General features: G+C 38.0%; 59 protein-coding genes and 1 other annotated feature (1 of these 60 running past the window's edge). Of the genes, 43 read left to right on the top strand and 16 right to left on the bottom strand.

The genetic code is table 11. From position 1 onward, the window contains the following. The 6 genes from uvrB to CD31_RS08000 form a co-directional block, all read left to right on the top strand. A protein-coding gene (uvrB, locus tag CD31_RS08025; protein ID WP_036076720.1) for an excinuclease ABC subunit UvrB crosses the window boundary here: on the top strand, positions 1-205 show its final stretch. The gene continues 1,775 nt to the left of window position 1, outside the view; 205 of the gene's 1,980 nt are visible here — the last part of the coding sequence; its start codon lies beyond the left edge, outside the window; the stop codon is at positions 203-205. Between the two features lie 7 nt (positions 206-212). Continuing rightward, complete coding sequence (gene uvrA, locus CD31_RS08020; RefSeq protein WP_036076718.1) at positions 213-3,080, top strand: excinuclease ABC subunit UvrA; 2,868 nt, start codon at positions 213-215, stop codon at positions 3,078-3,080. A gap of 283 nt (positions 3,081-3,363) precedes the next feature. Then, positions 3,364-4,551 (top strand): DUF4097 family beta strand repeat-containing protein, encoded by a 1,188-nt coding sequence (locus CD31_RS08015; protein ID WP_036076716.1) that lies wholly within the window; start codon positions 3,364-3,366, stop codon positions 4,549-4,551. A gap of 244 nt (positions 4,552-4,795) precedes the next feature. Continuing rightward, a complete protein-coding gene (gene ftsE / locus CD31_RS08010) occupies positions 4,796-5,482 on the top strand; it encodes a cell division ATP-binding protein FtsE (RefSeq protein ID WP_016991524.1) in 687 nt (228 codons plus the stop codon). After that, the gene (gene ftsX / locus CD31_RS08005) at positions 5,472-6,356 is read left to right on the top strand and encodes a permease-like cell division protein FtsX (protein ID WP_016991523.1); all 885 of its coding nucleotides are present in this window, start codon (positions 5,472-5,474) and stop codon (positions 6,354-6,356) included. Before ftsE ends, ftsX begins: the two co-directional genes overlap by 11 nt. A gap of 53 nt (positions 6,357-6,409) precedes the next feature. Beyond that, positions 6,410-7,720, top strand: coding sequence for a murein hydrolase activator EnvC family protein (locus CD31_RS08000; RefSeq protein ID WP_036076714.1), 1,311 nt, complete (start codon positions 6,410-6,412; stop codon positions 7,718-7,720). 26 nt (positions 7,721-7,746) lie between these two features. On the opposite strand, the gene CD31_RS07995 is transcribed toward CD31_RS08000, so the two are convergent. Then, positions 7,747-8,172 carry a hypothetical protein gene (locus CD31_RS07995; protein WP_244905059.1) on the bottom strand — a complete coding sequence of 142 codons (426 nt, stop codon included), beginning with the start codon at positions 8,170-8,172 and terminating at the stop codon, positions 7,747-7,749. 204 nt (positions 8,173-8,376) lie between these two features. On the opposite strand from CD31_RS07995, the gene CD31_RS07990 reads away from it, so the two are divergent. The 5 genes from CD31_RS07990 to CD31_RS07970 all read left to right on the top strand — a co-directional run bounded on the left by CD31_RS07990 (position 8,377) and on the right by CD31_RS07970 (position 12,798). Continuing rightward, positions 8,377-9,009: a hypothetical protein gene (locus CD31_RS07990; RefSeq protein WP_036076712.1), complete on the top strand. Its 633-nt coding sequence runs from the start codon at positions 8,377-8,379 to the stop codon at positions 9,007-9,009. After that, entirely contained in the window at positions 9,006-9,593 is a 588-nt protein-coding gene (locus tag CD31_RS07985) for a peroxiredoxin family protein (protein WP_036076709.1), read from the top strand. The genes CD31_RS07990 and CD31_RS07985 overlap by 4 nt, the downstream gene beginning before the upstream one ends. Positions 9,594-9,830: 237 nt before the next feature. Beyond that, positions 9,831-11,273: a S41 family peptidase gene (locus CD31_RS07980; RefSeq protein ID WP_016991518.1), complete on the top strand. Its 1,443-nt coding sequence runs from the start codon at positions 9,831-9,833 to the stop codon at positions 11,271-11,273. 122 nt (positions 11,274-11,395) lie between these two features. Next, complete coding sequence (locus CD31_RS07975; RefSeq protein WP_036076706.1) at positions 11,396-12,577, top strand: PDZ domain-containing protein; 1,182 nt, start codon at positions 11,396-11,398, stop codon at positions 12,575-12,577. After that, positions 12,577-12,798, top strand: coding sequence for a DUF2198 family protein (locus CD31_RS07970; protein ID WP_036076704.1), 222 nt, complete (start codon positions 12,577-12,579; stop codon positions 12,796-12,798). The genes CD31_RS07975 and CD31_RS07970 overlap by 1 nt, the downstream gene beginning before the upstream one ends. A 29-nt stretch (positions 12,799-12,827) precedes the next feature. On the opposite strand, the gene CD31_RS07965 is transcribed toward CD31_RS07970, so the two are convergent. Together CD31_RS07965 and CD31_RS07960 are read right to left on the bottom strand one after the other, a co-directional pair. After that, positions 12,828-13,154, bottom strand: coding sequence for an AzlD domain-containing protein (locus CD31_RS07965; protein WP_036076702.1), 327 nt, complete (start codon positions 13,152-13,154; stop codon positions 12,828-12,830). Then, positions 13,151-13,885 carry an AzlC family ABC transporter permease gene (locus tag CD31_RS07960; RefSeq protein WP_036076700.1) on the bottom strand — a complete coding sequence of 245 codons (735 nt, stop codon included), beginning with the start codon at positions 13,883-13,885 and terminating at the stop codon, positions 13,151-13,153. Before CD31_RS07960 ends, CD31_RS07965 begins: the two co-directional genes overlap by 4 nt. A gap of 124 nt (positions 13,886-14,009) precedes the next feature. On the opposite strand from CD31_RS07960, the gene CD31_RS07955 reads away from it, so the two are divergent. The 8 genes from CD31_RS07955 to CD31_RS07920 all read left to right on the top strand — a co-directional run bounded on the left by CD31_RS07955 (position 14,010) and on the right by CD31_RS07920 (position 27,202). After that, entirely contained in the window at positions 14,010-14,561 is a 552-nt protein-coding gene (locus CD31_RS07955) for a helix-turn-helix domain-containing protein (protein WP_016992183.1), read from the top strand. 11 nt (positions 14,562-14,572) lie between these two features. After that, positions 14,573-15,211 (top strand): TVP38/TMEM64 family protein, encoded by a 639-nt coding sequence (locus CD31_RS07950; protein WP_081977475.1) that lies wholly within the window; start codon positions 14,573-14,575, stop codon positions 15,209-15,211. A 284-nt stretch (positions 15,212-15,495) separates the two neighbouring features. Continuing rightward, on the top strand, positions 15,496-19,005 hold the full coding sequence (gene addB, locus CD31_RS07945; RefSeq protein WP_036076698.1) for a helicase-exonuclease AddAB subunit AddB: 3,510 nt from the start codon (positions 15,496-15,498) through the stop codon (positions 19,003-19,005). A gap of 1 nt (position 19,006) precedes the next feature. Continuing rightward, positions 19,007-22,723 (top strand): helicase-exonuclease AddAB subunit AddA, encoded by a 3,717-nt coding sequence (addA, locus tag CD31_RS07940; RefSeq protein ID WP_036076696.1) that lies wholly within the window; start codon positions 19,007-19,009, stop codon positions 22,721-22,723. A gap of 82 nt (positions 22,724-22,805) precedes the next feature. Continuing rightward, the gene (locus CD31_RS07935; protein WP_036076694.1) at positions 22,806-23,972 is read left to right on the top strand and encodes a DUF418 domain-containing protein; all 1,167 of its coding nucleotides are present in this window, start codon (positions 22,806-22,808) and stop codon (positions 23,970-23,972) included. 124 nt (positions 23,973-24,096) lie between these two features. Then, the gene (locus CD31_RS07930) at positions 24,097-24,999 is read left to right on the top strand and encodes a fumarylacetoacetate hydrolase family protein (protein WP_036076691.1); all 903 of its coding nucleotides are present in this window, start codon (positions 24,097-24,099) and stop codon (positions 24,997-24,999) included. Between the two features lie 184 nt (positions 25,000-25,183). Further along, positions 25,184-25,552, top strand: coding sequence for a YisL family protein (locus CD31_RS07925; protein WP_036076689.1), 369 nt, complete (start codon positions 25,184-25,186; stop codon positions 25,550-25,552). Between the two features lie 183 nt (positions 25,553-25,735). Then, a complete protein-coding gene (locus CD31_RS07920; RefSeq protein ID WP_036076686.1) occupies positions 25,736-27,202 on the top strand; it encodes an alpha-amylase family glycosyl hydrolase in 1,467 nt (488 codons plus the stop codon). A gap of 51 nt (positions 27,203-27,253) precedes the next feature. Here CD31_RS07920 and CD31_RS07915 read toward each other — a convergent pair whose 3' ends face one another. Together CD31_RS07915 and CD31_RS07910 are read right to left on the bottom strand one after the other, a co-directional pair. Beyond that, positions 27,254-28,111, bottom strand: coding sequence for a DegV family protein (locus CD31_RS07915; RefSeq protein ID WP_036076685.1), 858 nt, complete (start codon positions 28,109-28,111; stop codon positions 27,254-27,256). Between the two features lie 142 nt (positions 28,112-28,253). Continuing rightward, entirely contained in the window at positions 28,254-29,063 is an 810-nt protein-coding gene (locus CD31_RS07910; RefSeq protein WP_016994323.1) for a Cof-type HAD-IIB family hydrolase, read from the bottom strand. A gap of 122 nt (positions 29,064-29,185) precedes the next feature. Between CD31_RS07910 and CD31_RS07905 the strand changes: the two genes are divergently transcribed. Together CD31_RS07905 and CD31_RS07900 are read left to right on the top strand one after the other, a co-directional pair. Then, the gene (locus tag CD31_RS07905; protein ID WP_036076683.1) at positions 29,186-29,950 is read left to right on the top strand and encodes a prolyl oligopeptidase family serine peptidase; all 765 of its coding nucleotides are present in this window, start codon (positions 29,186-29,188) and stop codon (positions 29,948-29,950) included. A gap of 53 nt (positions 29,951-30,003) precedes the next feature. Next, positions 30,004-30,312 carry a metal-sulfur cluster assembly factor gene (locus tag CD31_RS07900; protein ID WP_004227477.1) on the top strand — a complete coding sequence of 103 codons (309 nt, stop codon included), beginning with the start codon at positions 30,004-30,006 and terminating at the stop codon, positions 30,310-30,312. A 60-nt stretch (positions 30,313-30,372) separates the two neighbouring features. On the opposite strand, the gene CD31_RS07895 is transcribed toward CD31_RS07900, so the two are convergent. Beyond that, positions 30,373-31,059, bottom strand: a complete 687-nt coding sequence (locus CD31_RS07895) for a Crp/Fnr family transcriptional regulator (protein ID WP_036076681.1) — start codon at positions 31,057-31,059, stop codon at positions 30,373-30,375. A 268-nt stretch (positions 31,060-31,327) separates the two neighbouring features. On the opposite strand from CD31_RS07895, the gene CD31_RS07890 reads away from it, so the two are divergent. Then, positions 31,328-33,454, top strand: coding sequence for an ATP-dependent Clp protease ATP-binding subunit (locus CD31_RS07890; protein ID WP_016994326.1), 2,127 nt, complete (start codon positions 31,328-31,330; stop codon positions 33,452-33,454). Between the two features lie 49 nt (positions 33,455-33,503). Here CD31_RS07890 and CD31_RS07885 read toward each other — a convergent pair whose 3' ends face one another. After that, complete coding sequence (locus CD31_RS07885; RefSeq protein ID WP_016994327.1) at positions 33,504-33,698, bottom strand: YjzD family protein; 195 nt, start codon at positions 33,696-33,698, stop codon at positions 33,504-33,506. Positions 33,699-34,040: 342 nt separating this feature from the next. Here CD31_RS07885 and CD31_RS07880 point away from each other — a divergent pair, with 342 nt between their 5' ends. The 3 genes from CD31_RS07880 (at position 34,041) to CD31_RS07870 (ending at position 36,578) form a co-directional block, all read left to right on the top strand. Further along, complete coding sequence (locus CD31_RS07880) at positions 34,041-34,979, top strand: beta-ketoacyl-ACP synthase III (protein ID WP_016994328.1); 939 nt, start codon at positions 34,041-34,043, stop codon at positions 34,977-34,979. 30 nt (positions 34,980-35,009) lie between these two features. Next, positions 35,010-36,251, top strand: coding sequence for a beta-ketoacyl-ACP synthase II (gene fabF, locus CD31_RS07875; RefSeq protein ID WP_016994329.1), 1,242 nt, complete (start codon positions 35,010-35,012; stop codon positions 36,249-36,251). Between the two features lie 105 nt (positions 36,252-36,356). After that, a complete protein-coding gene (locus CD31_RS07870; protein ID WP_016994330.1) occupies positions 36,357-36,578 on the top strand; it encodes a YuzI family membrane protein in 222 nt (73 codons plus the stop codon). A 2-nt stretch (positions 36,579-36,580) separates the two neighbouring features. Here CD31_RS07870 and trpS read toward each other — a convergent pair whose 3' ends face one another. Continuing rightward, positions 36,581-37,570 (bottom strand): tryptophan--tRNA ligase, encoded by a 990-nt coding sequence (gene trpS / locus CD31_RS07865; RefSeq protein ID WP_016994331.1) that lies wholly within the window; start codon positions 37,568-37,570, stop codon positions 36,581-36,583. 105 nt (positions 37,571-37,675) lie between these two features. After that, positions 37,676-37,897, bottom strand: a binding site (T-box leader). Positions 37,898-38,388: 491 nt separating this feature from the next. Here trpS and spxA point away from each other — a divergent pair. From spxA to pepF, 5 genes are all read left to right on the top strand, one after another. Next, positions 38,389-38,784, top strand: a complete 396-nt coding sequence (spxA, locus tag CD31_RS07860) for a transcriptional regulator SpxA (protein WP_025116803.1) — start codon at positions 38,389-38,391, stop codon at positions 38,782-38,784. 434 nt (positions 38,785-39,218) lie between these two features. Beyond that, positions 39,219-39,887, top strand: coding sequence for an adaptor protein MecA (gene mecA, locus CD31_RS07855; protein ID WP_004227456.1), 669 nt, complete (start codon positions 39,219-39,221; stop codon positions 39,885-39,887). A gap of 188 nt (positions 39,888-40,075) precedes the next feature. Beyond that, on the top strand, positions 40,076-40,318 hold the full coding sequence (locus CD31_RS23830; RefSeq protein WP_244905058.1) for a competence protein CoiA family protein: 243 nt from the start codon (positions 40,076-40,078) through the stop codon (positions 40,316-40,318). 25 nt (positions 40,319-40,343) lie between these two features. Continuing rightward, positions 40,344-41,198, top strand: coding sequence for a competence protein CoiA family protein (locus CD31_RS07850; protein ID WP_244905057.1), 855 nt, complete (start codon positions 40,344-40,346; stop codon positions 41,196-41,198). 50 nt (positions 41,199-41,248) lie between these two features. Continuing rightward, on the top strand, positions 41,249-43,066 hold the full coding sequence (pepF, locus tag CD31_RS07845) for an oligoendopeptidase F (protein ID WP_036076680.1): 1,818 nt from the start codon (positions 41,249-41,251) through the stop codon (positions 43,064-43,066). Between the two features lie 388 nt (positions 43,067-43,454). Here the strand turns inward: pepF and CD31_RS07840 are convergent, their stop codons facing one another. The 4 genes from CD31_RS07840 to CD31_RS07825 form a co-directional block, all read right to left on the bottom strand. Next, the gene (locus CD31_RS07840; protein WP_036076678.1) at positions 43,455-44,264 is read right to left on the bottom strand and encodes a DsbA family protein; all 810 of its coding nucleotides are present in this window, start codon (positions 44,262-44,264) and stop codon (positions 43,455-43,457) included. Next, complete coding sequence (locus tag CD31_RS07835) at positions 44,257-44,664, bottom strand: globin domain-containing protein (protein ID WP_004227447.1); 408 nt, start codon at positions 44,662-44,664, stop codon at positions 44,257-44,259. Before CD31_RS07835 ends, CD31_RS07840 begins: the two co-directional genes overlap by 8 nt. A gap of 220 nt (positions 44,665-44,884) precedes the next feature. Then, positions 44,885-45,643 (bottom strand): lytic transglycosylase domain-containing protein, encoded by a 759-nt coding sequence (locus CD31_RS07830; protein WP_036076676.1) that lies wholly within the window; start codon positions 45,641-45,643, stop codon positions 44,885-44,887. A 28-nt stretch (positions 45,644-45,671) separates the two neighbouring features. Continuing rightward, complete coding sequence (locus tag CD31_RS07825) at positions 45,672-46,259, bottom strand: CYTH domain-containing protein (protein WP_036076673.1); 588 nt, start codon at positions 46,257-46,259, stop codon at positions 45,672-45,674. 126 nt (positions 46,260-46,385) lie between these two features. On the opposite strand from CD31_RS07825, the gene CD31_RS07820 reads away from it, so the two are divergent. The 6 genes from CD31_RS07820 to CD31_RS07795 all read left to right on the top strand — a co-directional run bounded on the left by CD31_RS07820 (position 46,386) and on the right by CD31_RS07795 (position 51,436). Continuing rightward, the gene (locus CD31_RS07820; RefSeq protein ID WP_016994337.1) at positions 46,386-46,769 is read left to right on the top strand and encodes a UPF0738 family protein; all 384 of its coding nucleotides are present in this window, start codon (positions 46,386-46,388) and stop codon (positions 46,767-46,769) included. Between the two features lie 56 nt (positions 46,770-46,825). Further along, positions 46,826-47,497, top strand: a complete 672-nt coding sequence (gene yjbM, locus CD31_RS07815) for a GTP diphosphokinase (protein WP_004227437.1) — start codon at positions 46,826-46,828, stop codon at positions 47,495-47,497. Next, entirely contained in the window at positions 47,494-48,288 is a 795-nt protein-coding gene (locus CD31_RS07810; protein WP_016994338.1) for an NAD kinase, read from the top strand. The genes yjbM and CD31_RS07810 overlap by 4 nt, the downstream gene beginning before the upstream one ends. 1 nt (position 48,289) lies before the next feature. Continuing rightward, on the top strand, positions 48,290-49,198 hold the full coding sequence (locus tag CD31_RS07805) for an RluA family pseudouridine synthase (RefSeq protein WP_036076821.1): 909 nt from the start codon (positions 48,290-48,292) through the stop codon (positions 49,196-49,198). A gap of 406 nt (positions 49,199-49,604) precedes the next feature. Continuing rightward, complete coding sequence (gene mgtE, locus CD31_RS07800) at positions 49,605-50,981, top strand: magnesium transporter (protein ID WP_036076671.1); 1,377 nt, start codon at positions 49,605-49,607, stop codon at positions 50,979-50,981. A gap of 53 nt (positions 50,982-51,034) precedes the next feature. Then, positions 51,035-51,436, top strand: a complete 402-nt coding sequence (locus tag CD31_RS07795) for a hypothetical protein (protein ID WP_244905056.1) — start codon at positions 51,035-51,037, stop codon at positions 51,434-51,436. A 63-nt stretch (positions 51,437-51,499) separates the two neighbouring features. Here the strand turns inward: CD31_RS07795 and CD31_RS07790 are convergent, their stop codons facing one another. Beyond that, on the bottom strand, positions 51,500-52,024 hold the full coding sequence (locus CD31_RS07790) for a CotY/CotZ family spore coat protein (RefSeq protein ID WP_004230953.1): 525 nt from the start codon (positions 52,022-52,024) through the stop codon (positions 51,500-51,502). A gap of 133 nt (positions 52,025-52,157) precedes the next feature. Between CD31_RS07790 and CD31_RS07785 the strand changes: the two genes are divergently transcribed. The 6 genes from CD31_RS07785 (at position 52,158) to CD31_RS07765 (ending at position 54,998) form a co-directional block, all read left to right on the top strand. After that, positions 52,158-52,562, top strand: a complete 405-nt coding sequence (locus tag CD31_RS07785) for a YhcN/YlaJ family sporulation lipoprotein (protein WP_244905055.1) — start codon at positions 52,158-52,160, stop codon at positions 52,560-52,562. Beyond that, positions 52,563-53,018, top strand: coding sequence for a stage V sporulation protein AC (gene spoVAC, locus CD31_RS07780; RefSeq protein ID WP_016994343.1), 456 nt, complete (start codon positions 52,563-52,565; stop codon positions 53,016-53,018). Continuing rightward, positions 53,012-54,007 (top strand): stage V sporulation protein AD, encoded by a 996-nt coding sequence (locus CD31_RS07775; protein WP_036076668.1) that lies wholly within the window; start codon positions 53,012-53,014, stop codon positions 54,005-54,007. Before spoVAC ends, CD31_RS07775 begins: the two co-directional genes overlap by 7 nt. Before the next feature lie 16 nt (positions 54,008-54,023). Next, complete coding sequence (gene spoVAE / locus CD31_RS07770; RefSeq protein ID WP_369823981.1) at positions 54,024-54,383, top strand: stage V sporulation protein AE; 360 nt, start codon at positions 54,024-54,026, stop codon at positions 54,381-54,383. A gap of 65 nt (positions 54,384-54,448) precedes the next feature. Then, a complete protein-coding gene (locus tag CD31_RS22950) occupies positions 54,449-54,619 on the top strand; it encodes a YjcZ family sporulation protein (RefSeq protein WP_009374137.1) in 171 nt (56 codons plus the stop codon). Positions 54,620-54,749: 130 nt separating this feature from the next. Then, positions 54,750-54,998, top strand: a complete 249-nt coding sequence (locus CD31_RS07765) for a stage VI sporulation protein F (protein ID WP_004230969.1) — start codon at positions 54,750-54,752, stop codon at positions 54,996-54,998. Positions 54,999-55,118: 120 nt separating this feature from the next. Here the strand turns inward: CD31_RS07765 and CD31_RS07760 are convergent, their stop codons facing one another. The 3 genes from CD31_RS07760 to CD31_RS07750 form a co-directional block, all read right to left on the bottom strand. Further along, the gene (locus tag CD31_RS07760) at positions 55,119-55,547 is read right to left on the bottom strand and encodes a GNAT family N-acetyltransferase (RefSeq protein ID WP_026023480.1); all 429 of its coding nucleotides are present in this window, start codon (positions 55,545-55,547) and stop codon (positions 55,119-55,121) included. A 3-nt stretch (positions 55,548-55,550) separates the two neighbouring features. Next, positions 55,551-56,066, bottom strand: a complete 516-nt coding sequence (locus CD31_RS07755) for a YjcG family protein (protein ID WP_036076666.1) — start codon at positions 56,064-56,066, stop codon at positions 55,551-55,553. Positions 56,067-56,149: 83 nt separating this feature from the next. Continuing rightward, positions 56,150-56,869: an alpha/beta hydrolase gene (locus tag CD31_RS07750; RefSeq protein ID WP_016992695.1), complete on the bottom strand. Its 720-nt coding sequence runs from the start codon at positions 56,867-56,869 to the stop codon at positions 56,150-56,152. Between the two features lie 113 nt (positions 56,870-56,982). On the opposite strand from CD31_RS07750, the gene CD31_RS07745 reads away from it, so the two are divergent. Continuing rightward, positions 56,983-57,564 (top strand): phosphatidylglycerophosphatase A family protein, encoded by a 582-nt coding sequence (locus tag CD31_RS07745; RefSeq protein WP_036076662.1) that lies wholly within the window; start codon positions 56,983-56,985, stop codon positions 57,562-57,564. Positions 57,565-57,671: the final 107 nt, after the last annotated feature.

Here is a 57,671-nt window from a genome sequence, read left to right as displayed (position 1 = left end):
AGATGTGATACGTGCAACACAAGTAGCAGAAGAAGAGGAATCCTATGTAACAAAGGCAACAAAAGGCAAAAAGCTAACAAAGGCGGAAAGAGAACAGCTCTTAGCTTCCCTAGAAGTCGAAATGAAGGAAGCAGCAAAAGCGCTTGATTTTGAACGTGCGGCTGAGTTGCGAGATACAATATTTGAATTGAAGGTAGAAGGGTGAATGACTTGTGAAAAATACTGAAATTGTCGTGCAAGGCGCACGTGCTCATAATTTAAAAAATATCAATGTCACAATTCCACGTGACCAATTAGTCGTTTTAACAGGATTATCAGGCTCTGGAAAGTCTTCTCTAGCATTTGACACAATTTATGCGGAGGGCCAACGTCGTTATGTTGAGTCCCTCTCCGCCTATGCCCGCCAATTTCTTGGACAAATGGATAAACCAGATGTCGATGCAATAGAAGGCTTGTCGCCTGCTATTTCCATTGACCAAAAAACAACTAGTCGTAACCCACGATCTACTGTCGGTACGGTAACGGAAATCTATGATTACCTACGTTTACTTTATGCACGTATTGGTAAACCGATTTGTCCAAATCATGGCATAGAAATCACTTCCCAAACGATTGAGCAAATGGTGGATCGTTTATTAACCTATCCTGAGAGAACTAAGATGCAGCTCCTTGCACCAATGGTTTCTGGACGTAAGGGTACCCATGTTAAACTACTAGAAGATTTAAAAAAGCAGGGGTTTGTTCGTGTACGAATTGATGGGGAATTGCGTGATTTAGATGATGCTATCGAACTTGATAAAAATAAAAAGCATTCCATCGAAGTAGTAGTGGACCGTGTTGTTATGAAGGAAGGTGTTGCAGCTCGTCTGAGTGATTCTTTAGAAACGGCTTTACGTCTGGCAGATGGACGTGTGCTTGTCGATGTGATGGAACATGAAGAGTTACTATTTAGTGAGCATCATGCCTGCCCATTATGTGGTTTTTCGATAGGTGAATTAGAGCCTCGTATGTTTTCATTTAATAGTCCATTCGGTGCTTGTCCAAGCTGTGATGGCTTAGGTTCGACACAAGAGGTGGATTTAGATTTAGTGGTACCTGATTGGGATCGTTCCTTGCTAGAGCATGCCATCGCACCATGGGAACCAACAAGTTCGCAGTACTACCCACAATTATTAAAAGCTGTATGTGATCATTACGATATTCCAATGGACGTGCCTGTGAAGGATTTGCCGAAGGAAAAGATGGATAAGGTTTTATATGGCTCTGGAAAAGACAAGATTCACTTCCATTATGAAAATGAGTTTGGCAATGTGCGAGATCAGATGATCGAATTTGAGGGTGTGGTGCGCAATGTTGAGCGTCGTTTTAAAGAGACAACATCCGATTATGTGCGTGAGCAGATGGAAAAATACATGGCACAGCAGGCTTGCCCTTCATGTAAAGGGTATCGTTTAAAACCTGAAACGTTAGCAGTGAAAGTAGCCGATAAGCATATTGGTGAGGTTACCCAATATTCGATTCAGGAAGCAGACACATTCTTCAAAGAGCTTGATCTCTCTGAAAAGGATATGCAAATTGCTCGATTAGTTTTACGAGAAATCGAAGAACGATTGGGCTTCCTTGTGAATGTTGGTTTAGACTATTTAACATTGAGTCGTGCAGCAGGTACATTATCTGGTGGAGAGGCGCAACGTATTCGACTTGCTACGCAAATTGGTTCACGATTAACGGGGGTCCTCTATATTTTAGATGAGCCTTCGATTGGTTTGCATCAGCGTGATAATGATCGGCTGATTAGCACGTTACAAAATATGCGTGACATAGGAAATACGCTAATAGTGGTAGAGCACGATGAAGATACGATGCTTGCAGCCGATTATCTCATCGATGTAGGACCTGGAGCAGGCGTTCATGGCGGGCAAATTGTGGCAGCAGGTACACCGCAGGAAGTTATGAATAATGAAAAATCTTTAACTGGACAATATTTAAGTGGTAGAAAGTTTATTCCTTTACCAATAGAAAGACGCCAACCAAATGGTCGAAAGCTCTCCATTAAAGGTGCCAAGGAAAATAATTTACGCAATGTTAAAGTAGATGTTCCACTAGGCTTATTTGTAGCAGTGACAGGTGTCTCTGGTTCAGGGAAATCGACACTGATTAATGAAATTTTATATAAATCTTTGGCACAGAAGCTGAATCGTTCAAAGGTTAAGCCTGGCGAGCATAAAGAAGTGACAGGCATCGATGAGCTTGAAAAAGTAATTGATATTGATCAATCGCCAATTGGGCGTACACCTCGTTCAAACCCAGCAACTTATACAGGTGTTTTTGATGATATTCGCGATGTTTTCGCAGCAACAAATGAAGCAAAGGTACGAGGCTACAAAAAAGGACGCTTTAGCTTTAATGTCAAGGGCGGTCGCTGTGAAGCATGTCGTGGCGACGGCATTATTAAAATTGAAATGCATTTCCTTCCAGATGTTTATGTACCATGTGAAGTATGTCACGGCAAACGGTATAACCGTGAAACACTTGAAGTGAAGTATAAAGATAAGAGTATTGCAGATATTCTCGATATGACGATTGAGAATGCAGTAGTGTTCTTTGAAAATATTCCAAAGATCCAGCGTAAGCTACAAACGATTGTTGATGTTGGTTTGGGCTATATGAAATTAGGTCAACCAGCCACAACCTTATCGGGTGGAGAGGCACAGCGTGTAAAACTAGCCTCTGAATTACATCGACGCTCAACAGGGAAATCCTTCTATATTTTAGATGAACCAACAACAGGATTACATGCCGATGATATTGCTCGTTTACTTGTCGTGTTGCAGCGTCTTGTTGAAAACGGTGATTCGGTATTAGTTATTGAGCATAACTTAGATGTGATTAAAACAGCTGATTATATCATCGACTTAGGTCCAGAAGGTGGAGACAAAGGTGGTACGATTGTTGCAACTGGTACACCTGAAGAGGTAGTAGAAGTAGCTGGCTCCTATACAGGCAAATACTTAAAACCAATCCTGGAACGTGATCGTATGAGAATGGATGCATTGCTAGCAGAAGCTTCTAAATCTTAATGGATTTACATTTGAACGGAAATGATCAATCTGGATTGAAGGATGATCTTAAAGTGGAGAAAGTCGCTTAATCCAGATTGAAAATGATCCAAAATGGGAAGAACCAGCTTAAACAGAGGCCGGAAGTGATCCAACTAATCTAAAAAACGAGCAATAAAATCTTCATAGGTAAAAGCCTGACGATGTTGTAATGAAAAGACCCAATTTATTCAATTTTGCAGTGAAACTTTTCACATGATGAATCGTATAAATAGTATAACGAACTGAGGGAGGCTATTTATTTATGCAAAATGAACGTCAACGAATTTTAGAACTTGTAGAAAAAGGAACAATTTCGGCACAAGAGGCGATTACATTATTAGAAGCATTAGAGCAACCTGGCAAGTCTACTCAACATGTTATGAATGATGTGTCAAAAGAGACGCAATCCTTTTCAAGTGAAAAAGAGCCATTATTTGAAGAAAAATCAAAAGATGGTGACAAGAAAAAAGATGATTTTATGAAATACTTCCAAGATGAAATGCAAGATTTTCGTAAGGATTTAACGCAAATCGGTTCTCTTTTTATGGATATGATGAATACGGCTGTTAAAAAAGTGAAGGAATTTGATGTTGCTTCTCCATTCGGAGATAAAATTGAATTTACCCATACAGAAGAAGTGGCTGCTGCCAATGTAGACAATATTATCGTTGAATTACCTAATGGTAACTTCTCATTGGAATCCGGTGAAGGCGATACTATTCAAGTGATCTGCAAGGTAAAGGCACCTTTGATGAACGATAGCGAAGAAGAAACTCGCAATCACTTTTTAGAGCAATTTGTTGTGAAAGAGGAAGCGCAATCACTTCGTATTTTGAGCCAATTAAAGCTTGTTCAAGTCAATGTGAAGGTGCTAGTACCTAAGGATAAGCTTGAAAAATTATCTGTGCGCCTAATGAATGGTAGTGTTTCATTACAGGATAAAGAATTTGAAGAATTAAAAGTGAAAACGTTAAACGGTGCCATTAAAGGAACGAAAATTAATTTCGGAAAAGCGGAAGTGGATTCTTCTAATGGCTCCATTGAATTAACGAATGTTCGAGGTAAGGATTTAGAGGCTGAGACATTGAATGGGCGTGTTTATTTGGATGGTGCTTTGGATGAAGTGGAAGCTAAGTCGGTTAATGGACATGTAGTCGTGACAACATGCTCGACAAATTCATCTAAAATTAAAGCTCAAACAGTCGCTGGAGCAGTGGAATTATATGTTCCACGAACAATTTCATTGAGCGGCAAAGTGGTCACAAATTTTGGTAAAGTGGATGTGGGTATCCAGGATGTTTCTAAAATGGAGTCACAAGATCAATTCCTATCCAAGGTAGTCCGCTTCGACAAAGAAGTTGAAAATGCGAATCGTTTATTCATCGAAGGCGAATCAAAAACAGGTGCTGTCTTAGTGCGCTACACAACAACAGATGAACAACAAATTTAACAGTAGGAGCATTCAAGTTAAAGCTTGAATGCTTTTTTTCTTGTCAAACAAGATTCGACCTTGCATAAAGAGGCGAATCTTGTTTTCATTTTTGTCATTTTCTTAAGGATAATGGCAAGGAAAGAACGAAATAGAAGGAACTGCCACGGATTGAAATGAAACTGTAATAAAAAAACAGAAATAGAGTGCTATAATGGTAAAAGAAATACCTCTTACATAGATGAGAGTTTTAGGTGGTTTAATCATGATAGAAATGAAAAATGTGACAAAGAAATACCCAAACGGTGTTGTTGCGACAAATGGTATTTCGGTTAATATAAAGCAAGGCGAATTTGTGTATGTAGTCGGTCCAAGTGGGGCAGGTAAGTCTACATTTATTAAATTGATGTACCGTGAAGAAAAGGCAACATCAGGACAAATTATTGTTAATGGTATTGATTTAGCAACTTTAAAGAATAAGAAGGTCCCTTTTTTGCGCCGTCAACTTGGTGTAGTTTTCCAGGACTTCAAATTATTACCTCGTTTGAACGTTTATGAGAATGTAGCGTTTGCGCTTGAAGTAATTGAAGAAAAGCCAGATGAAATTCGACGTAGAGTTATGGAAGTGTTAGAACTAGTTGGATTGAAGCATAAAGCAAGAATGTTTCCAAATGAGCTTTCAGGCGGAGAGCAGCAACGGGTATCGATTGCTCGTTCGATCGTCAATGTTCCAAAAGTGGTGATTGCAGACGAACCTACAGGGAACCTTGATCCTGAAACATCATGGGAAATCATGAATTTGTTTGAGGAAATTAATGCACGTGGGACAACGATTGTAATGGCGACCCATAACCGTGAAATTGTAAATACGATTCGTCGTCGTGTTATTGCAATTGAAGGCGGCTTAATTGTCCGTGATGAACACGGAGGTGAATACGGCTATGAAATTTAGTACAGTAAAGCGCCACTTCCGGGAAAGTATCAAATCACTTGGTCGAAATAGTTGGATGACCATTGCCTCTGTCAGTGCCGTAACCGTTACGCTCATTCTAGTAGGTGTTTTTGCGCTTATTATGATGAATTTAAATAAAGTAGCAACGGATTTAGAAAATGATGTCGAAATTAAAGTGTTAATTGATGAGACAGCAGATGAAGCTGCGGAAAAAGTTCTCATCGAAAAAGTCAAAAAATTGCCTGGTGTCTCCGAGATGACTTATTCCACTAAGGAAGATGAGTTAACCAAGCTAGTAAAAGACTTCGGTGATGATTTTAAACTCTTTGAACAAAGTAACCCATTACGTAATGTTATTTATGTAAAAGCTGCTGATCCACAGCAAACAGCAAAAGTTGCGAAAGCTATTGATAAATATGAGTATACATATGACGTGATGTATGGCGAAGGAAAAGTAGAAAAACTATTTAACTTCTTAAATATTAGTCGTAATGTAGGAATCGTACTTATTTTAGGGTTATTATTTACAGCAATTTTCTTAATTTCAAATACAATTCGTATAACGATTATAGCTCGTCGTGATGAAATAGAAATTATGAAACTTGTAGGGGCTACGAATTCATTTGTGCGTATCCCATTCCTATTAGAAGGCATGTGGCTTGGGATTTTAGGTTCTATTATTCCGATTGCGGTTGTCACAACCCTTTACCACAATATATATAAAATTATTGCTCCACGTTTACAAGGAGAGCTTGTTCAATTACTAGACTTTTCCCCACTTGTGTATCAGGTAAGCGGTCTTCTGTTACTCATTGGTGTTCTGATCGGTATTTGGGGAAGCTTCATGTCAGTACGTAAGTTTTTAAAAATTTAATCACAACGGATATTTGTGAAAAAGAAAAGAATAGTCGAAGGGGAGTTCAATCGGTGAAAAGTAAGGCGAAAAACACATTGAAAACACTTGCAGCTGCATCTGCTCTAATTCTTTTTATCCAAACTCCATCAGCATATGCAACAAGTTTATCGGATTTAAAAGAAGAAAAGAAACAAGTTGAAACAAAAAAGAATCAGTTAAATTCATCTATCAGCAATAAATCAAATGCAATTACAGCAAATCAAGAAAAGCAACAACAAATCTTAGATCAAATTCAAGCATTGAACGCTGAAATCGACAAAACTAATAGTAATATTAAAAAAGTACAAGCAGATATTCGGGCAACAAATGAGGAAATTAAAAAGTTAGAAGCGTCTATCGAAGAGCTTTTGCATAAAATTGAAGAGCGCGATTTATTGTTACAAGAACGTGCACGTGCGATTCAAGCAGGGGGCTCTGTTAGTTATTTAGATGTATTGCTTGGCTCTAATAGTTTTGTAGACTTTATTGATCGTTTCTCTGCAGTTAATGCATTATTGGAAGCGGATCGTCAAATTATTCAAGATCAAAAAGATGATAAACAAAAATTAGAAGAGCAAAAGCAAATTGTAGAAGAGAAGCGTAAAAACTTAGAAGATAAAAAAGCTGAGCTTGAACGATTAAAAGCATCATTAGATAGTCAAAAAGCTGAGAAAAATAAACTAGTCGATCAATTAGAAAAAGAGCAAGAAAAGCTGAAATCAGAAAAAGTATTACTTGAAAAAGAGTACTCAGAGGCTTTAGAAGTAAGTCAGGAATTGCAAGATCAAATTATTGCTGAACAAAATCGTTTGGCTGAAATTGCGCGTCAACAAGAGGCGAAACGTAAAGCAGCCGCAGCGGCCGCGGCAGCAGCTGCTGCTGCTAACAATGGTGGCGGATCATCTGGTGGTACAGTCCATGCACCTCAATCAAACGGAACATGGATTAAACCAACGAATGGTCGCTTAACATCACCATATGGTTGGCGAAATCTTGGAGCAGGACCTGAATTCCATTATGGTGTCGATCTTGCAAATGCAACAGGAACACCAATATGGGCAGCAGCAGATGGGGTTGTTTCTTACGCAGCCCCACTTAGTTCGTATGGTAATGTTGTCATTGTGACGCACTCAATCGATGGACAAATTTATACAACCGTTTATGCACATTTAAGTGCATTTAATGTTAGTGTAGGACAAGAAGTAACACAAGGTCAGCAAATAGCAGCGATGGGTAGTACAGGTCGCTCTACTGGCCCACACTTACACTTCGAAGTGCATATTGGACCTTGGAAAGGACAAGCAGTCGGCAGTGTTAATCCACTGAAATATATTCCATTGTAAACATAAAAGCTATACACTAGCGTTTTCTAGTGTATAGCTTTTAATATTTCATCGAATGTTTCACCATTCACCAGTTTATAGGTTTGCCCATCTATCGCCAATAAGCCATTATTGTAGAAAAATATTTTTAATGTATGGTCATAGTAAGTAATGTCCAATTGATAGACAACATCAGCTTTTTTGTTATTTAATAAGGTTCTTTTTACTTCCCAAGTACTTAAGGCTAAACGCATATCCTCTAATCGTGGATCGTCACGATTGATAATAGCCAAGCTTTTATTGGTACCATTGCCAACTTCCCAAATTGTCATCTTATTTACTATTTCTTCAAGATCCTTATTAGGGAAAAAATCTTGTAGCAAATTCTTCGTTTGATACTCTGAATACAGCATCAGAATACTAATGCCGAGAAAAATGGCGGCAATCCATAGTATAAGTCGCTTTGAAAGCATATCTCCCTCTCCCCTTTTATCATTTTACGAAATATTCCAATGAAAGTTTCATCGCTATTATAAGATTCTAATTAATGTTATGATGAATATATACATAGTGGGGTATTTTTATTGTTGTTATTTCTGAAGATTTTCTTAAAACAATGTGAAATATTCTTTTTTAAAAAGGTTCTATGCTATGCTTTCGGAGGAGGATTCGTTGGAATGATAAATACAGAGTGGTACTCGATCCGAACATTAACTTTACCAGCTACCGCAGTCGCTTTACTTATTACTTTTTTTATTGTGTGGCTGATCCTGCGCTTACAATTTTCTAAAAGGTTGTCTGAGTTATATAGTGACGCCATTTTCACGTTTATTATTGTTTGGAAGTTAAGTTTGCTTGTAACAGATTTCAGAACGGTTATAAGCAATCCAATCACATTGCTTTATTTTAATGGCGGAACATTGGGTGTTTATCTTGGTGTTATCGTAGCATCCTTACAAATATGGAGAAAGCGACAGCGTCTACAGCTTGAGGAACAAGAGATGCTAGCTGGTAGCTGGGCTATTATTTTAACCCAATCCATTTATCAAATGCTTGCTGTGCTACTTAATGACAATAACACATCGAGTGAAGTTATAACATTAGCTGTGCTAAGTGTGGTCACACTCCTCATATTATGGAAACTAATAGCAGTGAAACAAGCTTTATTACTCTATACATTAAGCTATTTGATAGTGGCTTTCTTACAGCCACTTGGTATATGGCAAACAGCTGTGGCTGTTAGTTTAATACTACTTAGTTTGGGTTTAATCATTCAGCATGAACGAATCAATGTGGGAGGTAAGAAATGAAAAAAAATATTGGGCTGCTGATCGTTGTGCTATTAGTGGTTGCGATGATTGGTACATATGTAAAACAACAAATTGACGAAGAACGTGCCATTGATAAATCGGCTCTAGGTAAGGATATGGAGGAGTCAGAAACCGGCTTAGGTAAAGGCAATATACCGCCTGATTTCACCTTAACAAGCTTAGACGGGGAAGATATCACATTAAGTGATCTTCGTGGAAAAAAAGTTGTTTTAAATTTCTGGGCGACATGGTGCCCACCTTGTAAGGCGGAAATGCCACATATGCAAAGCTTCTATGATGAGTATGCAAAAGAGAAAAACGTTGAAATTATTGCGGTCAATTTAACAGATGCTGAACGTGATGTGACCGCTGATGCCAAAGTGGATACAGTGATGACATTTAGAGATAGCTTTGAGCTAACGTTCCCCATTTTACTGGACCCAGCCAATGAAGCTGGCTTAAATTATCAAGTCATCACAATTCCAACCACTTATTTTATTGATTCCAACGGCTACATTCAACGCGCCATCAGAGGACCAATGGATGTGGATATGTTAAATGATTATGTAGATGCACTAGATTGATTCATAAAAATCTGCTCGTTTTCTATAGTAGAAACGAGCAGATTTTTTTATTTTCTATGAAGTCAAGTTGAGTCGCGGAAGCATGTTGAATACCCTCGAAACCAAGGTACATTCCTGCGAATCAGCAATCATCATGCATGTGTAAAGTGAAATATTCTCTCTTTATAATTTTGAAAGGTAATTTTGTATGTTTGAAAAAATAGAGTCATACAGTAAAAGAGACGGAGGAGGGAAGATTTGCGCAAATTAACAGCCGGTGTCGGAGTCCTACTTAGTAGTTTGGTGGTGGGCAGTGGTATTTACTTTGATTGGTTTAATATTGGCGATAAAAAGGAGCCTGTTACGGAGGTTGATACTATTGGTGAGGCTATGACACTCATTGAAGAGAAATCAGTATATAGTACAAAAAAGGATGCATTGGTGGAGGGGGCTCTTCGTGGTATGGCTGATGCCATTAAAGATCCTTATAGCACGTATTACTCCAAGGAAGAGGCTGAGCAACATCGGCAAATGTTGGCTGAGGAACGAGTAGGCATCGGTATTGAACTGACGGAAAATAAAGGAAAGTTTATCGTTGTGTCACCTGTTCGTTCATCCCCAGCAGAGAAAGCAGGGATGCGTTCACTCGATGAAATTGTACAAGTTGATGGGGTACGAATAGATGGAAAAACGATGAGTGAATTAATGCATTTAATTCAAGGTGAAAAGGGAACGAAAGTAACCATTGTTGTCTATCGTCCAAGTGAAGATAAGCATATTAAGATGACGATGGAGCGCGCAGCCATTTCTAATAAAACGGTTACCAGTGAGGTTGTGAAGGTAGAAGATACAGCTATTGGCTATGTGGTGATCTCCTTATTCGGTGAAAAAACCGCTAATGAATGGGTGGCTGAAACGAGTAAATTACTTCGTAAAGATGTGGAAGGAATTGTAATCGATGTACGGGATAATCCAGGTGGTTATTTACATAGCGTCGCAGCGCTACTGAGCACAGTATTGGACAATGGCAAAGTATTTGCATATATGCAAAATGCGGAAGGTGCTATGGAACCATTAAAAACACAAACAAAAGGCTTCGATCAAAAATATATAGAAACGATGAATAAAATTCCCATTGTTGTGTTACAAAATCAAGGTAGTGCATCTGCTAGTGAAGTATTAAGCGGTGCTTTAAAAGGCTGGGGACGCGCTTCACTTGTTGGGGTTAAGAGCTTTGGAAAAGGGACTGTACAAGAATCTTGGGAGCTTTCCAATGGTGGGGAGCTTAAATTATCAACCAATAAATGGCTAACACCAAAGCGCGAATGGATTCATGGGCAGGGCATTGAAGCCAGTTTAATGATCGAGCAAAATGAATTATTTGCTTTTCAACTTCATCCACTAACAGGTAAGTTTAAAGTGGGCGATATGAGTGAAGAGATTTCCTATTCACAAAATGCCTTACAGAAACTAGGTTATCAAATCGATCGTTTAGATGGCTATATGGATGAAACGACTGCAGAGGCCGTTAACCTTTATCGTAAACAGAAAAAATTAAAGCTAGCAGAAGATGAATTTTATATGGATACGACTTTCTTTAATAGTTTAAACGAAACATTAAAGGATTTTAAAGCTGATCGTCAAAATGACCAGCAATTCCAAATGGCCACTAGTTTTTTACTGCATACGATTGAACAATAAAACTTACTGACAGAACAAAAATACCATAATACAAAGCTTTCTATGAGTTTGTACTACGCAAGCGTGTAGTCCTTTGATACAATAAATTCATAGTATTCAAGATAGAAATGGCGGGTGTTCGTATGGTTAGTGAGATATTAATAGAAATAGTAACAGCGATTGGCCGCTTTTTACTCAACCCATTACTGTATATAGTCATAATATTTGCTATTATTTTAGGTTATCGTCGAGTAAAACAGGAGCGTAAATACTTTAATAGACGTATTATTTGGGGCTGGACGGAGTTAATCGGACAATGGAAAGATGGGTGGCTCTATGCACTAATTATTTCTGTCATTAGTATTGGAGCAGGTCTAACTGTCCCAAAGGAATTTTTAATCATTTTAACGGCAGTTTCTATAGTGGCACTTATCTTATTTGTCATGAATGCAATGTCACCTATTTTGACAATGGGGATTGCCACACTTTCCATATGGGGTATGTCCTATTACAATTGGTCATTTTCCTGGTGGAAAATTTCATTAGGTGCTGTCCAATTAGAGAATGGCGCAATTGTGACAATTACCATTCTTGCGGGCCTTTGTGTCATTGCAGAAGGGTTATTAATTCGACGTATGGCGATGAAGGTGTCAACACCGTGTATTGAGAAAACGAAGAGGGGTATGCAGGCAATTGTCTATCGTTCAAGAAATGTGTGGGTATTACCTATTTTCTTTGTTATTCCTGGTGAGGCGATTTCGGCGATGTTCCCATATTGGCCTCAGTTTACGATAGGTCATAATAGCTTTGCGCTTGTGTTATTTCCACTTGTCATTGGCTTTACTAAACTGACAAGAAAGGAATTACCAGCATTAATGTATCCAAAAATTGGCCGACCTGTCTTTTTACTAGGACAGCTTATTTTAATAGGAGGATTGGCTGCATATTTTGAGCCAGTGATTGGGTTCATTACACTTGCTGTTGGTGTAATTATCCGTATTATAATTGCTATCTACTTTGCACAGCAGGAAAAAACAGATCATTATGCAGTAGCGCCGAGTACCAAGGGTGCTATTATTGCAGCCGTTCTTCCTGATTCACCTGCTGAGAAAATGGGCTTACTTGCTGGGGAATGTATTCGCAAGGTAAATGGTGTGTCAATTTTTACAGAAAATGAGTTATACGAGGCACTGCAATTAAATGCAGCTCATTGTCGTCTAGAGGTTTTAGACCGAAACAATGAATTACGTTTAACGCAACATGTGATTTATAGTAATGATCATTACCGTATTGGACTATTATTAGCTGAGCCGAGGGAAGTATAATGGACGTTTTTGGGAAAATGATGTTAGCATTATTCATACCAGCTATATTGGTATTATTATTCACCAGAATTACCTATAATCGCTATGTTGCATTGATATTAGCGATTGCACTTATTGCTGCCTCAGTATATGCAGGCTATACATCCCCACCTATTATTTTCGTTATTGATGCATTTTCATTAACAGTAGGCTTTTGGCTAGCAAGTAAAATGAATAAATAAGAAAGGTCAGTCCAGGGGGACTGACCTTTTTACATGAAAAATCGCACAGCTGCCATAATGATTACTCCTGCAACTACTGTAATCGATAAGCTTTTTGTGACAAGGGCAATAATAAGTGTAGGAACAAATGTAATAAAGACTTGCCAATCAAGTGACACTACTTTGCCGCTTTCAGTGTCTATTAAATTTTCAATGACAAGAGCACTTAATATACAAACAGGAATAAAACTAAGCCATTTTAGCACAACATCAGGTAGTGTTACACTACGCACAAAAATAAATGGAATGACACGTGGTAGCCATGTTACAAGTGCGCAGCCAATAATAAGCCAGACCATATAAGAAGTTGTTGTCATTTATCTGTCACCACCCCAATTGTTGCGACAATCACGGTAGCCAGAAGCACAGCCACATGTGAAGGGACTACATAAGAAAGACCGTACATAATAACCGCCATATAGCCGATTAATTTGATATATTGCATGATTTTACTTTTGCCAACGCTGCTCAATTGCAAAACTAAAAGTGCAACAAACATGGCAATCAAGGCAAAATCTAAGCCCCATTTTTCAGGATTTGCTACCCACTGTCCTAAAAAGGCACCTGTAACACAGGAAAGAATCCAGAAGATGTAGGCTGTTAAGTTTAACCCATCCATCCATTTACCGTATAATTTACCTGTTTGCATTTGCTTTGTTACGGCTACCCCAAAGGTTTCATCCGTTAATAATGTACCGAAGCCTACATTTCTAAGCATGGAATAACGCGTAAAATGAGGTGCTAATGTTAAACTCATTAATAAATGGCGTAAATTCACTACAAAAATGGTTACAATGATAGCAGAGGCAGGGCTACTTGTTAAAAGAAGTGCACAAAAAATAAATTGTGCAGAGCCTGCGTAAATCAATATCGTTAATAGTGCGATTTCAAGGACAGATAACCCTGAAGCGGAACCTACAACCCCAAATGCTAGTCCTATACTAATATAACCGAGTAATGTAGGTACACAATCTTTCACGCCTTGTAAAAAACTGTCGTTGGAAGAGCTTGTTGCATCACCGTGTTGAAGCTCTGTTGTACTTGTCATAAATAGGTCATCCTTTCTTAATAATTTCCATGTATACTATTGATGGAATTGTTTGATAGTTCTTAATGTTTATTAAAGTATACATATGTCTGATAAAATAAACAATAGAAATTGGTGAGTAAAAATGGAACAAATGAGTCGAAATTTAGCATTTCAATTAAAGAAAATTAGACAGCAACGTCATTTAAGTCTTGATGATGTGGCCAAAGCGACAGGTGTCAGTAAAGCACAGCTTGCACAAATTGAAAAGGGTGAGGCCAATCCGACTGTTTCAACAATTTGGAAAATTGCTGCGGGTATGCGTATATCGTTCTCTTCATTATTACAGCCGCCAACTGCCCATTACATGCGTTATAGCAGTAAAGATGTACCACATGTCGATGAGGATGAGGGTCGCTATCGTGTTTACTCCATTATTCCGTATAATCCGGAGCGAGGCTGGGAGTTTTATAAGGTTGAAATGGAGCCCGGGGCTGTTAGTAGGAGTGAAGCCCATACAGAAGGGGTAGAGGAAACTGTAATGGTCATTAAAGGACAAGCAGTTATTTCTGCTGGAGACATGCATGAATTACTGGATGAAGGGGACACACTAGTATTCTCAGGGCATCAGCCCCATGAATATCGCAATACTTCAGAAGGATTAACAATTTTTCATTTAATTTTACAGTATAAATAGAGGTGTCGATGTTGAGTGAATGGTTTACTGTAGAAAATATTGAACAGGTTGCGGCACAGTATCGAACGTTTGGCCCAATCATTGGTTTACTGCTCCCCTTTTTAGAGGCATTTTTACCATTCTTACCATTAGTTGTATTCGTTGTAGCGAATGCGAGTGCATTTGGCTTATGGTTAGGATTTTTATTATCTTGGCTAGGCTCTGTAGCGGGCTCCTATGCGGTTTTCTTACTTGTGCGTCATTTTGGCAAGCATCCACGACTACAATTTTTAACAGGTAGTAAAAAAGTACAGAAGCTTATTAAATGGGTGGATATGAATGGCATCAGCCCTTTGTTTGTCCTCCTCTGTTTCCCTTTTACACCATCTGTTATTGTCAATATTGTAGCGGGATTGTCACATATCCATAAAAAATTTTACTTGATCGTTTTACTTGCAGGAAAGTTTGTCATGATTTTAGGTATGAGTGTATTGGGCTATGATCTAAAATCACTCTTGACAAGTCCAGTGAGATTGATAATTGCAGCTGTGGCCATTGTTATTTTGTGGTGGGTCGGTAAGTTGATAGAGAAGCGTTTGAATGCCCGTGTAGAAAGAGATTTAAAACAAGCGCGAAATTTGACGAAAAAGCAGGACCACCATGCCAGTTAAGTAAGGTATCTGTAGCCTCTTCATTATCTGAAGAGGCTGCTTTTTTGTGTTATAAAATTAACCTATTTATAGGTAGGTGAAGGTAGATAGATAGTATTTACTAGCTTTTTTCGATAGAATTTAAGCTAGATGATTTATGTTGTTATTGGTGGCTGGGGAAACTACTCCAAAATAGATGAGAAGTGAACAATCTACTGAAAGAATCGCTCAAATAAGACTACAAATATTAATTTCATTAAAAAAGACATCCGCACACAGCAAGTTAATGAGGAGGGAGAAAATACATGGCATTGCGTATTGTTTCGGGACGTTCGGGAACAGGGAAATCGGCATTTATTCATCAGGAAATTGTTGAGCAATTAAAGACAGATCCATTGGGGCATCCGATTTTCATTATCGTGCCTGACCAGATGTCTTATTCTACGGAATATGAGCTGACGAATAAGCATGGTTTACAAGGCTTGATTCGAGCGCAGGTGATGACGTTTAAACGTTTAGCATGGTTGGTCTTACAGGAAACGGGCGGTATTGCTCGTAAAGAAGTGAATGGCTATGGCTATCGAATGCTTATTCGTAAACTTTTGGAGGAACAAAAAAGCGAGTTTTCCTTATTTCGACAAGCTGCAGGAAAACGTGGCTTTACAGAGGAAATTGAAACCCTTTTAAAAGAATTTAGTCGCTATAGCGTCAATAGCTCAGTCTTGGCAGAGGTAACAGAATCTTTGAAGGCAATCGAGGCACCAAATACCTTGCAGGCGAAAGCGAATGATTTACATGTCGTTTTGCAGGCATTAGAGGAACGACTTGGTACGTCATATGTTGACAGTGAGGGCTATTATCCGATTTTAACGGAGCAATTGAAGTATGCTGAAACGATGAAGCAAGCGACCATTTATATTGATGGATTTACCGCTTTCACTGTGCGAGAGTTAGAACTGGTTCGTGAGTTGTTAAAGGTGACCAAACAAGTAACTGTCGTCCTTCCCTTTGATCATATCGATGAAGCCTTTGATGAACAGGCACTATTCCATGAAGCAGCCTTAACAAATCAACGACTTCATGATATGGCAAAAGAAGAGGGCATTGATGTTGAATTACCATTACATTTTTATAAGACACAAAGATTTCATTCTGAGGATTTACAGCATGTAGAGGCAAAGTTTGCTGATTTGGAGCCTCAAACGAAAAAAACCTCAGGAGACGTAAAGGTACTTGAAGCTTCAAATCGTCGAGCAGAGGTACATGCGATTGCCCGGGAAATAACAAAACTGACAAGGGAAGACGGTTTTCGCTATCAGGATATCGTACTTTTGTATAGACAAGCAGATCTCTATGATCCGCTCATTACAAGTATTTTCCAACAATATGAAATCCCTATTTTTACAAATACAAAAAAGACGATGTTACATCATCCATTAATAGAACTAAGTCGTTCAGCCTTGGAGGTTATGACCTCGAATTGGAAATATGAGCCTGTTTTTCGTAGTGTGAAAACAGATTTATTTTTCCCTTTACAAGCGGAGCTAACGATTTGGCGTGAGCGAGCAGATCGATTAGAGAATTATTGCTTGGCACAAGGAATCTATGGGGAACGATGGTTTGAGGAGGCACGTTGGTTTTATAAAAAGTATCGCGGTTTAGAATTCCATTCTCGTGTACAAACAGACGAAGAGCGTGCAATGCAGGCAGAAATCGAGGCTATTCGGGATGAAATTTGCCAACCCCTAAAACTTTTACAAGATAAGCTTGATAACGCGAAGAATGGCAGAGATATTGCGACTGCTTTATTTGAACTTGTAGAGTCATTACAGGTATATGATAAACTGCAAGCAATGAAAGATCGTGAGCTAGAGCGCGGTGATGCATTAGCAGCAAGTGAACATGAACAAGCTTGGAATGAATGGGTTGCTGTTCTTGACCAATTCGTTTATATGTTTGGTGAGCAGGAGATGACTGTAGAGGAAGCAGCTAAAATTCTTGATGAAGGTTTTGATACATTAGAATTTTCAAGAATTCCGCCAACTCTTGATGAGGTAATGGTGGCTACTGTTGATTTAGCCCGTTTATCCAATATCAAAGTTGCTTTTGTAATAGGGATGAATGACGGTGTTTATCCAACTCGGATGGAGTATGAGGGCTTGTTGTCAGATATCGAACGTGAATGGTTTAGTCAAATTGGCTATGAGCTTGCTCCTACCTCTACTAATCGTTTATTACAGGAAAATTTCTTGTTCTATCGCGCTATTACAACGCCATCTAACAAATTGTATATGACCTATCCTACGGCGGATGAGGAAGGCAAGGCACTTCTAGCCTCACTTTATATTAAGAAAATAATAGGAAATGACAAAAAGGCTGGCTTATTAAGTGGTGTTTCGATAGAACGAGTGGTAGTCGATCCGATTGAATTACTAGATGGGAATGTTTTACCATATTTACGCCATCCAAGGACTGCATTGGCACATCTAATGGTACAGCTACGTCAGGCTGAGCATAGCCGTGAACTAGCGCCAGAATGGCTAGCTTTACAAAGATTTTATACACAAGATCCGTATTGGGCACTCATTTTCGAGCGCGTACTTTATCCAATTACCCATAAAAATGAGGCTGAACCACTTGAAACCTATATTACACAGGAATTATATGGTCAGAAGCTAACATCCAGTGTGTCGCGAATTGAGAAATACTTCAGATGTCCTTTTTCTCATTTCACTACATATGGCCTACGTCTAGAGGAACGAGCTGAGTATCGTCTAGAAACGTTTGCAATGGGTGACTTATTCCATGAGGCATTAAAGTGGATTACAGAGGAAACACATCGCCAGCAATTGTCTTGGATTCGTTTAACAACAAAGCAAATTAAACAATTAGCACGGCAAGCAGTAGAACAAATTGTTCCAGTCTTTTCCCATCAAATCCTATTATCCAGTGCCCGTTATCGCTATATTCAGCGTAAGCTAATTCGAATTGTGGAGCGTACAATGACGGCATTGACACAGCATGCACATGTATCACACTTCAAACCAATTGCGATTGAGGCGTCATTTGGTCCTGGACAACATGAACAACTACCACCATTAGAGATTGATTTAACAGGTGGCAAGAAAATGTTTATGCGTGGACGTATTGATAGGGTGGATAGTGCAACGATAGATGACCGCTCTTATTTGCGGATTGTTGACTATAAATCCTCGGCTCGTGACCTTGATCTAAATGAGGTTTATTATGGATTATCCTTACAGGTCCTAACATATTTAGATGTGGCAATGGAAAATAGCTCTTACTGGCTATCAGGTGAAGCAGAGCCAGCAGGGGTACTGTATGTCCATGTCCATAATCCAATGCTAAAGCTGGATAAGGATTTGACGGACAGTGAAATTGAAGAGGATCGTTTAAAGCAGTATAAAATGAAAGGTTTACTATCTGAAAATGCTGAAGCGATCTTATCGATGGACGAGCAATTGGAAGAAAGTAGCGGGCATTCAAAAGTCATTCCTGTCTATATGAAAAAAGATGGGACTCCGTCTGAATCACAATCGCGTATAGTTCCTGTTAATGATATGAAAAAGTTACAACATTTCGTTCGTCGTAAACATCAGGAGGCAGGGAATGGTATCTTATCTGGTGATACGGCCATTAGCCCCTATAAATTAAAAGCGAAAACGGCATGTGATTATTGTCAATTTGCTGCGGTTTGCCAATTTGATCCATCAGATGGTAAACAAGGCTATCGTCAATTAATGCAAGCAAAGCCGAATGATATAGTCGATAAAATTCGGAAGGAGATTGAATAGCATGGTACAAACAATTCCTGTTAAGCCAGCAGATGTCACATGGACAGACGATCAGTGGAAGGCCATTTATGCTAGCGGACAAGATACACTTGTTTCGGCTGCAGCAGGGTCGGGGAAAACAGCAGTCCTGATCAATCGTATGATAGAAAAGGTTATTGCTACTGAAAATCCGATCAATGTAGATGAACTATTGGTAGTGACATTTACAAATGCCTCAGCCGCTGAAATGCGCCATCGTATGTCAGAGGCATTAGAAAAGGCGATAGCAGAAAATCCAACATCTAATCATTTAAGACGGCAGCTTAGTCTTGTTAATAAAGCACAAATCTCCACCCTGCATTCCTTCTGTTTAGCGATTGTAAAGCAGTATGCGTATTTACTTGATATCGATCCAGGCTTCCGTATCGCCAATGAAGCAGAAATCGCATTATTGAGAGATGATGTTTTAGCAGAAGTTCTAGAAGCTGCCTACGATGCTGAGGACGAGGCTCACGTACAAGCCATCTATCGTCTTGTCGATAGCTTTACCTCAGATCGTGATGATCAAGCCATCGAAACGCTGATTAGTAAACTTTATGATACGTCTCGTGTCCATGCTGAGCCTCAAAAATGGCTATGGAGTTTGCCAAAAGCATATGAACTAGCTGATGAAGTGACAATTGATGATTTAGAGCTATCTCAATACGTCAAATTAACCGTACGTCATAGCCTGGAAGAGGCATTTGTGTTAATTTCTGAAATGCGCGCAATTACATTACAGCCAGATGGACCTGCCCCCTATGCTGAAACAGCAGAGATAGATTTTGCTATGATTCAGGAAGGGATTCGCATTAGTCAAAGTGGTACATGGCAGGAGCTATTTGATTATTTTGCAACAGTTAAATGGTCTACATTAAAACGGGTATCGAAGGATGCACTAGTGAATGTAGAGCTACAGGAGCTTGCGAAGAAAAAACGAGAAGCAGCCAAAAAAATGATGAATAAAATTAAAGAGGCGTATTTTGTTCGTACGCCTGCACGACTACTCGAGGAAATAAGGTTAATGGCACCGACTATTACTACGTTAGTGGAATTGACCACTACTTTTAGTGAACAATTTCGACGAGCCAAATTAGAACGGGGAATCATTGACTTTTCAGATTTAGAGCATTATGCACTTCAAATTTTAACAGTAGAGGTAGAAGGCAAGCTGCAGCCGTCACCAGTTGCACTAGATATGAAAAAGCGTTTTAAAGAAGTACTGGTGGATGAATATCAGGATACCAATATGCTACAGGAAACCATCTTACAGCTCGTCAAAACTGGTGACGAACAAGATGGCAATCTTTTTATGGTTGGGGATGTAAAACAAAGTATTTACCGTTTCCGATTAGCTGAGCCAAAGCTTTTTATGCGAAAATATAGTGAGTATTTGGAGACACCTGATGTAACGGGTATGAGAATTGATTTAAACGCTAACTTCCGAAGTCGAAAAGAAGTATTAAATGCCACAAACTACGTTTTTGCACAAATTATGGGTGAGCGAGTTGGTGAAATTCTTTATGACGACAATGCGTCACTAAAGCCTGCTGCGCCTTATGATGAGAAAGAAATACCTGTTGAGCTGGTCGTAATGCATCCACCAGAGGAAGAAGAAGTAATAGAAGAATTGGAAGAAATAAGCAATGAGGCTAATGAGCTAGAGGAATTAAAAAAATCACAATATGAGGCACGCTTTATTATCGATCGTATCCGTCAGATGATGGAAGATGGAACAACCGTTTATGATACGAAAACAAAAACAGAGCGACCATTAAAGTATAGCGATATTGTAATATTAATGCGCTCGATGACATGGTCAACAGACTTAGTGGAGGAATTTAAGCTGGCAGGGATTCCGCTCTATGCAGAATCAGCTAAAGGCTATTTTGACGCACTTGAAGTAATGATTATGTTAAACGTCCTGAAGGTAGTCGATAATCCCTATCAGGATATCCCCTTAGCCTCTGTACTGCGCGCACCGTTTGTTGGTTTAACGGAAAATGAGCTTGCAAAAATTCGTTTAGCTGATCAAAAGGTCCCTTTTTATGATGCTTTACGACAATTTATTCGTAGTGAGGGACATGGTGTGCAAACCTCTACATTTGAAAAGCTACAACGCTTTATGCTGGCCTTTGAAAATTGGCGTGATTTAGCACGGCGTGGATCATTGTCCGATTTAATTTGGAAAATTTATTTAGATACACATTATTATGAAATGGTTGGGGCAATGCCGAATGGCAAACAGCGTCAGGCAAATCTACGCGTTTTACATGATCGCGCGTTAATGTATGAAAAAACAGCATTTCGTGGACTCTTCCGTTTTTTACGCTTTATTGATCGTATGCGTACGCGTGGCGATGATTTAGGTACTGCCAAATCAATTGGCGAAAAGGATGATGTAGTACGTCTGGTAACAATACACTCTTCCAAAGGTTTAGAATATCCAGTAGTCTTTGTGGCAGGAATGGGACGTCCGTTTAATAAAATGGATTTTCATCAGCCCTATTTGTTTGATCAAGATTTTGGACTAGCTGTTAAGGCCATTGATCCTGAAAATCGTATCACATATACATCGTTACCGTTTTTGGCATTAAAGGAGAAAAAAGAACTGGAGATGCGCGCAGAAGAAATGCGTGTCTTATATGTTGCTATGACTCGTGCGAAAGAGCGTTTGATTTTAGTAGGCTCAGTGAAGAACTGGGAGAAAACACGCGAAAGCTGGCAGGACGCGCAAAGTTTACCAATGGATGCACCGCTTCAGGAATATTTACGTGCGAGAGCAAATAGCTATTTGGACTGGGTTGGCCCAGCAGTAGCAAGGCATGCAGATTTTGCAACAGTAGCAAGCACTACTTATAAAGAAGTTGAGGATCAATCACATTGGTGGGTTCAAGCCATCGATACAAAGCATTATTCGTATGAGTTACAGGCGATGGGCGATGAAGTACAGCAAGCGTTTGCAATGCAAGAGGATGAGGACCTGCTAGCTGAAATCACGACCAGATTTCAAGCGCAGTATGCCTATCAAAAATCAACAAGAAAGCGCTCCAAAACATCTGTTAGTGAAATAAAGCGAATAGAAAATCTACAGCGCCAGGAGGAACCCGAATATTATTTTGCCTCTCCTACCAAGCAAAAGGCTTCGTCCATTGCACCTCGACCAACTTTTTTACAGGAGCAACAGCTAACAGGAGCTGAAATTGGTACAGCTGTGCACACAGTGATGCAGCATGTCCCTCAGTTTGGCTTTAGTCATATCAATGCTGTAAGAGACTTTGTAGAGGATTTAGTGGCAAGACAGCTTTTAACAGAGGCGGAGGGCAAAGTAGTTCCACAAGCGAAGATTTTTCGTTTCTTTGAGACAGAAATAGGGCAACGCTTTCAACGCGCAAGGCAGATACGTAGAGAAATGCCGTTTACGATTAGTAGAATCGATGAAGATGGTGATGCTCAAATTGTGCAAGGAATTATTGACTGCCTATTTGAGGATGAAAACGGTGATTGGATCTTGTTGGATTATAAAACGGATCGTATACAATCTCATTTTGCGCAGGAGCCTGCCCTGTCAAAGGAAATATTAGGTCGTTATGCTGTTCAGCTTCGTGTTTATAGTGAAGCCATTGAATCTATTTTACACATTAAGGTGAGCGATAAAGTATTATATTTATTCGATAATGAACAGACCATATACGCATAAAGAACTTGTTATGGCCAAAGTAGGGCAAAGTTTTTTCTTGCCCTGCCTTCACCATAGCTGCTAGTCAAGAGGAGGCTATTTTGTGGAGTTAAAACCGACAATGTTGCAGGAACGAATAGCAACATTAGATATTTTACGAGGGATTAGTTTAGTAGGTATCTTACTTGTAAATATGTATACCTTTTATTTGCCAATGCCGCATATTGATTTGGCATCATGGTTTACAACCCCATCGGATATTGTTTGGCAAAAAAATATAGATATTTATGTGCAAGGTAGCTTTTATCCGCTTTTTGCCATGCTATTTGGTTATGGACTAGCCATGCAGTGGCAAAAGGCTCAGAGCCGTGAACAAAACTTTTATACACTAGGGCTTCGGAGACTGTCCATTCTGTTTGCCTTTGGTTTTGTCCATGCTGTGCTAATTTGGTGGGGCGACATATTAATGATGTATGCATTTTGTGGCGTTTTCCTAGTGCTTTTACTACGTTTGAGTCCAATCTGGCTATTAGTGAGTGCTTTGATCATTAATGGCTTGATGCAAGTTTTTATGCTCTTTGTGGTAGGGATTGTTAATTTTAATACAAAAGTAGATGATTACTTAGATATCGTATCTGTAGAGAAGGCCATCACCGCTTATGGAACAGGAAACTGGGTAGATGCCTTTATGCAACGCTTAACAGATTTATCGACACAGGCAGGTATCGAGATGTGGTTTGTGGCACTGTTCACGATTTTACCTTATATGCTAATAGGTGCTGCTGCCTCTAAATGGCGTCTAGTAGAACGGGCTAAAGAATTGAAGTGGCTATGGCTGGCGATAGCAATTGCTGGATTGGTCATTGGTATTGGTATTAAAAGCTTATCTATTATGTTTACAAGAACATATTTACTAGATTATTTAAAGGTATACATAGGGGGGCCAGTTCTATCGGTGGGCTATATTGGGGTCATTGTGTTACTTTGCTTAGCGCCAATAATGCCAAAGCTACTTAGTCCTTTTGCTAAAATTGGACGCATGTCATTAACAATGTATATTCTTCAATCTATTATAGGTACTTGTTTATTCTACCAATTTGGCTTTGGCTGGTATGGAAAAGTAAGTGTAGAAACAGGTGTATTAATTGCTGTCGGCATTATTGTTGTGCAAATGATCATAGCAGAAATTTGGTTATCTAAGTGGAAGCAAGGGCCGTTAGAGACAATATGGCGTAAATTAACATATAAGCAAAAAGTAGAAGTGCGTTAATATATTCCTCTTCACATGCATATTTTATGAAGATATAACAACTTATAAAAATGTTGTCGCAAAAATGAGGTAATTTCTATCATATTGTTGTATTATGTAGAAAAAAGAAGGAGCTCTTTCAATCATGAAAATTTTATCATTCAAATTAGGTGGACATGTAAGCTTTGGACCAAAAGTAAAAAAAGAAGAAGCGGTATGGGATGTACTCGCTATTCAAAATGAACTTCAAGTTCTCCCTTCTTTTTCAAGTTCAATCGTGGATGGCATTGCTTTAGGCTTTGATTTTGTGGAACAGATTCGTAAATTAGTAGAAGCAGCAGAAAAATCAGATAATGCTAGTAGTTTCAAACGTGAATTTACGGAGATCGAATGGCTTTCACCAATTCCACGCACACCTAAAAATATTATGTGTATTGGTAAAAACTATGATGAACATGCAAAGGAAATGGGTGCCGAGGCAGCACCAGCGGATTTAATGGTATTTACAAAATCACCAACTGCCATTGCCGCAGATGGACAAACAATTTCCATTCATGCTGATCTTTCTTCAAAAATGGATTATGAAGGTGAGCTAGCTATCGTTATTGGTAAACGTGGCAAAAACATTCCTAAAAACTTAGCGTTTGATTATGTATTTGGCTATACAATTGCCAATGATGTAACAGCTCGTGATTTACAAGAAAAACATAAACAATTCTTCTTGGGTAAAAGCTTAGACGGTACTTGCCCTCTTGGACCATACCTTGTGACAAAGGATGAAATCCCAAATCCACAAGACTTAACGGTAGTCACTAAGGTCAATGATGAAGTACGTCAAAATGGCTCTACGAAAGATATGATGTTCTCTGTTGAATCGTTAGTATCCATCCTATCTCAGCACGTGACATTGGAGCCAGGAGATGTAATTTTAACAGGTACACCAGCAGGAGTTGGCAAAGGGATGAACCCGCCACAATTCTTAAAAGCCGGGGATACAGTAAAAGTATCTATTCAAGGAATCGGTACTTTAGTCAACCATTTTGAATAATAATAGAGAATCCGCTGAGTCCTTACTTGGCGGATCTTTTTATTATTTCCTATGAAAGTTGCTTTTCAGCGGGTTTCTAAGTCACAAATGGTGTAAATTATGTGAACACTATTGTAATGTTTGAAACCCTTTCCATCGCATGGTAGGATAGAGTTTGATAGAAAAAGAATGAGGGGGACAAACATTGAGTTTTTTAACTAGCCAAACGCATTTGCATATTACTACATGGGTAGTAGGTATTGTCATCTTTTTAATTGCAGCACTAATGGGCAAGCAATCAAAAGGCTTACATATGACATTACGTCTGTTTTATGTACTAATAATCATTACAGGTGGAGCATTATTTATCGAGGCAATGGACTATGGTCAAGGTATGCTTTACGGATTTAAATTCTTAGGTGGCATACTTGTAATTGGTATGATGGAAATGGTATTAGTGCGTCAAAAGAAAAATAAACCAACAGGTATGTTTTGGATTTTATTTGCAGTATTCTTATTAATCACTTTGTTCCTAGGATTTAAACTACCAATGGGTCAAGATTTCTTAGCATAATGATTTAAAAGTCGTGAAGTAGTAGCTTCACGACTTTTATTTTGTAAACGAAAAAGAAAAGGAAATGGACACCTTTTTGCCGTAATTCATTTCGCATTTTCTTAAAATCTTTGGAAAAGATAGCGGTGTGACAGAGTTATTTGGTAAAATGACGATGATTGGTTTGAAAGAGAGGGAAACATAGTGAAATTTAAGAAGTGGATTAGTGCAACTGCTGCATCACTTTTATTAGCAGCTTCATTCGTAGGTACCATACCAGTAGCACATGCGGATGAATCAGCGACTAGAACAATCGCAGAAGAAAGCATCTATGATTTACTCGTTGACCGTTTCTTTAATGGCTCGGGCACAAACGATTTTGATACAAATACGCAGGACCCTTCGAAATTTGCGGGGGGCGATTTTACAGGATTACAAGATAAAATGAAATTCATCGGTGAGATGGGCTATACGATTGTTTCCATTGGACCTATTTTTTCTACAGAGAAATATGATGGTTCAATGCCAACAAGCTATACTACAATCGAACGTCATTTTGGAACAACGGAAGAATTCCAAAGTATTGTAGAGGCCTACAAAGCTAAAAATATGTCTATTATGGTGGATTTTCCAATTACAAATGTGAGTCCAAATCATGAGTGGGCAAAGGATGCTTCAAAAGCAGGTTGGGTTGCATCTACGAATAATGGACAAGTACAGTGGGATTTATCGAATAAAGATGTGCAAGAGGCACTTATTCAAGCAGTAACTGATTTTGTTTCTACATATGACATCGGTGGTATTCGTTTAACAAATATTGCAGGGGCTGATACAGCGTTTATCAATAAAATGATAGCCGCTTTAAAAGAGACAAAAACATCTCTTTATGTGATTGCTAATGAAGAAAGTGATGCTGACTTTGATGCAACTTTCTCACCTGTAACGGCAGATATCTATCGAAATATATTTAAAAACGTTGATATGGATTCCTCTAAATTAATGGAACCCTTTACAGGAGAGAAACCGACACAAATTATGGTTGATTCACTTGAAACCCATCGTTTTACATTTGACTCTGCTAATGAAAATATGTTCCCACCTACACGCTTAAAAATGGCGATGGGTGCTTTATTTATGCTACCAGGGATTCCTGTCGTACAATACGGGACAGAAATTGCCATGAATGGGGAAGCAAAACCAGATACACACCAGCTTTATAACTTTAAAACGGACGAAGAACTGATTGATTACATTAAAAATGTCCAATCTTTACGCAATCAATCAGCTACTTTGCGTAATGGGGATTTTGAAGTCATTACAAATGAAAATGGCCTTCTTGTCTTTACACGTACTTCTGACGAAGAAAAGTGGGTAATCATGGTTAATAATACTGGTAAGACACAACGCGTCGACTTAACACCTGAACAACTTGGTGAAGGGAAAATGCTGAACGGTATTTTACATGAGGAAAAAGTTCGCATAAATGAAAAAGAAGTTTATCCTGTTATTTTAGACCGAGAAATGGTTGAAATTTATCAAGTTCGCAATGATGAAGGCTTAAACACTCCTTATATGGTGGCTCTTGGCTTAGTATGGGTGATCTTTATTGGCTTTGTTGTCATCATCATTAAACGAGGAAAAGTTCGACGTCAGGAGCAAGACGTCCAATAATAATAGTTCAACGAAAAAAGCATGCTAGGAGCTATCCTAGCATGCTTTTTATTAGCCTTCAAAGCTTTTGTTTGTGAAGAAAATCGCAATAGTCCCAGGTCCTACATGTGAGCCGATCGCGGAACCAATCATGGTAATTTGCACAGCTTGAGGTGAAAAACGCTCTTGGATAGAGGCTTTTGCTTCATTTGCAAAGGCAGCATCATCACTATGGCTAATACCTACGATTTTATTTGTAAAGCTGCCACCACGCTCCTGCATTAAATCTAACATACGATTAAGTGCTTTTTTTCGACCGCGCGACTTTTCAATCGGTACAAGTTTGCCATCCTCTACATTTAAAATAGGCTTAATACTAAGAAGACCTCCTAAAAAGGCACTGGCTTTGGATACACGACCACCTTTTGCAAGGTAGTCTAAGTCTTCTACTGTAAATAAATGCTCGACCTGAGGAGCAAGGGTATTTATTTTAGAGGCCATATCTTCTAAGGATACTCCTATATTTCGAAGTCGAACAGCTTCTTCCACGACGAGGCCATGTCCTAGTGAAGCGCATTTAGAGTCGATAATGACTAGTTTTAAGGAAGGATACTGCTCAAGTACCTGATTGCGAATCATTTGAGCAGTACTATATGTGCCTGATAATTCCGATGAAAACGCGATATAAATGCCTTCTTCATCGTTTTTGGCTAGCTCCTCAAAATGCTTTAAAAAGAGCTCAGGTGACACTTGTGATGTTTTTGGCTGAGCACCTTGGCGTATCGCATCATAGATCTCTTTGGAATCAATTGAAATCACATCTTCATATTCTTTGTTGTTCAATTGCACTCGTAAAGGGAGTAGCACGACATCATTTTCTTCATAGTAAGACTTTGGTAGATCACATCCACTATCCGTAAAAATCTTCATTCTCTTGTCCCCCTAATTTCAACTTACTTTTAAAGCTTTTTAGCTTTATTCAGTAGATACTCACTTTAGATAAATGGAAGGGGTACCACTGAATAAAGTTAAACTGGTAAAAATGGAATGTTAACTTGAACTTACTACTTAACTATGATAATTTCAAGCGCTCGATGAGTATTTTTGCAATTCCATCATCATTATTCGTTGTAGTTATTTCATTTGCAATGTTTTTAAGACTTGGAATACCGTTCCCCATCGCTACGCCAAGCCCAGCATATTCAATCATTTCTAAATCATTGTCTTCATCGCCAAATGCGATGATGCGCTCACGTGGGATACCTAAATCATTTGCCACATGTGCTATACCAACAGCTTTATTTAAGCCACGACGCACAATTTCAATAATATGAAGAGGCGCGCCCCAGCGACGATGCTCAATGACTTCAGCATGCACCGCCTGTAAATGATCACGTATAATTACCGAATTGGCTTCATTTGCTTGAATCAGCAAACTTGTGGGATTTTCCAAGAGGTGTGTGTATAAATCTCCAAGTGTAATTTTGGGATTGCCCATATTAAAAATATTTAAAATACGATCGTCCTCTGTGTGGACATAAATATCATCTTTTACCTCAGCGATAATATTTTCGTATTCATAACTGTTAATAGAATCAACGACATCATGTACGACACTTAAATCAATCGGTGTATGCATATGCTGCCAAGAGACATTTTTAGGATGGTGTACATATGCGCCATTAAAATTAACAATGGGTGTTGTGAGTCCAAGTTCATGATAATAAAGATCGCTTGCACGGTATGGACGTCCCGTTGCAATCATTACTTGATGCCCTTGTTCCTTAGCCTGCAATAATGTTTTTTTCGTTTTTGCTGAAATTTGTTGTTGATCTGTTAATAAAGTTCCATCTAAGTCTAATACGATTAAATGCGGTTTCATAGCTCGTTGCCCCTTTCCTATAGTTTGAATAGTATCTCTTTGTCTTTCATTCGTCAAAATTTTGTCACAGTGAAAAAAGTTTGCTAACATAAAGAATGAGACAATAGTTGGGAGTGACAATAATGTTTGTTGAAAACGAAGTGTGGGGAAATATTCCTTTATTACATATACATACAGACAATATGAATGAAGAAACCCCGGTAGTGATTTTCCTGCATGGCTTTATGAGTGCAAAAGAACATAACTTACACTATGCATACCAATTGGTGCATAAAGGGGTGCGTGTCCTATTGCCAGATGCAAAATTTCATGGTGAGCGTAGCGAAGGCCTAACGGAAATGCAAATGAACATAAATTTTTGGGACATTGTTTTAAATTCTATTCATGAAGTACAACAATTATATGATGGATTAAAGAATAAAAATTTATTAGCTAGTCATAATATTGGCATAGCAGGCACTTCAATGGGTGGCATCGTGACATCAGGCTGTCTGAAACTTTATGATTGGATACAAACAGCTGCAATATGTATGGGTGCACCTGGTTTTATTAAATTGGGTGAATACCAATTGCAACAATTCGCTAAAAGTGGAGTTAACTTTCCTATGTCAGAGGAAGACGTTGAAAAAATTAATGATGTCCTTGCTACATATGATGTCAGTTTAACACCAGAAAAATTCGCGGGTCGCCCTGTGTTCTTTTGGCATGGAGAATTAGATAAAACAGTTCCTTTCCACGAAACGTATAAATTTTATGAAACATTACGGGAATACTATCAAGCAAACCCTGAATATTTAAAGTTTATGGTGAACAAAAGGGCTGGCCATGCTGTCCCGCGTGACGGTATGCTGGCAGCAACAGCATGGCTTGCACAGCATTTGGCATAACAGGATGCATCTGCTATGATAAGGTTAACACTATGATGGAAGGAGAAATACAAATGGATCAGGATATGAAAGATAGCATGTTAGGTGCTTTAGAAAATGTAATTGACCCTGAGCTTGGCATTGATATCGTCAACTTAGGTTTAGTATATGATGTGGAATTAGATGATGAAGGTGTCGCAACTGTTACGATGACACTAACATCTATGGGCTGTCCACTTGGTCCAGTCATTGTGGATCAAGTGAATACGGCGTTAGGTGAACTTCCTGAAGTGAAAAGTACAAATGTTAATATTGTGTGGAATCCACCTTGGTCAAAAGATAAAATGTCACGCTATGCAAAAATGGCATTAGGCGTACGTTAAAATGGCATATTTAAAACCCTGCTTATTGAAAAATAAGCAGGGTTTTTGCTTGTAACGAAACTAATCGATACGGCATATTTGTAATGGACAATTTTCACAGGCAATTTCATTTTTTAAAAATTGTAAATCATGAATGGTAATAAATCCTTTATCAAAAGTGATAATCTCATGTTTTTTTAAATCATTCAGCATACGATTAATCATTTCCCGACTTGTCGCACACAAATTTGCAATTTCTGTATTTGTTAGCTGAAAATCAATAAAAATCGAGTCATTTTCTACAGGTTTACCATACGTATTAGAAAGTCGAATGAGCGTTGAAAATAGAGCGCCTTTTTTACCGTTTAACACTAAATCGCGCAAACGACTCTGATGCTTTAAGTTTTCTGTTTGCAACCACTTCATGTATTCCACCATGACCGTAGGCTGCTCTTCTAGTAAATGCTCCAAAGATTTACGACTCAAAACATACAACGTAGAGGGTTCTAAAACTTTGGCAGTCATCGAATTATAGACAAGATTACAAAATAATGAACCTTCTCCTATTATGCTGTCAGGGCCACAAATACGAATGGTTAATTCCTTGCCGGTCTCAGATTCTTGGCTAATCGAAATAACACCTGATTGGATGTAATAAATTTCTTTTGCCCGTTCACCCTCTAGAAAAATTTTATTTCCTTTACTCACTTTGATAAAAACACCGTGCTTTTGAAAAAGCTCCTTAATTTTTTCAAATATATTATCCATTAAAACCATATCTCCAACACATCGCTTTCTTTTTGTAATAAATGGCGATTATTACAAAAGGATAGTGGATTTCGATACTAAAACACAGAAACATATCATTATTATAACGTAAACTTCCATAATAAGTGAAAAATTTTTAGTGCGATTTCTTTGCTAAGCATTGTCGAGTGATGTAAAATTAAGTTAGTCAAAGAAGGTCAAACTTTTTTAAATGAACTAGAGTGGGTATATAAATAATGAGAAACATGAAAGTAAAGGAGTGTTAGCTATGCAATTTCAACAAACAGACAATAAAAAACCATTAGAGCAATTTGGACGCAATTTAATTGAAGAAGTGAAAAACGGCAAGATGGACCCTGTTATCGGGCGTGATGAAGAAATCCGAAATGTTATTCGTATTTTAACACGCAAAACGAAAAATAATCCTGTATTAATTGGTGAACCAGGAGTTGGTAAAACGGCAATTGTGGAAGGTTTAGCACAGCGTATTGTAAAAGGTGATGTACCAGAAGGCTTGAAAGAATGCGTATTATATGAACTAGATATGAGTGCGTTAATCGCTGGTGCTAGTTATCGCGGACAATTTGAAGAACGCTTAAAAGGTGTGCTAAAAGAAGTAAAAGATTCAGAAGGACAAATCATTCTATTTATTGATGAAATTCATACGATTGTAGGCGCAGGAAAAACAGATGGTGCCATGGATGCAGGAAATATGCTAAAACCTATGCTAGCACGTGGTGAATTACACTGTATTGGTGCTACTACATTAGACGAATACCGTATGTACATTGAAAAAGATCCTGCATTAGAACGCCGATTCCAGCAAGTACTAGTGCGTGAGCCTTCTATAGAGGATACTGTATCCATTTTACGCGGTTTAAAAGAACGCTTTGAGTTACATCACGCAGTACGTATTCATGACAGAGCCATTGTTGCGGCAGCAGAACTATCCAACCGCTATATTACAGAACGATTTTTACCCGATAAGGCCATTGATTTAATTGATGAGGCTTGTGCAATGATTCGTACTGAAATTGATTCTATGCCACAGGAGTTGGACGCAGTCACACGTCGTATTATGCAGCTTGAAATTGAGGAACAGGCATTGCGTAAGGAAAAGGACGAGGCAAGTAAAAAACGTCTAGAGCAATTACGCGAAGAATTAACAAAGTTAAAAGAATCCTCTGAGGGCATGCGACAACAATGGGAAGCAGAAAAAGAAAAGCTACACGATATTCAGAAAAAACGAGAAACATTGGATAAATATCGTCGTGATCTAGATGAGGCAGAAAGTAAATATGATTTAAATAAAGCTGCTGAATTACGTCATGGTAAAATTCCAACACTTGAAAAAGACATTCAGGCACTTGAAAAGGAATTAGAGAACGGTGCAGAGTCTCGTATTTTACGTGAAGAGGTAACAGCAGATGAAATCGCAGCAATTGTTTCACGCTGGACAGGAATCCCTGTAACAAAATTAGTAGAGGGTGAGCGTGAAAAACTCTTACGTTTAAAGGATACATTACATGAACGTGTGGTTGGACAAGATACAGCTGTTCAATTAGTGACAGAAGCTGTATGGCGTGCACGTGCAGGTATCAAAGATCCACACCGACCGATTGGTAGCTTTTTATTCTTAGGTCCAACAGGTGTAGGTAAAACAGAGCTTGCCAAGGCACTTGCTGCACAGTTATTTGATTCAGAGGAGCACTTTATTCGTATTGATATGAGTGAATACATGGAGAAGCATAGTGTGTCTCGACTTGTTGGGGCGCCTCCAGGCTATGTGGGCTATGAGGAAGGTGGACAACTAACAGAAGCCGTTCGCCGAAATCCTTATTCTGTGGTGCTACTAGATGAGATTGAAAAAGCTCATCCTGATGTGGCGAACATTTTATTGCAAATCTTAGATGATGGACGTATTACAGATAGTCAGGGACGAATGGTGAATTTTACAAATACAGTGGTCATTTTAACTTCGAATATTGGCTCTAGTTATTTAATGGAAGCAAAAGAAAATGATGCAGCTGTGGAGGACTTAGTCATGTCAGCCCTAAGACAACATTTTAAACCAGAGCTATTAAACAGAATGGATGATATCATCTTCTTCCATGCTTTAACTACTAAACATTTTACGGCGATTGCTTGGAAGTATGTAGAGCAATTGATTAAGCGTGTCGCAGAGCAAGAAATTACTTTATCTGTCGAGCAAGAGGTCATTGATTGGGTAGTAGAGCAAGGAGCAGATGCCCAATTTGGAGCAAGACCACTAAAGCGCTTTGTACAGCGACATATTGAAACAGCCGTTGCTAAAGAACTTTTACGTGGAGAAGTTTTACCAGGGGAGACATTGCATGTGAAAATGCGTGATGGTCAATGTGTTGTGGAAAAATAACAGAAAAAACCTGTTCGGCATGGTGCTGAACAGGTTTTTTCTAGCTGAATTAATGATGGTCTGCAGCTTCTGGTGTAGGGTCGTTTGGAATGATCGCTCCAATAATAAAGATAAGGATGGAGAATACAACAGAAACGATTGCCCCAGTTTGGAAATTAAATGGTACACCAAGTACAGAGCTGACTACGTAGTTTAACATAGAAACTAGTAGGAATGACCATATGAACGTTACGATATATTGCATTAATTTCACCTCAACCGAACTTTTTTCATCATAAGGTTTTACTCATATTCATTATCATATCATAACATAAATCAAAAAAAAATGAACCATTTATGTGAAACATGGCGATTTTGTCACAACAAATATGAGATTTTGCATTTTAGTGATGTAAAGTATTTAGGGACGGCTCTGAAATAGGGGGAATCGCTCCAAAAAAGAGAACTCCATCTCATAAAATTCCTATAATCAACCACGACCCTTCTATACATTAATTTTAAATCATCTTGCGTCATTCCTTTTATATGCGTTATAATTATGACCAGTTACTAATAATTGATAGTAAGAAAGCTGAGGGGTTGCTATATGAACGCTGGTATTATAGGAATAGGCAAATATGTTCCTGAGAAGGTCGTTACAAATTTTGATTTGGAAAAAATCATGGATACTTCGGATGAATGGATTCGTACTCGAACAGGCATTGAAGAACGTCATTTTGCGGCAGATGATCAGGAAACTTCAGATTTGGCAGTAGCTGCTGCAAAAGAAGCTATTGCAAATGCGGGTATTACGCCTGAGGAAATTGGTTTAATTCTTGTAGCAACTGTCACACAGGATCAAACTTTTCCAAGTGTAGCTTGTATGGTTCAGGAACAACTCGGAGCAGTAAATGCTGCAGCAATGGATCAAGCAGCAGCATGTGCAGGATTTATATATAGCTTAGTGACAGCAAAGCACTTTGTTGAGGCAAATGCTTATAAATATGTCTTAGTAGTAGGTGTTGAAAAGCTGTCGAAAGTAGTTGATTGGGAAGATCGCAATACAGCTGTATTATTTGGCGATGGTGCCAGTGCAGCTATCGTTGGGCAAGTCTCTGAAGGTAGAGGTATTTTATCATTTGAACTTGGCGCTGACGGAACAGGCGGAAAGAATCTTTATTTAACGAAGCAAGACACAATAGCGATGAATGGTCGTGAGGTGTTTAAATTTGCGGTACGTCAAATGGGTGAATCGGCTGTTAATGTATTAGAAAAAGCAGGATTAACAAAAGAAGACGTTGATTTCTTAGTGCCACATCAGGCAAATATACGTATTATGGAATCTGCTCGTGAGCGTTTAGAGCTACCACCAGAAAAAATGTCAAAAACGATTCATAAATACGGAAATACTTCAGCAGCATCTATTGGTATTTCCTTGGTAGATGAGCTCGAAGCAGGTAAGATTAAAGAGGATGATTTATTAGTCCTTGTAGGTTTTGGTGGCGGCTTAACATGGGGTGCCGTAGCCATGAGATGGGGAAAATAAGTAGGAAAAATGCTTGAGGGGAGTAAGACAATGAGTAAAAGACGAGTAGTAATTACAGGAATTGGCGCAGTTACACCACTAGGAAATAGCATCGAAGAAACATGGGCAAACATTAAAGCTGGTAAATCTGGCATTGGTGAGCTGACACGTTTAAATAAAGACCTTTTTGCAGCAAAAATTGCTGCAGAAGTGAAGGACTTTGATATTGAAAAATACATTGATCGTAAAGAAGCACGTAAAATGGATCGTTTCACACAATACGCATTAGCTGCTTCGATTATGGCAATGGAAGACGCACAGCTAACAATTGATGAAGAGCTAGCTCCACGTGCAGGTGTATGGATTGGTTCTGGTATCGGTGGAATGGAAACATATGAACAACAATTTTTAACATTCCAAGAGCGTGGTGCAAGACGTGTTAGCCCATTCTTTATCCCAATGATGATTCCTGATATGGCTTCAGGTCAAGTATCCATTCATTTTGGTGCAAAGGGAATTAACTCTTGTTCTGTAACGGCATGTGCTTCAGGTACAAACTCTATTGGGGATGCCTTTAAAGTAATTGAACGTGGAGATGCTGATGTCATGATTTCGGGTGGTGCTGAATCACCAATCGTAACAATGGCTGTGGCAGGCTTCTGTGCCAATACAGCATTATCATTAAATCAAGATCCACAAGCAGCATGTCGCCCATTCGATAAAAACCGTGATGGCTTTATTATCGGAGAAGGAGCGGGTATCGTTATTTTAGAAGAATATGAACATGCAAAAGCTCGTGGTGCAAAAATCTATGCTGAAGTTTTAGGTTATGGTGCAACAGGCGATGCACATCATATTACGGCTCCAGCTCCAGAGGGTGAAGGCGCAGCGCGTGCCATGACGCAAGCATTAACAGATGGTGGTGTAGCGCCATCACAAGTTGATTATATTAATGCACATGGTACGAGTACGCCATACAATGATTTATTCGAAACACAAGCTGTTAAAACTGCATTCGGTGATCATGCGTATAACCTTGCTATGAGCTCTACAAAATCTATGACAGGTCACTTATTAGGCGCAGCTGGTGGTGTGGAAGCTATTTTCACAGCATTAGCTCTTAAAGAAGGGATCTTACCACCTACAATCAATTTAAAAGATCCTGATCCTGAATGTGATTTAGATTATGTTCCAAACGAAGCAAGAGAAGCAAATATTCAATATGCAATGAGTAATTCTCTTGGTTTTGGTGGTCACAATGCAAGTCTTCTATTCAAAAAATATGAAGCATAATATGTAAACATAAAAAACGTCAGCCGAATTTAAATGGCTGACGTCTTTTTTTATAGTTTTGTGAATAAATGATAAGTAAGAAGAAGTAGAAAGGATGCCACTACTATGTTTCGTCTCTTTTTATTTTTAGTAAGTTATGGCTTAATGATCCTCTCAGTAGGGAATCTTATATTGTATTTAAATTACCGCACACTAGGTTATTCATGGAAGGTTGTTTTCAAATTTATTTTTCAAACAACAGAATTTTATATGGCAGTAGGAGCCTGTATTATCATCTGCGCAGTTGTGCTTGATTTAGGCTTTGATCGTTCCTCAGACAAGCCATAAGTTCAGCGACGTGCGCGACCAAGACCCATAGCATCTTCCATACGTTTTAATGTAGCGCTAGCAATCGCATTCGCCTTTTCAGCACCTTCATCTAGAATGACATCTAATTCTGATGATTCTACTAGATGATAGAATTTTTCTTGAATAGGTGTTAAGTGTTCGATTACGGCTGTTGCTACACCCTGCTTGAATCCACCATAGCCAATTCCCTCATATTTTTTGACTAAATCTTCAATGGCTACTCCTGAAATAGCCGATTCGATTGTCAATAAATTTGAAACACCTGGTTTATTTTCCACGTCAAATGCAACGATACCGTCAGAGTCTGTTACAGCTGATTTAATTTTTTTCTCAATGTCTTTCGCAGTATCTAATAAACGGATTGTTGCTTTCGTGTTTGGATCGGATTTACTCATTTTCTTAGTTGGCTCTTGTAAGGATTTAATGCGTGCACCTGCTTTTGGTAATTGAATTTCTGGAATCGTTAAAACATCACCAAAACGTTTGTTAAAGCGTTCTGCAAGATCACGAGTTAGCTCAATATGCTGCTTCTGATCATCGCCGACAGGGACTATATTTGTATTATAAAGTAGAATGTCCGCAGCCATTAGCGGTGGATATGTTAAAAGTGCAGCAGATACGCTTTCCTTACCATGTGATTTATCTTTGAATTGTGTCATACGTTCTAGCTCACCGATAGACGCAACGCACTGTAACATCCATCCTGCCTGAGCATGTGCTGGCACCTCTGATTGAATGAATAACGTAGACTTTTTAGGGTCAATGCCAGTAGCAATATAAGTAGCAGCAAGCTTACGAATACTTTCTCGTAATTCTTTAGGATCTTGTGCAACAGTGATGGCATGTTGATCAACGATACAATAAATAGCATTTCCTTCATCTTGTAGTGCTGGGAACTGCTTGAATGCTCCTAAATAGTTCCCTAAAGTTACGATACCTGTAGGCTGTACGCCAGAAAAAATTGTTGTCATTAAAATTTCCTCCTCGAATTCAATTTCTGTGACATTTTGTCAGCAGCGTTGTCTTCACTGATGAAGACAAAAAAACATCATGCGTCCTCATTAGATTTTTTCTAATGAAGGGACGAATGATGTTTGAATCCGCGGTACCACCCAGCTTGCCTAGAAAGGCCACTCAGCTTCGTAACGTGAAGGGACGAGCTTTGCTAATAGCTTCAAGTAGCGTTCACAAAGCTAACTCGGAAGTCCATTCCACATGCATCCACGATCTGTTTGCAGCAACCACAGACTCTCTATACGTGAATTAGCATATGTACTACTCTTCGTCAGCGTTTTTCTCAATTTAAATTGTTCAAATTGATTTGATTGCAAAAAATTATATTATAAAGATTCCTTTGTGTAAAGTCAGACTTTTGACGGTGTTTTTTTTCGAGAAAAAATTATATGCTTTTTTTGTTATGTAATTTTGTTATAAATTTATATTTTTTTATTAAAAAATTATTGAGGTGTACACGTCGGAATGACAATTTTCTCGTTTATTTTTCTTAAATGAGAACAACTAAGATAGATGTTTGGATGTTTAAAATGCTCTAAAAGTGGGAATGGTAGTAGTAGCACATAAGCTTGAAGAAAATACACTACATTAAAAAGCTGTATAAATAGACAGAATATTTAGGGATAGGTTCAGACTTTTTTTATTGGAACTATATTCAAATACAGCAGAGTACTGTATAATGGTACTGTGTATTTTACATTACATTAATTCTAATTTAACACACTGGTTCTGGTTTATAGATAATGATTTTGAAATGAAAGGATGTGTCAGAATGATCGTAACCCTATTTACATCACCAAGTTGTACCTCTTGTCGTAAAGCGAAAGCTTGGTTAGAGGAGCACGAAATTCCATATACAGAACGTAATATATTTTCTGAACCACTCAGCATTAGTGAAATAAAAAAAATTTTACGTATGACAGAAGACGGAACAGATGAAATTATTTCTACTCGTTCGAAAATATTCCAAAAATTAAATGTGGACGTTGAAAGTTTACCATTACAGCGTTTATATGAATTAATTCAGGAATATCCTGGATTATTACGTAGACCAATCATTTTAGATGAAAAACGTCTGCAGGTTGGCTACAATGAAGATGAAATTCGTCGTTTCTTACCTCGAAAAGTTCGAGCATATCAATTACAAGAAGCGCAACGAATGGTGAATTAAACCTTTCTTTTCTGAATAATATATGTAATAGATGTTACAAATGTGGAATACATGTTGTGACATCTTTTTTTTATGTTTTACTTCTGTAAAACCTTCTATATGAAGTATAATAATTAATAGGGAAAAGTCATATATTTCCGTAAAAGTATGTTAAACTTGATTTAAGTTAAATAGTTTACTACAATTTCAATAATTCAAATATCTTCTGTGAAACGGTGTATATCCTTTTCATTTTATGACAGAACAGCATACAATAGAGTTAGAGACAACTGTGAACACAAAAACTCATGTTTATGGTTACTCGATGGTTTTACTGTAGTGTGGTCAAAGGTTGAAAAACAAATGCAGTATGAAGGTTAAAAACAAAGAATAAAAGCATACTAATGAAACAAAACTGTTTTTCGACATATGACAGTGAAGGGAGATGAGGTCTAGTGGACATCGAACGTGTAAATGAAAATACACTCAAGCTCTTTATTACGTACAATGATATAGAGGATCGCGGCTATAGTCGTGAAGAAATTTGGTACAATCGAGCAAAGGGTGAACAACTTTTTTGGGATATGATTGATGAAGTAAACACGGAGGATTATTTTGATGTAGAGGGTCCGATTTGGATTCATATCAATGCTTCTGAAGTAGGCTTAGAAATCATTGTCACACGTGCACATATTTTAAAAGACGGTGAAACATTAGATGGTCATTCGAATTTTGATGAACACAAAGATATGTTTGCGCCATTCGATGAAGTTGGAGAGGATCTTCTTAGCCAACTAACTCAATTTGGTGACATGGATGAGTCAGAATTATTTATGGATACAGACATTTATGTTTATAAATTTAAAGATATTGATGAGTTAATCCCTGTCGCAAAACGAATGACAGATGAATTAGTGGATTCCTCATTATTCAAATATGAAAATTGGTACTATCTAGTTGTTGATTTCGGAAACGCAGATGAGGATTTAAATCGTCATGATAGAAATGCAGTTATCAAGGAATTTTTAACACCATCCAATTTTACAATTCATCGTCTAGAGGAGTACGGTGAAAAGATTATGGAATTCAATTGCTTTGAAACAGTGCGAAAATACTTTGCATAGGCAATGAACCACTAATTATTTTAGACTGTAGTGAAACTCGTAAATGAATCGAGTTCACTACAGTCCTTTTTTTATGCTTTCAACATCACAGAAATAACATCGCATTTTTAAAATTTCAAGAAAAAACTGCTTTATTTTTGTTAGTGAAAATCCATTCCATTATAGTTGTTAAAAAAGGAGCTGATTATATGCTTATTGCCTATAACAATCAACAGCAACTATTTCTCCCATATCAATATACGAGGAAAGCTTTGCAGCGATATAGGCGGCAGATGAAATTTTTTTGCCCTCAATGTTTAGAACAAGTTCAATTGAAAATAGGTAACTATAACATTCCTCATTTTGCGCACTTCACAAAAAACCAATGTTCACAGCTATTCGCAGAAGGTGAATCTACATTACATTTACAAGGTAAAATACAATTATTATGAATGGCTCAAAAAGCATGGACATCAGGTGAAATTAGAGCCCTATTTAAAAGAGCTTTCTCAGCGACCTGATTTGCTCGTTACGATAGATGAGGAGCAGTTCGCAGTTGAATTTCAATGTAGTTCAATCTCTCATGAAAAATGGCGACAACGAACAATGGGCTATGAAAGAAACGATATACAAGCAATTTGGCTATTTCAAACTCCACAAAGCAAAGAATCCACCAACGGCATCAGAAAAATTAGAATCTCTCCATTGCTTCAAAAAGCGTTTATAACAACGACAACAGGCTTGCCTTATTTACTAACATACAACGCGGGGACAGCCCAATTTATTTATTGGACGAATCTTCTTCATGTTCACGGGCATACTTTCATAGGTAAAGTACAGAAAATTCCGATCGATCAACAACTTTTTCCTTTTTATATACCTCAACGTATTACTCAAGAAGAATTTCAACGCTATTGGCAGCTCTATAAACAGAGTTGTAGGCAATTTGCGTCTAATCGTCTTTTACATAGCAAGAAGGGAGCACAAGATCCATTTTTACGTAATTGCTATGAATTAAATCTTTCTCTTACTGCGATGCCGCCTTACATTGGGATTCCAGTGAGAGAAGGAGCATCTATCTCTTTGTTCACGAGTGAATGGCAAACGATGCTAGTATATTTTAGTAAACAATTAGGACGTCAACCATTTGAATTAACAAGGGGACAGATGGAAAATTTTTTATGTCAGCATCAGCTAGAAGTAACCGAACAAGCAGTAAGGGCTATTCAAAATTATGGGCATCTACTTAAGCGTATGAACCATGAAGATGATTTACTAGATAATTGTGAGCAAGTCTATGTACATTTATTTGCAATTGCCACAATATACTGAGAAAATATGAGAGTAAAAGGAAAAAAGCACATATAAAGGGGGCTGGCATAATGGCTAGTAACAGTAATCAGGTTTTGGTTAGAAAAGAAGTACCAGAAGAATTAACATGGCGCTTAGAGGATATCTTTGCAACAGATGCAGCTTGGGAAGAAGAATTGAAGGAGGTTGCAGAGCTTGCTAAACAAGCACCTAGCTATGCAGGTACTTTAAATAATGGGGCAGAAGCATTATTAGCAGCTTTGCAGTATCATGATCATATATATGAACGTGCAATGAAGCTCTACACATATGCTCATATGCGTTATGATCAAGATACGACTAATAGCTTTTATCAAGATATGAACAGCCGTATACAAACATTGGCAACGAGTATCTCAGCTGGCCTTTCCTATTTAACGCCAGAAATCCTGTCATTAAATGAAGAAACGATTGAGGGCTACTTAGCAGAAAATCAAGACCTACAACTATATAAGCAATCTTTAAAAGAAATTACGATGGCACGTCCACATGTGTTACCAGCTGAACAGGAGGCATTACTAGCACAAATGTCTGAGGTAACGGGTTCAGCATCTAATACGTTTAGCATGTTAAATAATGCCGACATGGTATTCCCTCATGTGAAAAATGAAGAGGGGGAAGAAGTACAACTTACACATGGTAACTATATCAAGTTTTTAGAGAGCAAGGATCGCTCTGTACGTGAAGGCGCATTTAAAGCGATGTACGAAACGTATGGCAAGTTTAAAAATACGTTCTCGGCTACGCTAACTGGTAATGTGAAGAAGCATAATGTAAGTGCTCGAATTCGTCATTATGAATCTGCACGCCACGCTGCCATGTCTAATAACTTCATCCCGGAAACTGTCTATGATCAACTTGTGGAAACAATTCATAAGTATTTACCAGCTATGCAACGTTATATTTCGTTGCGTAAGAAATTATTGGGCGTAGACGAATTGCATATGTGGGATTTATTTGCGCCACTTGTTAAAGAGGTGGAAATGAAGGTTTCCTATGATGAGGCGAAAGATATTTTAGTAAAAGCTTTAGCTCCATTAGGGGAGGAATATCAAAGCATCGTTCAAAACGGACTGGATAACCGTTGGGTCGATGTTTTAGAAAATAAAGGGAAGCGTAGTGGAGCCTATTCATCAGGCGCATATGGTACGAATCCGTATATTTTAATGAATTGGCAAGACAATGTGAACAATTTATTTACATTAGCACATGAATTCGGCCACAGTGTTCATAGTTATTATTCACGAAACAACCAGCCATTTGTTTATGGAGATTATTCTATTTTTGTGGCAGAGGTAGCGTCTACTTGTAATGAAGAGTTATTAAATGACTATTTACTGAAAACAATTGATGACCCACAACAAAAGATCTACTTATTAAATCATTGGTTAGATGGTTTTAGAAGTACGGTATTCAGACAAACAATGTTTGCAGAGTTTGAACATCTTATTCATGAAATGGATAAGAACGGTGAGTCGTTGACAGCAGATCGTTTAACAGAAGTTTATTATGAATTAAACAAAAAGTACTTCGGTGATGATATGGTAGTGGATGAGGAAATTGGCTTAGAATGGGCTCGTATCCCACACTTCTACTATAATTACTATGTTTATCAGTATGCGACGGGTAAATCCGCCGCTACAGCATTGAGTAAACAAATTTTAGAGGAGGGTGCACCAGCTGTAGAACGTTATATTAATAACTTCTTAAAAGCAGGATGCTCTGATTTCCCTATTGAAGTATTAAAGGCAGCAGGCGTTGATATGAACGAGGCTAAGCCAATCGAAGATGCATGTAAAGTATTTGAAGAACGTTTAAACGAACTGGAGAAATTATTGTTGAATAACTAATTGATTGGGCTATAGGAATGTTCCTATAGCCCGTTTTTTTTATAACAGCATAATTGAAAAGGAAAGAATAATGATTTTTTTTGATTTATAAATAGGTTTAAAGTGTGCATCTTGGAAAAATACTGTTTGTAATCGCTTTCTATTTGACAAATTTGTGAATCTAGTATTGGTTTCATTGCTAAATATATTATTCCGTGATAGAGTAATTCTTGTGAAATAAATCACAAAACAAACATACACCCCTTTGTTTGAACGTGAACATTTCTCCCATCCCCTTTGTGAAAAAGAAGCGTCTCTATCGGTCGAGGATAGAGGCGCTTCTTTGTATTTTGCGTTATCTTAAAAAGGGACTCCATCATGATGACTGGAGTCCCTTTGGTTTATTGTATTATTTAAGACGCCATAACGTAGCGTGAGTAGTCTGGATTCGTTCGATCTTTTGTTGCAGCATACGTTTCTTTAGTTCACGCTCTGCTGCTTGCTCTGTTAATGAATAGATAAAAGCTATTTCATTAGTAGAAAGAGTATGGAATTTAGAAAATAAGTCCTCTATTGATGGTAATGGCTGACGAACAAGCTGTTCATTCAGCATTTCTTGTAAAATATGTTCATAAACTTCATAGGAATAGCTACCACTAACTTTTAGTCCCTCATCTTCAATACATTCATTGAAAAATACGATACTTGGTACTTCTTCCACTTCCATTTCGCGTTTAATATATAAATCGCATTGGAAAGCACGTGCTGCCTCCTTAGAACCAAAGTCAACAGTAAACTCATTCATATCGAGTTGAACATCCTCAGCTATTTTTAAAAGCGTTGCATAGGAGTTTACATCTTGATGACTTAATAATACATATTCTTGTAGTTTTGATAAATAACGTGCACCTGCACGCTTCCCCTGTAATTCAGCGGCTTTAATAGCGATAGAAGGTAAAACAGGGTGATTAATATCAAGTTCGATTCCTGAAATACAACCTTTGACACGTTTACTTAAGCAGTTTAAAGAAGTAAGTTCTGTGCTTAAAACAAAGCGCCATGTGAAGTAATGGTTGTATTCAAGCTGTAATTTACGAAGAGTTGCTTGCATGCTGAAAGCTTCAGGGCAAAGTGGATCTACGAAAATATACAATTCAATTGGCTTGTTTGCAGTAGAAATCGTTGGCGTTGGCTCTTGCAACATTTGAATATTATTCACGTAACAATTCCCCCTCATCGTCATTTGGCGTATTAACCATGTGATGAGCTGTTAATACTAAACGTTGATAATAAGTTTCACGGAACTTCCCTTCCAAACCTACCTCATCCATTGCTTCTGACATACACTCTAGCCAAGCTTGAGCGCGGTCAGGTGTAATAGGAAAATTCATGTGACGTGCACGCATCATTGGATGACCATGTTCTTCAGTAAAAAGATTTGGACCCCCTAAATACTGTGTTTGAAATTGAATTTGTTTACGGGCTGTTTCTGTTAAATCCTTTGGAAAGATTGGAATAAGATCAGGATGCTGAGCAACTCTTTTATAGAACGCATGAATGAGTTCTGACAGTTTTTCAGCTCCCAGCTCCTCATAAGGAACAGTGTATTTTCGACTCATAAGTTATATGCTCCTTTAATTCTTTATATCGTAAAGTACCATATTGTATACTTCATCCTCATCAAAATGTGAAATTCTTGTGACTACCTTCATTCTATCAACGTCTTTTCGTTAACACAAACAAAGAGCTCTTTCGAATTGCTGTTCGCTATAAAAGCACAAATTTCACCACTATGGGTGAAATTTGTTGGAAATGACATAGAAAACGGGAAAAATGCGATTACACTGTAAAGTAATTCATCACTTTTTTGACATAATTCTGTGTTTCTTTAAAAGGAGGAATTCCTCCATATTTTGTAACACGAGATGCGCCAGCATTATAGGCTGCTAATGCTAATGTAGGGTCATTATTAAACTTATCCAGCATTTGACGCAAATATTTTGCTCCAGCCATAATATTCTGCTCTGGATCAAAAGCGTTAGTTACACCTAAATATTGTGCTGTTGTGGGCATAAGTTGCATTAAACCTTGCGCCCCTGCATGGCTTACTACAGTTGGATTAAAATTAGATTCTTGTTTAATAACTGCTGCAATAAGCTTTGCAGGTATCTGATAAGTAGTGGCTGCTTTTTCAATAATGGCCGTATATTCATTTGCTCCTGCTAGTGAATTGGCATATGCTGTAGAACCTATTACATCGTCTGAAACATAGGATTCAAGTTTGTTAGTAGCATATGTGTTTGCTAAAGCTTGTTTGACTGATTCAGGTATGAACACGGCATTAGAGCCTTTGTAAAGAAATGATTCTAATGGACTTTGCTCAGAAGTAGCCAGCTGATTGATGAAATTTGAATTATTTGATGTGCCTGTAGCAAGCAAACTTGATAATTTAGCATTTCTTGCTGTCGACGTTTCTCCTAATAATTCGTTAATCATGTCTGAAAAAATAGACTCATTGTCTGTGGATGAACTTTCGCTAGATCCAAGTGTTTGCAATGCCTGAATTTCTAGTAAAGATTTTAATGATTGAATATCCAAGGAGTCAGACACCTTCCTTTTTATAATTTTATAAATTTTGTGCTTTTAGTGCTTTCATAAAACGGGCGATTTTTTTATCAGTTGGTCGCTTATCAATACCATATTGTTGTAAAAAACTGTCGAAAATTATATTTCCTTTTATTGCATCTTTTGCTTCATATTCTACCTCATAATCGTCGCACTGCAAATAGAAAGAATGATCGAAAACAAGAAGTCCCTCTTTGTATGGAATTTCGACACGATCTGTAGTGAGCGAACCAAATACATGCAATTGTTCTAAAGGAATATGATGGAGAGCTAATCTTTTAGCTACCTCTTGGGCATAAAATCCTTTGCCATCTAACATTTGTTGCGCCTCTATTGCTGTTATCTTATCCGTTGTTTCAAGGTGAGCATGCTCAGCATTTTTCTCTTTGAGCGTACATTCGTAATAATTACCAATTTGTCTAATACGAAGACCACTTTGTAGTTTGCGAATTGCTTGATTAGGTGTGTCAAAATAATGATTTGTTTGACGATGAATAGCATCTTGGCTAATGTGGAACTCTTGTAATAATTGCTCGTATTGTTGTTTTGTTAATAGATTTTTAAATTCAATCTCAATTTCTTGTGTCATTTATTATCACCTAATTATTTTTTATTTTTCATCCGTTGTTTCGCTCGAATTAATATTTACACACTGCAACTATTTACCCTGTGTGCTAAAATAAGAGGAAGAGTACAACGAAAAGGGGAACCGCATGTGCGTAAAATTTATACAATAGATACATCGAATTTTGAACAAGATCAACTTCATTTTAGTTTAAACGACAATGAAGTAAATTTACAGTTAAAACCTGCTGGACAACTCATTGCAGATTCAGATGATTTTGCATTTATTTATTTACTTGATGCAGGTGACGACTATCATTACTTGCGTTTTCCACCGAGTAGTTGGGAGAATCTTGTACATATTTTACAAAAAGGGAAAAATCCATTGCTACGAATAGGTGAAGAAGTGATTGAGCTGACAAATTTCTACGAGGAATTGGAAATGCTCGTGTATAATATTGAAGGAAATTACAATTATGGGGCAGAATTTGTCCAAGCAGTGGAGCAACACTTCAAGGCTATTCTCGCTGAATAGAAAGACAAAACGAACAGACGGTGGTGTTCGATACCGATTGTCGGGAGGTTTTTACAATGGGACAATGGGAAATATTTTTAAGTCCTTATAAACAAGCAGTAGACGAATTAAAAGTAAAATTAAAGGGCATGCGTTCGCAATTTGGTATTGTAAATGCCAATTCGCCAATTGAATTTGTCACAGGACGTGTCAAGCCTTTAGCAAGTATATATGACAAAACGTTAGAAAAAGGATTAGCTTTTGAGCCTTCTAAACAACTTGGTGATGAACTTGGCGATATTGCTGGCCTTCGGATTATGTGTCAATTTGTTGATGATATCTCAACGGTAACTGAGCTTATTCGACAGCGAAAAGATATGCGTGTAGTGGAAGAACGCGATTATATTACACATAATAAGCCTAGTGGTTATCGCTCCTACCATATGATTGTGGAGTATCCTGTTGAAACTATTCAAGGAAAAAAAGTAGTATTAGCGGAAATACAAATCCGTACACTGGCCATGAATTTCTGGGCTTCAATAGAGCATTCTTTAAATTATAAATATAAAGGCATGTTCCCAGAAGAAATTAAGAATCGCTTGCAAAGTGCTGCCGAGGCGGCATTTCGGTTGGATGAGGAAATGTCATCCATTCGCAGTGAAATTCAAGAGGCACAGGCCTACTTTAGCGAATATAAAGAAGCATCGAATCCTAATTTACTAACGGAGAAGGAGCGTGACGCACAATGAAATTTTCGATTCAATCACGTAGAGATGCACAATCCAATGAGCTGATGGAACTTGCAAAAACCTATTTACAGGATTTTGGCTTAACCTATGATGAAGAGACGCCAGAAATTGTTGTTTCAATTGGAGGAGATGGCACGCTATTGCATGCCTTTCATCGATACGCTCATTTATTAGACCAAGTAGCATTCGTTGGTATCCATACTGGGCATTTAGGATTTTATGCGGATTGGAAACCATCTGAATTAGAAAAATTAGTTTTATCCATTGCTAAAAAGGATTTTAATGTTGTGGAATATCCACTGCTGGAAGTAAAGGTAGAGCATCATAATGCCGAATCAAATACGTATCTAGCTTTAAATGAAGCAACAGTCAAATCGCCAGATGTTACACTTGTAATGGATGTTGAGTTAAATGGCAATCAGTTTGAACGTTTCCGTGGAGATGGCCTCTGTGTATCCACTCCGTCGGGTAGTACGGCTTATAATAAAGCACTAGGTGGGGCCATCATACATCCTACACTTGCAGCACTTCAAGTTACTGAAATTGCCTCAATTAATAACCGTGTGTTCAGAACAGTAGGATCACCATTAATTTTGCCAGCGCACCATCATTGTGTATTGCGTCCTGTAAATGAACAAAATTTTAATATGACTGTTGATCACTTGCAAATTACACAAGGTGATGTCAAAGCGATAGCGTTTAATGTAGCAAATGAAAAAGTACGTTTTGCCCGTTTCCGACCATTCCCATTTTGGGAGCGAGTGCATGAATCCTTTGTTGCAAATGAATAATATGGATACACGATTTACATTGCAATTTGTGGCGAAGAAAAATGGCCAACTATTACGAGAAGCCCTTCAAGAGTGGCGTATTTCTAAGCGAGCTCTAACCGCTATTAAATTCGATGGTGGTATGTTGACTGTGAATGATGTCGAACGTAATGTAAGGCATATCCTGCAAGCTGGTGATTGTGTGAAAGTAACGTTTCCTCCTGAAGAAAAAAGTGAAGGGCTTGCTATCGAGCATGGCGATTTGACCATTGTCTACGAAGACGATGCCATCTTAGTGCTCAACAAACCAGCTCACCAAAGCACGATCCCCTCACGAGAGCATCCAACGAACAGCATTGCTAATTTAGTTTGTGGCTATTTCCAGCAACAAGGATTGGATTCTACGGCTCATATTGTTACAAGGCTGGACCGTGATACATCAGGTTTACTCTGTATAGCTAAGCATGCTCATATTCATCATTTAACAGGGCTTGCTCAGCGTAGTAGGGAGATTTCAAGACAATATGAAGCCATTGTACATGGACATATCGAACAAAATTTTCAATCGATTATAGCGCCGATTGGTCGTAAAGAAGCTAGTATTATTGAAAGAGAAGTACGAGAAGATGGGCAATATGCACATACAGATGTAAAGGTTCTGAAGCGCTTTTTACTAGGTGCTGAACCAATGACACATGTACGACTTCAACTGCATACAGGGCGTACACATCAAATTCGTGTGCACATGTCGCATCTCGGACATCCACTTGTTGGTGATGACCTTTATGGGGGTAGCCGTCTTCAGATTGATCGACAAGCACTCCATTGTGTATCTTTAAGTATGGAACATCCATTAACAAGTGTGCCATTACATTTTACAAGTATGCTAAATGAAGACATGCAAAGGTTACTGAAGGAATCTTCTGCATAAATTTTAGAAGGAGATGTTCGCACAAACGAGCATCTCCTTATCATTTTTTGATTAAGGTTAAACTGGCGAATTCTTCTGGAGGGCAGTTGTTAACAGCTATTCCAGATCGTATGCTTGAAAACGTATTGTTTTTCTGCGCGTTAACGACCATTAACCAGAGGGTATGTTAGAGAAGTAGATTATTTTTACACCTTATTCATAACAAAGTGACAAAGGTAAGGTATAGTAAAATAGAATCGTCATGATTTTAGGCGTAATATTGAATTTTATAAAAATCTGCTCAACTACTCATAAAAATAACTTAAAAAAGAGTTTGCAGAAAAGGTACAATACACTCTATTATATAGAAGGTAGATTTACGGCATTGCCCGTAAAATGATTGAAAGCTCGGAAGGAGGGGACAAGCATGATAGAGGAAAGAAATGAAAAGGATGATGTGCAATTTGATGAGGCACATCTACGAGAAATGCTAGAAGCACATAATATTGACGCATTCCGTGATGAGTTTTTAGAACTTCATCCATATGATCAGGCAACGTTTTATGAAAAGGTGGAACCTGATATAAGGAAAATCATCTATTCGTTCTTGTCTCCGACAGAAATGGCTGATATTTTTGAGGCAATCGATATTGAAGATGATGAATATAAAGCATATCTTGCTGAAATGGATCCATCATATGGTGCAGAAATGCTTTCTCATATGTATGCGGATGATGCGGCAGATGTCTTAAATGAACTGGATACGGCACAGCGTGAAAGCTATTTAGAAATGATGGATGAAGAAGCGGCTGAAGATATTAATGAGCTACTAAGATACGATGAATATACAGCCGGTTCTATCATGACAACTGAATATGTCGCTATACCAGAAAATTCAACAGTACGTTCAGCAATGGCCATTTTGCGTAAAGAGGCACCAGATGCAGAAACTGTTTATTATATTTTTGTAGTGGATGAAGAACATCGTCTGACGGGTGTTATATCTTTACGAGATTTAATCATTGCTGACGAGGATACACTTATTCGTTCAATTATGAATGAACGTGTCGTGATGGTACATGTAGGGGATGACCAAGAAGAAGTCGCACAAATTATGAAGGATTATAATTTCTTAGCGACACCTGTTATTGATGATAAAGGAGAATTACTTGGTATTATCACGGTTGACGATATTATTGATGTTATTGATGAAGAGGCTTCTGAGGATTACTCTAAATTAGCTGGTATTTCGGATATGGATAAATTTGATGTAACACCATTCCAAGCGGCTAGAAAACGTTTGCCTTGGCTAGTGGTTCTACTGTTTTTAGGTATGTTAACAGCTAACCTAATGGGGCAATTTGAAGATACTTTAGATAAGGTAGCCTTACTAGCCGTCTTTATTCCATTAATTTCTGGAACGTCAGGGAATAGTGGAACACAGGCATTAGCCGTGGCGATTCGAGGGATTGCAACAGGCGATGTAGAAGAACATAGTAAATTCAAGTTACTATTACGTGAAGCAGGTACTGGCTTAATGTCAGGCATAGTTTGTGGATTAATTGTTATTGGGATCGTTTATTTTTGGAAACATGAACTTGTCCTAGGCATGTTAGTAGGGGCAGCACTTTGTGGTTCCATTTTAGTGGCGACATTAGCAGGTTCATTTATTCCATTGTTAATGCATCGACTAAAAATAGACCCTGCTGTTGCATCAGGACCTTTTATTACAACTTTAAATGATATTACAAGTATTTTAATTTATTTGGGTTTAGCGACAGTTTTCTTAAGCCAAATAGGCTAAGAACCAATTTGCTTACTTCCGCATATTGTATGGAAAAAAGGGAAGTGAGTAAAGTGGATCAAGAACCACGCTTGTTTATAAAATCACCATCTTATTTTTTAAATATTTCTAAGGTGTTACATGAACTTGATTTGGATGAAAGTACATCTGTCTATGTAAAGGACAATATGTTCGATGAGCAAATAGCTGAAGAAAAAAATGATCCAATAGATGATGTACAAATAGATCCTTATTTACTGAAACAGCTCCAATTTTTAGAAAAACCATTTCGTCAGAGAGCCTATCAGCCACTATTAGTTTGTTTAAAGGATGGTAGAAAATTAACTGGGACAGCTTCAGACGTACAGAGTGATTCCTTAATGCTTACATCATTAGAATTAAAAATACAGGAAACTATTCATTTTGAAGATATACAGCAAATACTTTGGCGTGGAAGAAAATTGCCAACATTATAAAAAAAGTGTACAGCAGAGGATGCTGTACACTTTTTTTATGTGTGTGTGTCAAAGGTGAAAGAATTAGTCACAAATCCCTAAGTCAACATCAGCGATACATTGTACAGCGCAGAAGCAAGATAAATCCACAGTAATACAGCTATCTGTTGAGCTCCAGTCATCTACTTTACAGATTTTCTTCATGTTGATACAACAACCATCTTTGCTTAGTAAGTCTACTGTACTTTCACTAGAGTCAAATGTACATAATGGCTCTAAAACACGTAAAGTAGCACAGCATTCATCAAACATATCTTCTACACGGAAGAATACGGACGTACAAATACAAGGATCTGCTGTTGGAGAGTTAAAGAATGCTTTGAAAGGAGTACCATCTTTTGTAATTAACATGAAGACACGTGTATCTGCTTGTGAGCGTGCAGGACTAACAATCCCGCCTAGTGGTTCTAAGAAACAGTTTGCTGTACATGGAGAACACTCATCTCGCACCGCTTGATTTTGAATATCTAAAATAGCGCGAACTACGTCACAAACGCAGCCTGCTGAATGGATTGGTCCAATAGGATTTGTTGGCTTACCACAACCCATATTGTCACCCCCTTTCCTTGTTACTACTTCTACAATATGTACTTTTGAAAACTGGACTCGGGCTTTTGTGTATTTCTTTGAATGAATAGTTTTTTTATGTGTGGAGAAACTGTAAAGAAAAGGAGGGTAAAACTTGAGGCTATTAGGAATGACGTTACCTCTCTTAGTTGTTTTATCGCTGTTAAATGGTTGTGCTGAAAAGGAAAAATTTATCGTCTATGGGTCTACACAAAATGAAAGTGAAGTCGAAGCCCTTATAAAAGAAGAAGACTATGTTGATCGTTCAACGGTTATCCAATATGACGATAGTATGCTTGTTGCAGTACAAATTAAACCATTGGAGAAGTGGAAAAAAACTAAGTTAGAGAAAAAGTTGCAAAAGAAATTTGAAAAGAAATATCCAAACAAGGATGTGTTTGTCTCCGCTGATTACAAAATTTTTTATGAAGCCAATAAAATAAAAAAGGATCAGATGGAAGATACTAAATTAAGCGATAAAATTACAGAACTAAAAGAACTTGCAAAGGAGGAGACATAAATGGAAAAAGAGCAATATCAACAGTTAGAGCAAAATGTTACACCAAAGCCCCCTTATTTAAAGAATGTAGCAAAGGCCTTTTTCGTTGGTGGTTTTATTTGTGCAATTGGTCAAGCTGTGTCTCTTTTTTATATTATTTTCTTCAATTTTACAGAGGCGACAGCAGGAAATCCAACTGTTGCAACAGTGGTGTTTTTTTCCATGATTTTAACAGGTCTTGGCCTTTATAAAAGAATTGGTCAATTTGCTGGGGCTGGATCGGCAGTACCAGTAACAGGCTTTGGTAATGCTGTTGTTTCGGCAGCTATTGAGCATCGTTCTGAAGGGTTAGTATTGGGAGTCGGCGGAAATTTATTTAAATTAGCAGGATCGGTTGTATTATTTGGTGTAGTGTCTGCGTTTTTTGTAGCACTCATTAAGTATATCCTCGTAACGATAGGAGTGGTTTCATGGTAATTTTATTTCAAACGAAGCCCTCTCTTTTAGCTGGTGGAGTGGTAGCGGGTCCTTTAGAGAATCGGAGTGTTTTTAGTCAGTATTTTGACTCCGTTTATGATGATGAACGTTGGCAAATGAAAACAAATGAACAGGGTCATCGCAAAATGATTGAAGAGGCCTGTGAATATGCTATGAAAAAAATGGGTGTACAAAAAGGTGATATCGATTATTTGATGGGCGGAGATTTAGTCAATCAAATGACACCGACTAATTTTGCTGCTAGAGATTTAGAAATTCCTTTTATTGGACTATTTTCTGCATGTGCCACTTCCGTTTCTTCAGTAATTATTGCATGCCTATTAACAGAGTTAGGTGCTGCTAATTTTTCATTAGCAGGTGCCTCCAGTCAACATAATGCAATTGAACGCCAGTTTCGTTACCCGATCAATTATGGAGCACAAAAACCACAAACAGCTCAATGGACTGTAACTGCTGCTGGTTATGCGTTAATTGGGAAACATCGCGAGGAGTATCCATCTATAGAAGCAGCAACAATTGGCAAGTCCGTTGACTATGGTATGGATGATCCTTTCCATATGGGTGCTGCAATGGCACCTGCAGCTTTTCAGACGATTCAATCTCATTTACAACAGAGAAACCAAAAAATTTATCATTATGATTTAATTTTAACAGGCGATTTGGGCCAGCTTGGCTTAAAGCTATTAAAAGGAATGCTTGTAGAAAATGGCGTGAAAAATGAAGAGCTCACGTTATTACGTGATGCAGGTGCTGAATTTTATGGACAGGATGAAGCATTCCAATCTGGTGCAAGTGGAGCAGGCTGTTCGGCAGCTGTTTTTTTTAGTTATGTTATTCAACAAATGCGTGCAGGGAGCTATAAGCGAGTATTACTAGTAGCAACGGGGGCGCTATTATCCCCGCTATCCTATCAGCAAGGCGAGACGATTCCATGTACGGCACATGCGATAGAAATTACGATGAAATGAGGCAAAAAACATGGTTATGACTTTTATATTTGCATTTATTGTTGGAGGCATTATTTGCGTCATAGGCCAATTATTAATGGACGTTGGCAATTTAACACCTGCACATACATTAAGTACGTTAGTAGTTGTAGGCGCTATATTGGATGGTATGGGCTTATATGAGCCATTAATTAATTTTGCTGGAGCAGGTGCGACAGTACCCATTACATCCTTCGGGAATTCATTAACACATGGTGCTCTGGCAGAGGCAGAAAAACATGGACTTGTAGGCGTATTAACAGGCATGTTCGAGGTAACAAGCTCAGGAATCAGTGCTGCTATTGTGTTCGGCTTTATTGGTGCATTAATATTTAGACCAAAAGGAAATATTGACTAGACGAATACCCCTCCCATTTTTACGACCGAAACATATTATAGGTTGTAGAAGGGAGGGGTGCTTTTATGGGATACCAAGGCTGGGGCTCACAACCGTATGGAAATAACGTTGGTGGGTGGAACAATAGCTACTGCGGAGGTTACTCTGGAGGCAACAACTATGGTTATGGTTCTACATTTGTTCTAATTGTTGTACTATTCATTTTATTAATTATTGTTGGCGCTACTTACATCTAATTTGATGAACATAATAAAGGCTTTAGCTTTTATTTAGGAAAATCTAAATAAAGTTAAGGCCTCCACCATTTGCGAAATGTTTCGTGCAAGACGCAAGGTCATTTTGAGTTTTAATGATAGGAGGGAAAACATGCATCGCTCGTTTTTTAATTCGATTGAGCAAAAAACAGGTGTATCGATGGATGAAATCTTCGCATTAGCCAATGCCATTCAACATGCGGATTTTACCAGTGAAAAGCAAGTAAGAAAAATTGTACGACGAGTTGCTAAAATATCTAACAGATCGATTACGCAAGAGCTAGAAGATAAATTAGTACAATCTATTATTCAAGATGGAGCATCACTAGATTTCGATAAAATCACTAGAATGATGAAGTAGCGCATGGCATATCTACTTGGCAATGCAGCTTGTTACGATAGAGTAGATAAATGGTGGCAAGCGAATTCGTCTCATAAAAAAGGGGTGTTACGACATTATAAATATCGTAACACCCTTTCATTAAATGTTCTTCTCCATAGCACGGTGTGGAATACCTGCATCCATAAACTCGGGTGAGGTAACTGTAAAGCCTAGCTTTTCGTAGAAGGGAATAGCATAGCTTTGTGCATGAAGTTTTAAGGTTTTTTTATTAATGGAAATAGCATGCTTCTCCATTTCCTTCATGATTAATGCGCCTAACTTTTTGCCACGTTGGGATTGTAAAATACAAACACGCTCAATTTTAGCTGTGTTGTTGTCAATACTGCGTAAACGTGCTGCTCCAACAGGCTCATCGTTATCATACATAATAAAATGTGTTGCAGTTGCATCTTCAGCATCACATTCTAGATGAAGCGGAACACCTTGCTCTTCAACAAATACTTTTTTGCGAATGGCAAAGGCATCATCGTGTTCTTGCTTTGTTTCAACAATTTTAACGGTATACAACAATCACTCAGCTCCAGACAAACGGAATGTTTCGTATGTTGTCCATGAACCATCTTCCAATTGATATAAAAGATGAATGCGATCAATTGTATCTTTTTCATCAACGCCCGTCATGCGTAATTGACCAAAAATGTCATCATGTTCTGAGTCTGTCATTTTTTGAGCGATTGTAATATGTGGAACAAATACATGTTTCATTTCCCCATGAGGGATTTTTTCTTGAAGCTCATGTTGGAATGCTGCTAATTGTTCTGTTGGTTCAATGCGGAAGTAAATCGCATTTGTTGTAGGGAAAAACGAACTAATGCGAGATGCATGAATGTTTAAAGGTGCATATTTGGCAGCAAGTTCATCTAATTGCTTGACGATGGTTTGAATCTCTTCTTCAGACGCATCGAAGCTGTCCTTTAATGTCATATGCGGTGTAATCTTTGCATAATGAGGATCGTATCGTTTACGATAAGTATTCGCTAAATCTTGCAATTTTTTTGATGGAAATGCCACAATACCGTACTTCATAGTCCATTACCTCCCGAAAATAAACAATTTTTCTAATTAAGTATAACAGAAATTTCAGTTTTCGTAATTTGAATCGCTTCATATTAATTGAAATTTTCAATTAATGCACGTCGAAGGTCTGGTTTCCAATATTTCCATGTATGATTACCATCGAACTCGTCATAAAATGTAGTAAACCCTTTATTTATCATGAGATCATGCAATTGACGATTAGGTGTTAAAAAATCTTTGATGGTTTTATCCATTGTCACAACCCGATCCTCGCCTTTGCCTACGATATGGTAAATAGAAATAGATCCTGGATCTTTAAAATTTTCCACGGCCTTTAATACATCAGCATCTACATAAGGTGATTGTAGAATGACTTTGCCAAAGATGCTTGGGTACTTTAAAGCAGCCATTAAGGAAGCAGTAGCAGCCATAGAGTCACCAATTACCCCACGACTCATACCCATTTGGTAAGTGGCATACTCACGATCTAAATACGGTACTAGCTCATGTGCTAAAAAGCGAAGATAGGCTTCATGTTGCTCACCGCTCGGAATATATTTATGACGTCGATCTTTTATGTCTTTGTAAGGAACAAATGCAATAATTAAATTTTCGATTTCATAATCATCAATCAGTTCATCAGCTAGCTTTGTAATACCGCCAAGTTGGAAATAATCTTTACCATCTGATGCGATCAAAATGTTGTATTTATATAGTGGAGAATAATTTGCAGGAACATAAATATAAAGCTGTAATTCTTCCTGTAATGACTCACTGTAAAATGTTAAATCCTGTACTGTTCCCTTATCCAATGATGACACTCCTTCTTGTGTTTGTAACAAAATTGTACCATATTACGTAAGTAAAGGTATAATAGGTTGGGCTAGCATTATACTAGCAATAAAAATCGAAATGAGGGTTAATTATGCATAATAAAAGTATTCGTGTGCACTCTGACGAAGTAGCAAAGGCAGCTCATGCCGCGTTAATTCGTAGAGGTGTAGCGATAGAGGATATCGCGCAAATTGTTTACGAAATGCAAAAAACCTATAATGAAGGTTTAACACTAGAGCATTGTGTTCATTCTGTTGAACGGGTATTACGTAAGCGAGAAGTGCAACATGCTTTATTAGTAGGAATTGAATTAGATGAATTAGCAGAGAAAAAATTATTATCTTCACCACTACAACAAATTATCGAATCAGATGAAGGTTTATTCGGCGTAGACGAAACAATCGCACTAGGATCTGTATTTACATATGGCAGCATTGCCGTTACTACTTTTGGTCACTTAGACAAGCAAAAAATAGGGATTATAAAAAAACTAGATACAGAACCCGGACATCATGTCAACACGTTCTTAGATGATTTGGTTGGTAGTATAGCAGCTTCAGCGGCTTCACGTATTGCACATCGTATGCGTGACCTAGAAGAAGAAGGCGAAACATTCGCTGATATCGAACCTGAAGAGCTAGGACCAAAACCAAAATCACATAATGAAATATAAAATGAGTTTCTTCTATTAAAAAGAGCCTTCTCAAATTTGGAGAAGGCTCTCATGTTGTTGAAAAAAGATAATGTCAAAGGCAGAAAAAGCAGCTTTGCAAGATGAGG

Origin of the sequence: Lysinibacillus boronitolerans JCM 21713 = 10a = NBRC 103108 (assembly GCF_000772935.1) — a bacterium.
GTDB lineage: Bacteria > Bacillota > Bacilli > Bacillales_A > Planococcaceae > Lysinibacillus > Lysinibacillus boronitolerans.
The sequence above is the reverse complement of the archived record's forward strand: the minus strand, read 5'-3'. Positions and strand labels throughout refer to the sequence as shown.

Coding starts and splice junctions, on each gene's coding strand:
- yjbM (WP_004227437.1), top strand. CDS start 46,826: ATGGGACAATGGGAAATATTTTTAAGTCCTTATAAACAAGCAGTAGAC.
- ftsX (WP_016991523.1), top strand. CDS start 5,472: ATGAAATTTAGTACAGTAAAGCGCCACTTCCGGGAAAGTATCAAATCA.
- CD31_RS07975 (WP_036076706.1), top strand. CDS start 11,396: ATGGTTAGTGAGATATTAATAGAAATAGTAACAGCGATTGGCCGCTTT.
- CD31_RS07900 (WP_004227477.1), top strand. CDS start 30,004: ATGGATCAGGATATGAAAGATAGCATGTTAGGTGCTTTAGAAAATGTA.
- CD31_RS07880 (WP_016994328.1), top strand. CDS start 34,041: ATGAACGCTGGTATTATAGGAATAGGCAAATATGTTCCTGAGAAGGTC.
- CD31_RS22950 (WP_009374137.1), top strand. CDS start 54,449: ATGGGATACCAAGGCTGGGGCTCACAACCGTATGGAAATAACGTTGGT.
- mgtE (WP_036076671.1), top strand. CDS start 49,605: ATGATAGAGGAAAGAAATGAAAAGGATGATGTGCAATTTGATGAGGCA.
- CD31_RS07885 (WP_016994327.1), bottom strand. CDS start 33,698: ATGCAATATATCGTAACGTTCATATGGTCATTCCTACTAGTTTCTATG.
- CD31_RS07765 (WP_004230969.1), top strand. CDS start 54,750: ATGCATCGCTCGTTTTTTAATTCGATTGAGCAAAAAACAGGTGTATCG.
- spoVAE (WP_369823981.1), top strand. CDS start 54,024: ATGACTTTTATATTTGCATTTATTGTTGGAGGCATTATTTGCGTCATA.
- CD31_RS07960 (WP_036076700.1), bottom strand. CDS start 13,885: ATGACAAGTACAACAGAGCTTCAACACGGTGATGCAACAAGCTCTTCC.
- CD31_RS07755 (WP_036076666.1), bottom strand. CDS start 56,066: ATGAAGTACGGTATTGTGGCATTTCCATCAAAAAAATTGCAAGATTTA.
- fabF (WP_016994329.1), top strand. CDS start 35,010: ATGAGTAAAAGACGAGTAGTAATTACAGGAATTGGCGCAGTTACACCA.
- CD31_RS07955 (WP_016992183.1), top strand. CDS start 14,010: ATGGAACAAATGAGTCGAAATTTAGCATTTCAATTAAAGAAAATTAGA.
- CD31_RS07790 (WP_004230953.1), bottom strand. CDS start 52,024: ATGGGTTGTGGTAAGCCAACAAATCCTATTGGACCAATCCATTCAGCA.
- CD31_RS23830 (WP_244905058.1), top strand. CDS start 40,076: ATGCTTATTGCCTATAACAATCAACAGCAACTATTTCTCCCATATCAA.
- CD31_RS07890 (WP_016994326.1), top strand. CDS start 31,328: ATGCAATTTCAACAAACAGACAATAAAAAACCATTAGAGCAATTTGGA.
- CD31_RS07825 (WP_036076673.1), bottom strand. CDS start 46,259: ATGACACAAGAAATTGAGATTGAATTTAAAAATCTATTAACAAAACAA.
- trpS (WP_016994331.1), bottom strand. CDS start 37,570: ATGACAACAATTTTTTCTGGCGTACAGCCTACAGGTATCGTAACTTTA.
- CD31_RS07870 (WP_016994330.1), top strand. CDS start 36,357: ATGTTTCGTCTCTTTTTATTTTTAGTAAGTTATGGCTTAATGATCCTC.
- CD31_RS07745 (WP_036076662.1), top strand. CDS start 56,983: ATGCATAATAAAAGTATTCGTGTGCACTCTGACGAAGTAGCAAAGGCA.
- addA (WP_036076696.1), top strand. CDS start 19,007: ATGGTACAAACAATTCCTGTTAAGCCAGCAGATGTCACATGGACAGAC.
- CD31_RS07970 (WP_036076704.1), top strand. CDS start 12,577: ATGGACGTTTTTGGGAAAATGATGTTAGCATTATTCATACCAGCTATA.
- CD31_RS07965 (WP_036076702.1), bottom strand. CDS start 13,154: ATGACAACAACTTCTTATATGGTCTGGCTTATTATTGGCTGCGCACTT.
- CD31_RS07990 (WP_036076712.1), top strand. CDS start 8,377: ATGATAAATACAGAGTGGTACTCGATCCGAACATTAACTTTACCAGCT.
- CD31_RS07995 (WP_244905059.1), bottom strand. CDS start 8,172: ATGCTTTCAAAGCGACTTATACTATGGATTGCCGCCATTTTTCTCGGC.
- CD31_RS07915 (WP_036076685.1), bottom strand. CDS start 28,111: ATGAAGATTTTTACGGATAGTGGATGTGATCTACCAAAGTCTTACTAT.
- CD31_RS07930 (WP_036076691.1), top strand. CDS start 24,097: ATGAAAATTTTATCATTCAAATTAGGTGGACATGTAAGCTTTGGACCA.
- CD31_RS07910 (WP_016994323.1), bottom strand. CDS start 29,063: ATGAAACCGCATTTAATCGTATTAGACTTAGATGGAACTTTATTAACA.
- spoVAC (WP_016994343.1), top strand. CDS start 52,563: ATGGAAAAAGAGCAATATCAACAGTTAGAGCAAAATGTTACACCAAAG.
- CD31_RS07895 (WP_036076681.1), bottom strand. CDS start 31,059: ATGGATAATATATTTGAAAAAATTAAGGAGCTTTTTCAAAAGCACGGT.
- CD31_RS07775 (WP_036076668.1), top strand. CDS start 53,012: ATGGTAATTTTATTTCAAACGAAGCCCTCTCTTTTAGCTGGTGGAGTG.
- ftsE (WP_016991524.1), top strand. CDS start 4,796: ATGATAGAAATGAAAAATGTGACAAAGAAATACCCAAACGGTGTTGTT.
- CD31_RS07810 (WP_016994338.1), top strand. CDS start 47,494: ATGAAATTTTCGATTCAATCACGTAGAGATGCACAATCCAATGAGCTG.
- CD31_RS07985 (WP_036076709.1), top strand. CDS start 9,006: ATGAAAAAAAATATTGGGCTGCTGATCGTTGTGCTATTAGTGGTTGCG.
- CD31_RS08015 (WP_036076716.1), top strand. CDS start 3,364: ATGCAAAATGAACGTCAACGAATTTTAGAACTTGTAGAAAAAGGAACA.
- addB (WP_036076698.1), top strand. CDS start 15,496: ATGGCATTGCGTATTGTTTCGGGACGTTCGGGAACAGGGAAATCGGCA.
- CD31_RS07835 (WP_004227447.1), bottom strand. CDS start 44,664: ATGAGTCGAAAATACACTGTTCCTTATGAGGAGCTGGGAGCTGAAAAA.
- CD31_RS07905 (WP_036076683.1), top strand. CDS start 29,186: ATGTTTGTTGAAAACGAAGTGTGGGGAAATATTCCTTTATTACATATA.
- pepF (WP_036076680.1), top strand. CDS start 41,249: ATGGCTAGTAACAGTAATCAGGTTTTGGTTAGAAAAGAAGTACCAGAA.
- CD31_RS07805 (WP_036076821.1), top strand. CDS start 48,290: ATGGATACACGATTTACATTGCAATTTGTGGCGAAGAAAAATGGCCAA.